At 55.0% G+C, this 52,375-nt stretch carries 44 protein-coding genes and 1 riboswitch; of the genes, 28 read left to right on the top strand and 16 right to left on the bottom strand.

What is annotated here, in order from left to right:
* Positions 1 to 95: 95 nt before the first annotated feature.
* On the bottom strand, positions 96 to 680 hold the full coding sequence (locus FC18_RS01880; RefSeq protein WP_054678979.1) for a GNAT family N-acetyltransferase: 585 nt from the start codon (positions 678 to 680) through the stop codon (positions 96 to 98).
* A 341-nt stretch (positions 681 to 1,021) separates the two neighbouring features.
* On the opposite strand from FC18_RS01880, the gene FC18_RS01875 reads away from it, so the two are divergent.
* The 3 genes from FC18_RS01875 to FC18_RS01865 all read left to right on the top strand — a co-directional run bounded on the left by FC18_RS01875 (position 1,022) and on the right by FC18_RS01865 (position 3,750).
* A complete protein-coding gene (locus FC18_RS01875; protein WP_054678976.1) occupies positions 1,022 to 1,972 on the top strand; it encodes a helix-turn-helix domain-containing protein in 951 nt (316 codons plus the stop codon).
* A gap of 121 nt (positions 1,973 to 2,093) precedes the next feature.
* Positions 2,094 to 2,825, top strand: coding sequence for a gamma-glutamyl-gamma-aminobutyrate hydrolase family protein (locus FC18_RS01870; RefSeq protein ID WP_056975361.1), 732 nt, complete (start codon positions 2,094 to 2,096; stop codon positions 2,823 to 2,825).
* Positions 2,818 to 3,750 (top strand): DMT family transporter, encoded by a 933-nt coding sequence (locus tag FC18_RS01865; RefSeq protein WP_235804200.1) that lies wholly within the window; start codon positions 2,818 to 2,820, stop codon positions 3,748 to 3,750. Before FC18_RS01870 ends, FC18_RS01865 begins: the two co-directional genes overlap by 8 nt.
* Before the next feature lie 50 nt (positions 3,751 to 3,800).
* Here FC18_RS01865 and FC18_RS01860 read toward each other — a convergent pair whose 3' ends face one another.
* The 4 genes from FC18_RS01860 to brnQ (FC18_RS01845) form a co-directional block, all read right to left on the bottom strand.
* Positions 3,801 to 4,949, bottom strand: a complete 1,149-nt coding sequence (locus tag FC18_RS01860) for a GGDEF domain-containing protein (protein ID WP_054678973.1) — start codon at positions 4,947 to 4,949, stop codon at positions 3,801 to 3,803.
* 223 nt (positions 4,950 to 5,172) lie between these two features.
* A complete protein-coding gene (locus FC18_RS01855; protein WP_054678970.1) occupies positions 5,173 to 6,309 on the bottom strand; it encodes a GGDEF domain-containing protein in 1,137 nt (378 codons plus the stop codon).
* A gap of 202 nt (positions 6,310 to 6,511) precedes the next feature.
* Positions 6,512 to 7,648, bottom strand: a complete 1,137-nt coding sequence (locus tag FC18_RS01850) for a GGDEF domain-containing protein (RefSeq protein ID WP_054678968.1) — start codon at positions 7,646 to 7,648, stop codon at positions 6,512 to 6,514.
* A 204-nt stretch (positions 7,649 to 7,852) separates the two neighbouring features.
* A complete protein-coding gene (gene brnQ, locus FC18_RS01845; protein WP_056975360.1) occupies positions 7,853 to 9,238 on the bottom strand; it encodes a branched-chain amino acid transport system II carrier protein in 1,386 nt (461 codons plus the stop codon).
* A 1,475-nt stretch (positions 9,239 to 10,713) separates the two neighbouring features.
* Between brnQ (FC18_RS01845) and FC18_RS01840 the strand changes: the two genes are divergently transcribed.
* The 6 genes from FC18_RS01840 to efp all read left to right on the top strand — a co-directional run bounded on the left by FC18_RS01840 (position 10,714) and on the right by efp (position 16,382).
* Positions 10,714 to 11,907, top strand: a complete 1,194-nt coding sequence (locus tag FC18_RS01840; protein ID WP_056975359.1) for an ABC transporter substrate-binding protein — start codon at positions 10,714 to 10,716, stop codon at positions 11,905 to 11,907.
* A gap of 213 nt (positions 11,908 to 12,120) precedes the next feature.
* The gene (locus tag FC18_RS01835) at positions 12,121 to 12,999 is read left to right on the top strand and encodes a branched-chain amino acid ABC transporter permease (protein ID WP_054678965.1); all 879 of its coding nucleotides are present in this window, start codon (positions 12,121 to 12,123) and stop codon (positions 12,997 to 12,999) included.
* A 16-nt stretch (positions 13,000 to 13,015) separates the two neighbouring features.
* Positions 13,016 to 13,981 (top strand): branched-chain amino acid ABC transporter permease, encoded by a 966-nt coding sequence (locus FC18_RS01830; RefSeq protein ID WP_420806077.1) that lies wholly within the window; start codon positions 13,016 to 13,018, stop codon positions 13,979 to 13,981.
* On the top strand, positions 13,978 to 14,769 hold the full coding sequence (locus FC18_RS01825; protein ID WP_056975358.1) for an ABC transporter ATP-binding protein: 792 nt from the start codon (positions 13,978 to 13,980) through the stop codon (positions 14,767 to 14,769). Before FC18_RS01830 ends, FC18_RS01825 begins: the two co-directional genes overlap by 4 nt.
* Positions 14,756 to 15,460 carry an ABC transporter ATP-binding protein gene (locus tag FC18_RS01820; RefSeq protein ID WP_054678959.1) on the top strand — a complete coding sequence of 235 codons (705 nt, stop codon included), beginning with the start codon at positions 14,756 to 14,758 and terminating at the stop codon, positions 15,458 to 15,460. Before FC18_RS01825 ends, FC18_RS01820 begins: the two co-directional genes overlap by 14 nt.
* A 358-nt stretch (positions 15,461 to 15,818) precedes the next feature.
* Positions 15,819 to 16,382, top strand: a complete 564-nt coding sequence (gene efp / locus FC18_RS01815; protein ID WP_054678956.1) for an elongation factor P — start codon at positions 15,819 to 15,821, stop codon at positions 16,380 to 16,382.
* Positions 16,383 to 16,449: 67 nt separating this feature from the next.
* Here the strand turns inward: efp and ade are convergent, their stop codons facing one another.
* The 3 genes from ade to FC18_RS01800 form a co-directional block, all read right to left on the bottom strand.
* Positions 16,450 to 18,123, bottom strand: a complete 1,674-nt coding sequence (gene ade / locus FC18_RS01810) for an adenine deaminase (RefSeq protein WP_054678953.1) — start codon at positions 18,121 to 18,123, stop codon at positions 16,450 to 16,452.
* A gap of 134 nt (positions 18,124 to 18,257) precedes the next feature.
* Positions 18,258 to 18,354: riboswitch (purine riboswitch) on the bottom strand.
* A gap of 71 nt (positions 18,355 to 18,425) precedes the next feature.
* Positions 18,426 to 19,772, bottom strand: a complete 1,347-nt coding sequence (locus FC18_RS01805; protein ID WP_054678949.1) for a PTS transporter subunit EIIC — start codon at positions 19,770 to 19,772, stop codon at positions 18,426 to 18,428.
* Positions 19,773 to 19,800: 28 nt separating this feature from the next.
* Positions 19,801 to 20,460: an EAL domain-containing protein gene (locus tag FC18_RS01800; RefSeq protein ID WP_054678946.1), complete on the bottom strand. Its 660-nt coding sequence runs from the start codon at positions 20,458 to 20,460 to the stop codon at positions 19,801 to 19,803.
* Positions 20,461 to 20,914: 454 nt separating this feature from the next.
* Between FC18_RS01800 and FC18_RS01795 the strand changes: the two genes are divergently transcribed.
* The 3 genes from FC18_RS01795 to FC18_RS01785 all read left to right on the top strand — a co-directional run bounded on the left by FC18_RS01795 (position 20,915) and on the right by FC18_RS01785 (position 23,613).
* Positions 20,915 to 21,472, top strand: coding sequence for a GNAT family N-acetyltransferase (locus FC18_RS01795; protein ID WP_056975357.1), 558 nt, complete (start codon positions 20,915 to 20,917; stop codon positions 21,470 to 21,472).
* A 25-nt stretch (positions 21,473 to 21,497) separates the two neighbouring features.
* Positions 21,498 to 21,968 (top strand): glutathione peroxidase, encoded by a 471-nt coding sequence (locus FC18_RS01790; RefSeq protein ID WP_054678940.1) that lies wholly within the window; start codon positions 21,498 to 21,500, stop codon positions 21,966 to 21,968.
* Between the two features lie 238 nt (positions 21,969 to 22,206).
* A complete protein-coding gene (locus FC18_RS01785) occupies positions 22,207 to 23,613 on the top strand; it encodes an amino acid permease (RefSeq protein WP_056975356.1) in 1,407 nt (468 codons plus the stop codon).
* 53 nt (positions 23,614 to 23,666) lie between these two features.
* Here the strand turns inward: FC18_RS01785 and FC18_RS01780 are convergent, their stop codons facing one another.
* The 5 genes from FC18_RS01780 to FC18_RS01760 form a co-directional block, all read right to left on the bottom strand.
* Positions 23,667 to 23,870 carry a hypothetical protein gene (locus FC18_RS01780; protein ID WP_054678937.1) on the bottom strand — a complete coding sequence of 68 codons (204 nt, stop codon included), beginning with the start codon at positions 23,868 to 23,870 and terminating at the stop codon, positions 23,667 to 23,669.
* 215 nt (positions 23,871 to 24,085) lie between these two features.
* Positions 24,086 to 25,081 carry a DUF4179 domain-containing protein gene (locus tag FC18_RS01775; protein ID WP_054678934.1) on the bottom strand — a complete coding sequence of 332 codons (996 nt, stop codon included), beginning with the start codon at positions 25,079 to 25,081 and terminating at the stop codon, positions 24,086 to 24,088.
* Positions 25,074 to 25,616 (bottom strand): sigma-70 family RNA polymerase sigma factor, encoded by a 543-nt coding sequence (locus tag FC18_RS01770; RefSeq protein WP_054678931.1) that lies wholly within the window; start codon positions 25,614 to 25,616, stop codon positions 25,074 to 25,076. Before FC18_RS01770 ends, FC18_RS01775 begins: the two co-directional genes overlap by 8 nt.
* A 109-nt stretch (positions 25,617 to 25,725) precedes the next feature.
* The gene (locus FC18_RS01765) at positions 25,726 to 26,241 is read right to left on the bottom strand and encodes a GNAT family N-acetyltransferase (protein ID WP_054678929.1); all 516 of its coding nucleotides are present in this window, start codon (positions 26,239 to 26,241) and stop codon (positions 25,726 to 25,728) included.
* Positions 26,242 to 26,384: 143 nt separating this feature from the next.
* Entirely contained in the window at positions 26,385 to 28,508 is a 2,124-nt protein-coding gene (locus tag FC18_RS01760; protein ID WP_056975355.1) for an AAA family ATPase, read from the bottom strand.
* 619 nt (positions 28,509 to 29,127) lie between these two features.
* Here FC18_RS01760 and FC18_RS01755 point away from each other — a divergent pair.
* The 3 genes from FC18_RS01755 to FC18_RS01745 are packed head-to-tail and all read left to right on the top strand — an operon-like array spanning position 29,128 to position 31,906.
* A complete protein-coding gene (locus tag FC18_RS01755) occupies positions 29,128 to 29,763 on the top strand; it encodes a helix-turn-helix domain-containing protein (RefSeq protein WP_054678926.1) in 636 nt (211 codons plus the stop codon).
* Positions 29,764 to 29,781: 18 nt separating this feature from the next.
* Entirely contained in the window at positions 29,782 to 30,678 is an 897-nt protein-coding gene (locus FC18_RS01750; protein ID WP_054678923.1) for an ABC transporter ATP-binding protein, read from the top strand.
* The gene (locus FC18_RS01745; protein WP_054678919.1) at positions 30,671 to 31,906 is read left to right on the top strand and encodes an ABC transporter permease; all 1,236 of its coding nucleotides are present in this window, start codon (positions 30,671 to 30,673) and stop codon (positions 31,904 to 31,906) included. Before FC18_RS01750 ends, FC18_RS01745 begins: the two co-directional genes overlap by 8 nt.
* 86 nt (positions 31,907 to 31,992) lie before the next feature.
* Here FC18_RS01745 and FC18_RS01740 read toward each other — a convergent pair whose 3' ends face one another.
* Complete coding sequence (locus FC18_RS01740) at positions 31,993 to 32,301, bottom strand: hypothetical protein (RefSeq protein WP_054678916.1); 309 nt, start codon at positions 32,299 to 32,301, stop codon at positions 31,993 to 31,995.
* Between the two features lie 329 nt (positions 32,302 to 32,630).
* Here FC18_RS01740 and FC18_RS01735 point away from each other — a divergent pair, with 329 nt between their 5' ends.
* The 6 genes from FC18_RS01735 to FC18_RS01710 all read left to right on the top strand — a co-directional run bounded on the left by FC18_RS01735 (position 32,631) and on the right by FC18_RS01710 (position 40,839).
* Complete coding sequence (locus FC18_RS01735; protein ID WP_054678983.1) at positions 32,631 to 33,845, top strand: MFS transporter; 1,215 nt, start codon at positions 32,631 to 32,633, stop codon at positions 33,843 to 33,845.
* 1,080 nt (positions 33,846 to 34,925) lie between these two features.
* On the top strand, positions 34,926 to 36,104 hold the full coding sequence (locus tag FC18_RS01730; RefSeq protein WP_054678913.1) for a cation:proton antiporter: 1,179 nt from the start codon (positions 34,926 to 34,928) through the stop codon (positions 36,102 to 36,104).
* 146 nt (positions 36,105 to 36,250) lie between these two features.
* Positions 36,251 to 36,826 carry a TetR/AcrR family transcriptional regulator C-terminal domain-containing protein gene (locus tag FC18_RS01725; protein ID WP_054678910.1) on the top strand — a complete coding sequence of 192 codons (576 nt, stop codon included), beginning with the start codon at positions 36,251 to 36,253 and terminating at the stop codon, positions 36,824 to 36,826.
* Positions 36,827 to 36,934: 108 nt separating this feature from the next.
* Complete coding sequence (locus FC18_RS01720) at positions 36,935 to 38,152, top strand: MFS transporter (RefSeq protein WP_225353722.1); 1,218 nt, start codon at positions 36,935 to 36,937, stop codon at positions 38,150 to 38,152.
* Positions 38,153 to 38,659: 507 nt separating this feature from the next.
* Positions 38,660 to 40,048 (top strand): branched-chain amino acid transport system II carrier protein, encoded by a 1,389-nt coding sequence (gene brnQ, locus FC18_RS01715; RefSeq protein ID WP_056975354.1) that lies wholly within the window; start codon positions 38,660 to 38,662, stop codon positions 40,046 to 40,048.
* Positions 40,049 to 40,200: 152 nt separating this feature from the next.
* A complete protein-coding gene (locus tag FC18_RS01710) occupies positions 40,201 to 40,839 on the top strand; it encodes an SDR family oxidoreductase (protein WP_056975353.1) in 639 nt (212 codons plus the stop codon).
* 90 nt (positions 40,840 to 40,929) lie between these two features.
* Here FC18_RS01710 and FC18_RS01705 read toward each other — a convergent pair whose 3' ends face one another.
* Together FC18_RS01705 and FC18_RS01700 are read right to left on the bottom strand one after the other, a co-directional pair.
* Complete coding sequence (locus tag FC18_RS01705; protein WP_054678902.1) at positions 40,930 to 41,586, bottom strand: hypothetical protein; 657 nt, start codon at positions 41,584 to 41,586, stop codon at positions 40,930 to 40,932.
* Between the two features lie 91 nt (positions 41,587 to 41,677).
* Positions 41,678 to 42,670 carry a ketopantoate reductase family protein gene (locus tag FC18_RS01700; RefSeq protein ID WP_054678899.1) on the bottom strand — a complete coding sequence of 331 codons (993 nt, stop codon included), beginning with the start codon at positions 42,668 to 42,670 and terminating at the stop codon, positions 41,678 to 41,680.
* A gap of 289 nt (positions 42,671 to 42,959) precedes the next feature.
* Between FC18_RS01700 and FC18_RS01695 the strand changes: the two genes are divergently transcribed.
* The 7 genes from FC18_RS01695 to FC18_RS01665 all read left to right on the top strand — a co-directional run bounded on the left by FC18_RS01695 (position 42,960) and on the right by FC18_RS01665 (position 52,290).
* A complete protein-coding gene (locus tag FC18_RS01695) occupies positions 42,960 to 43,433 on the top strand; it encodes a PH domain-containing protein (protein WP_054678896.1) in 474 nt (157 codons plus the stop codon).
* Positions 43,420 to 45,033, top strand: coding sequence for a PH domain-containing protein (locus FC18_RS01690; protein ID WP_056975352.1), 1,614 nt, complete (start codon positions 43,420 to 43,422; stop codon positions 45,031 to 45,033). Before FC18_RS01695 ends, FC18_RS01690 begins: the two co-directional genes overlap by 14 nt.
* A gap of 388 nt (positions 45,034 to 45,421) precedes the next feature.
* Entirely contained in the window at positions 45,422 to 46,564 is a 1,143-nt protein-coding gene (locus FC18_RS01685; protein ID WP_054678889.1) for a 5-methyltetrahydropteroyltriglutamate--homocysteine S-methyltransferase, read from the top strand.
* Positions 46,565 to 46,586: 22 nt separating this feature from the next.
* The gene (locus FC18_RS01680; protein WP_054678886.1) at positions 46,587 to 47,441 is read left to right on the top strand and encodes a MetQ/NlpA family ABC transporter substrate-binding protein; all 855 of its coding nucleotides are present in this window, start codon (positions 46,587 to 46,589) and stop codon (positions 47,439 to 47,441) included.
* A 97-nt stretch (positions 47,442 to 47,538) separates the two neighbouring features.
* Entirely contained in the window at positions 47,539 to 48,012 is a 474-nt protein-coding gene (locus FC18_RS01675) for an S-ribosylhomocysteine lyase (RefSeq protein WP_054678884.1), read from the top strand.
* Positions 48,013 to 48,145: 133 nt separating this feature from the next.
* Positions 48,146 to 49,984 carry a sensor domain-containing diguanylate cyclase gene (locus FC18_RS01670; RefSeq protein WP_054678880.1) on the top strand — a complete coding sequence of 613 codons (1,839 nt, stop codon included), beginning with the start codon at positions 48,146 to 48,148 and terminating at the stop codon, positions 49,982 to 49,984.
* Positions 49,985 to 50,442: 458 nt separating this feature from the next.
* Entirely contained in the window at positions 50,443 to 52,290 is a 1,848-nt protein-coding gene (locus FC18_RS01665; RefSeq protein ID WP_054678877.1) for a GGDEF domain-containing protein, read from the top strand.
* The last annotated feature ends 85 nt before the right edge of the window (positions 52,291 to 52,375 follow it).

Here is a 52,375-nt window from a genome sequence, read left to right as displayed (position 1 = left end):
AATTGTTCGGATTTACTGGGGATTTTTATTTCAGTGCCGAATTATGTCTCGGCCACGTTTTTGCTATCTATATACAATTTTCGCGACACATATGGTTACGACTGCAAGAAATCTGCTGCGGTCAGCGCCATCTTGATTGAGGTCACCGATTTGCCGTCCAGTTCCAGGTCATCTGGAATGGTGCCAACATCCTTGAACCCGACTTTGTGGTACACGTGGATGGCGCGCTGGTTGAACTCGAAGGCGTCCAGCGTGAGGGTGTTAAGGCCGAGGGCGAGGAAGGCGTAGGGCAGAATCAGGGCGAAAGTCGCCTGACCCGCGCCGTGTTCGGTGGCGTCGTCGGCAATCAGGATGCGCAAATTGCAGCTATTATTTTCGGCGTCGTACAAGTTGAGCACGACTTCGCCAATCAGCGTGCCATTTTGCACAATCGCCAGGTCGAGGCGGTCGTTCTGGTCGCTGCGGGTGGCGTACCATGTGCGAATGCGGGCGGTATCCGCCGTATTGGCCGGGAAGGTTTCGGCGGGCGCAGGTGTGTGGTCACTGCTGCCGGTATACAGACTGACGAGCGGCTGGGCCAAGATGTCCAGCATGCGATCCGCGTTGTCTGCGGTGAACGGGCGCAATTGCACGGTGCGGTCGGGGCTGGTGAGCGTGGGTTTGAATTTGAAATTCGGCATTAAATTATCCTCGGGTTCTGCTATGATGTACTCAAATCATAAGCCATTACGCGGGTTTACGCGACTAAATTCGCGCTTGAGTTACCACATTCGCGGCGATTCAAGGACTGCTTGATAGGCAAAAATGGCTGCGCAGTACATAATGCATTTGTTAGCTAACCACAACAGCGCAATTGCGCACCAGGAGGCAGACACATGCACACATATTCATTAATTGCACCATGGCCACAGTGCCAGCAGCGACGCACTTATTCGGAGCGGGTTGGTTTGCGCTACGAAATCATTAATCAACCACGACCCGCAACATTACGATATTAATCACACCAGCGGAGGAAATCACTATGTACGTATTGGATACCCAGAAAATTGGTCGCAAAATTTCGACGGCCCGCAAAGCAAAGAACATGACGCAGCTCGCCCTCGCGGATCAGCTTGGTGTGAGTTACCAGGAAATCAGCAACTGGGAGCGCGGCCAGTCTGCCCCCGACATCGACAAGCTGCCCGACCTGGCGCAGGCGCTCGATTTGTCCCTCAATGACCTGTTTGATATGCCGGACGCGGAAAAAAAGGTGGTCACGATTCGCCAAGAGGATGCCCCGGTGGACGCGGAGACGTTGACCGAATTCGCACCGATGATTAAGCCGGACACCCTCAGCAAGAAGGTCCGCGTTGATGCGGAGGACTTCAGCGTTGACGACGTGCGGGCCATCGCGCCGTTTATCGGGGAAGACACGCTGGCCGCGCTCATGCACGAGCACGAAAACGACGCACACTTCGGCGAGCTCGTTGTGAGTGCCGCCCCGTTTTTGAGCAGCGAGTACCTGGACCAGCAGGTGGATGCCTTGCTCGCATCGGGGACTGACATCGACAACAAGACCGCGCGGCGGCTGCTGCCGTTCATCGGTAAGGCCAAGGTTGATGCACTGCTTGCCCGGCTGGCCGCGCGGGGGGATATCGATGATGACGAGCTCGTGCACTACTTCCCGTTTGCCAGTGCCGCGGCGCTCGGCGCAGTGGTCAGCGAACGCGAACACGACATGACCTTTGTCAGCAAGGCCGCCCCGTTTTTGCCGACCGAACGGATTGACGCGATGTTCAAGCAGGCCGCAGCTAATGAAGATGTGAGCCTGAAGGACCTGCAGCGTCTGGTCCCCTTCGTTTCCAGTGACGTACTGAAGAATACGGTGGTCGAACTGATTAACAGCGGTGACCACGAGTACAAGCTGCACGACTTGATGGGGTTGTTGCCGTTCTTGGGTGACGATGATATTTTGAGTTTAATTCGTAAGTAAGTTGCAAGTCGCTAATGCCAGTTAAAGTGGGCATTAGCGGCTTTTTGTCTGTTGGGCATTGCACAATCTCGGCGCGAGCGCGAAAATATGAATTAATCGATATGAAGAAGGAACAAATATTATGAAACCAATCATCGCCATTGTCGGTAACCAGTACGAATATGCGGAGGAAGTCTTCCACCACCATCCCGCAACCTACGTGCCCCAGTTTTACGTGGACGCAGTAGTTGCTGCGGGCGGGATGCCGGTTATTCTGCCGCTGACCGACCGGGATTCAGTTCCGGAATACGTGGCACAGTTCGACGGGTTCTTGCTCACGGGCGGCCAGGGTGTGTCGCCGTTCTTGTACGGCAAGGAACCCCAGCCGCTGATGGGGATGACGCTGCTCAAGCGCGATCAGTTCGAAATTGCGTTGGTTAAGGCGGTGCAGCAGACCGCTAAGCCGCTACTTGGTGTGTGCCGCGGGGAGCAGGTCCTGAACGTGGCGCTGGGGGGCACGTTGCACCAGGACATTGCCTACGTACCAGGGGACCACATCAAGCACATGCAGGTACCAACACCGGACACGCAGGTGAGCCATTACGTGGATGCCGCTGCGGGCAGCTTTCTGGCGGCGGAATTCGGCCCGCACTTCCTGGTGAACTCGCTTCACTCCCAGGAAGTGGCGGACGTGGCGCCCGGCCTCGAGGTGATTGCTCGGGCCAGCGACGGCATCATCGAGGCGGTGCAGTCAACCGATGCGGCGCACCGCTTTGTGGGCGTGCAGTGGCACCCGGAAATGCTGGTGCAGGATAACCCCGAACAGCTGGCCATTTTCGCCCGGCTCGTCGAATTGGCGGGGAAGCGTGGCTAAGGCGGTTAGCCGGCAGCCGGGCCACCGCGGGCGCGGGATTCTTTACGCCACGGTCGGCAGCATGTTCTGGGGCTTTTCCGGCGCCGCGGCACAGTTTGCGTTCGGCGATTTGCACCTGAATCCGCTGTGGCTGGTTGGGGTGCGGCTTTTCGGCGCGGGCATTTTGCTGCTCGGCTGGTTTGCAGTTGAAAAACCGCATGCGGTCTTCACGCTTTGGCGCAGTCCGCGGCGGGCGTTGCTCCTGGTGGTTTTTGCCATCCTCGGCATGATTCCGTCGCAATTAACGTACTTCATGGCGATTCAATACGGGAACGCGGCAACGGCGACCGTACTGCAGTTCACCGGCCCGCTGTTCATCGTCGTCTACCTGTGCCTAGCACAACACGAATTACCGCGCCGCATTGACGTAATCGCCATCGCCTTGGCAGTGGTGGGTACGGTACTGGTGGTGACGCACGGACACTTAACGGGTCTGGCCTTGGCACCACTGGCCGTTATCTGGGGCCTCGCCGCGGGGGTTAGTCAGGCGAGCTACACGTTGTTGCCGCGGACGCTGCTGGCGGAATTTGATGCACGGGTTGTGGTCGGCTGGGCGATGCTCGTGGGCAGCGTCCTGTTTTGGCCAACGCTGATTCAGACCGGGCTGCCGGCGTTGCCCCCGCGCGGTTGGCTCACAATTTTATTTATCGTTCTGGTGGGAACCATGTTCGCGTATCTGCTGTATCTGAAGAGCTTAAATGACATTGATGCGACGACGACGGGGATGCTCAGTGCGTTTGAACCGCTGACGGCCACGATTGCGACGGTGGTGCTGCTCGGTACCCGTATCGGACTGGCGGAAATCATCGGGGGCGTGCTTATTTTGGGGACGGTGTTCCTGCAAGCCATGCCACTGCGGCGGCAGGCGCGCAAATTAAGGCAGTAAAAATAACGACCACGTCCAGCTCATTATGAGTTGGGCGTGGTCGTTTTCAATTAATCGATGGTGACGCCGCACAACGTAATCGTGTTGCGCCCGTGGTTCTTGGAGTCGTACAGGTACTTATCGGCGCGGTTGTAGACGTCCAGATAATTCTGGTCGTCATAGCGGGAGTGGTCTTCGCCGAGCGAGATGGTGATGCTGAAGGTTTCGCCCTTCGCGGTGGTGAAATGCAGCTTGGCCATTTCGTCCTTAATCAGGCGGGCGAACTGGGCGGAGCGGTCGAAGTCGACGGTGATGTCAAACAGCATGAAGGTGAACTCCTCGCCCCCGGTGCGGTAGGTTTTGACGGTGTAGTCGGTATTCGCGGTGATTTCATCGAGCCGCCGCGCCACCGTTTCGAGGACGGTGTTGCCAACCAGGTGGCCGTAGCGGTCGTTGATGCGCTTGAAGTGGTCAATGTCGAAGGTGAATAGCGCGATTTTGGCCCCCGTCAGCAGCATGTCCTGATACGCTTTGTTGAGGTCAGCGTCGAACATGCGGAAGTTGTGCAGGCGGGTGAGGTCGTCGATTTGGCCCTCACGCACCAGCCGCACTTCACGCACTTTCCGGTTGACGAGCATGCGGTGCAGGGCGCCGAGACAGGCAATAGTGGCGAATAAGGTGCCGAATTGCCAGAGCAGCCCGACGTCAATGTTCTTGATGGAGATCCAGTTGGCGTACATCAGAGGCGCAATGAACACCAGCGTATACGGCGCATAATAGTACCAGTGATCACCAAGCGGGGTCCAGAAACGGTTGCCTAGCGCCATCGTGATAATGGTGAGGGCAGCAATTGGCGGCCACATACTGAGCGGGACGTCGGCGAGGAAGTGGTACCACAGCGTCATCAAGATGATGAGACTCCACAGCAGACGCCGGTTACGGCCAGAAAGCAGGGCGTACACCATTGCGGCTGCTTGGAAGTTCAGGTAGTTCCACCCGTAGCCGACCGGCGTCACTGCCTCGGCGCGGCCCCAGACGGAGGCGAAGTGGAAGATGATGAGCACCGTCCACAATGCGGCAATCTGTAGCCACGGCCGCCAACGCACGACGAACTTATCTTCTGAGTGCCCCTGCTGTAGCCAAGTATATAACACGCCAAAAGCGACGATGACCGCCATGTTGGTGATGAAGGTGGTGATGCGTAGTCCCCAAACTACCATGATTGCACTTCTCCTCGCGAACTGATTCTATTTTGAAAGTGTACCACAAAATAACGTTGGGCGGAAAGCGATAACATTTTTGCCATTTGAATGAAAAATGCAAACAGATTGACAGGGATGTGGATGTCAAAATGGGTCGAATTCCGAGCAAGAGTTCGACCCATTTTATCCTTATCCTGTATTTGTTGATGGCACAATCATGTAATACCTGTTGGTACCATGTTTACCGCAGCATAATTCCCCGCACGGTAATCGCGTTGCGGCCCTTATTCTTCGAGTTGTACAGGTACTTATCGGCGCGGTTGTAGACGTCCAGGTAGTTCTGATCTTCAGCCAGCGCGCGGTCTTGGCCCATTGAGATGGTGATACTGAATGTCTCGCCGTCGTCCGTTGTGAACTGCAGCTTCTCCAGTTCGTTCTTCACCATCCGTGCAATGCTGACGGCGGTGGCGAAGTTTTCCTGAATATCGTTCAGGATGAAGGTGAATTCCTCGCCGCCTGTCCGGTAGCAGCGGGTGTCGTAGGGCAGAAAATCGCCGAGCTCCGCCAGCCGTTTAGCCACTGCGTGCAACACGTCGTTGCCGACCAGGTGGCCGTATTCATCGTTAATGCGCTTGAAGTGGTCGATGTCGAACGTGTACAGGGCGAACACCGTGCCGTTTTCCTGCAGCTGCGCGTATTCGGCCTGCAAGTCGTCGTCGAACACGCGGAAGTTGTTCAGTTGCGTGAGTTCGTCAATGGTGGCCTCAGTGACAAGCATGGCCTGGCGTTCACGGCTCTTACGCATTTGCCGCTGCACAATCAGGATGATGGAAGTCAAGATGGCGTAGTTCGCCAGCAGCCATGGCCAGCCGTAATCGACCGTTTTAAGCGAAAACAGGTTGGCGATATAAAATGGCAGGGCGAACAGGTAGCAGAACGGGTAGTAAATGTAGGCGTGGGCGAGGATTTTGTCGCTGTACCGGTACAGAAGCCACATCGTGATGACGGTGCCGAGTTCAATGGGCAGCCACCTGGTGACGCGCGGCATCCACCAGTACCAAATCGTGAGCAGCACCAGCAGGCTGTAGACGACATGGCGCGGCGGCCGGTCGAAGAGGGCGAAGATGATGACGACGACTTGGAAGTTCATGTAGTTCCAGCCGAAGCCAGTCGGATTCTTGGCGTCCGCCATGCTGAGCACTGAGGCGAAGTGGAAGAGAATCAGGACGGCCCACGAAAGCGCACCTAAGAGGACGGGCCGGTAACGCACCAGCACGTCTTGTTTATTATTGAGCAACCAGGTGTACAAAAAGGCATACGCAACGAGTACCGCACTGTTAGTGATAAATGTGGTAATCCGAATTCCCCAAGTAATCATGGTGCTCCCCCTGGTGGTGTGACCCGGCTCACATGGGACCCATTCACACCACAACGATCAATCATTACTATATTTATAGTACCGCATATTGGAAACGGTTTAAATAGGCCGGTTAACTTAGGCTTTAGTGAATGTGATTTGGGTTGCAAACGCGCTACCCAAAAACAAAACCGCCACGCAGATGTGCGTGGCGGTCAATTATTTATCTGAAAATGACGCCGCGGACGGTGATGGCGTCCCGGCCGTTGTTCTTCGAGCTGTACAGGTACTGATCGGCCCGGTTGTAGATGTCGAGGTAGTTCTTGTCCTCAATCGTAGCGCGATCCTGGCCCAGCGAGATGGTGATGTGAATGGTGTCGTTATCGAAGGTGAAGTCGAGCTTGTTGATTTCACGCCTTATTTCCCGGGAAATCTCCTTCGCCCGCGACATGCTTTCGACGACGTCAAAGAGCAAGAGGCTGAACTCTTCGCCCCCGGTGCGGTACACCCGGGCGTCGTACTCGAGGTTGCCCTTTATTTCCAGCAACCGCTGGGCCACGGCTTTGAGCACCTCGTTGCCGGCGAGGTGGCCGTAATTGTCGTTGATGCGCTTGAAGTGGTCGATATCGAACGTGTAGAGCGAGTACAGTTCGTTGTGGTCAACGTAGCGGTCGTACGCGTCGTGCAGATCGGCATCGAAGCTACGGAAGTTGGCCAGCTGGGTTAGATCATCGATCGTGGCGTCGTGGACCAGCTCCTGTTCGTGTTCGGAGTGGCGGGTCAGACGGCGGTTAACTTCCCACATGGTGGCCAGAAGCAGCAGCATTGTGATGATTTGCCATGGCCAGCCGACGTCAATCCCGCCCAAACCGGCGTAGTTAGTGATGAAAAACGGGGTGGCGAGGAGGAAACCAACGACGATGAAACGCAGGCCGTGGGTGGCAAAAGCACGGGCAAAGCGCTGAATGGCCCAGAACAGGACGAGTGTTGCCACCATCAGCGGAATCCAACCGGTAAAGGGCGGCATCCAGATGAACCAAATGCCGACGGTGATGATGAGCCACGTCAGCATGGACCTGGTGCGCGTTGACAATAGAGCGTAGTAGACGGTCACAATCTGGAAGTTGAGGAACGTCCAGCCATAACCGACCGGATTCTGCATGTTCTTGATGCTAAGAATGGAGGAGGTGTGGAAGAACAGGAGGAAAACGATGGTGACGACAATCAGCAGTGGTTGCCGAATGCGGTCCAGCCGTTCCACCTTGTCCGTGGTTTGGAGCCAGTCATATAGATAAATGAATGCTAGCAGCACGATGAAGTTCGTTAGGAACGTCGTCACGCGCAATCCGATTTCAGCCATGTTATTCCACCTCCCCATTTGCAGAATTTATCGGTCATTATTATAGCATATCCGGCCTATGTAAAATGAGGTCTAGACGAACTTTTAGGCTCATTTTTGCATGAAAACGCCGTTATTCTAAACTTGGTTACAGAAAACCCCGCCATCGCTGACGGGGCCTTTGTGTATTGGTATAGGGCAATTCAGAATTTGTTAGCTAAAGTGTTATTCTTCGGATAGACCAGCAGCGTTACGGGCCTGACTGTGTGCCCGGACGAAGTGGACGGCAAGCCCGAATGCGAGGCCGACCACTGCGGGTACCAGCCAACCGAGACCCATGCTGGCAAATGGCAGGTAGGCGCTCTGGAAATCAGCAACGGCCTTGCCGAATGCACTGGCAGAAACCACGGGCGGGAAGGAGACGACCATGTCCATCAGTGCGGGCAGGGTGGTGAAACCAATCGCAAAGGCGTAGACAACGCGGTCGTAGTTGAACAGCCGTCCAGTGACCGAGAGCACGATGAGTACCATGGAGAATGGGTACAGGAACATCAGCATCGGGGTGGACCACTGGATGATGGTGTCGAGGCCGAAGTTGGCGGTGGCGAAGGACGCGAAGCTCATGAAGGCCAGCCATTGTTTGTAGGACACGCGGGAGAAATGCTTGTGGAAGTCCTGGGCGAACGCGGCGATGAGGCCGATTGCCGTGGTCAAGCAGGTGATGGTGATCAGGACGGCCAGGAATGCGTGCCCGGCAGCGCCGAGGTAGTGGGTGACAACCTGGTTGAAGGCCACCCCACCGTCTGCGGAGAGCTTGAACTTACTGAGTGACATTGCACCCAGGACGATGAGGGCCAGGTAGACGACTCCGATGAGGCTGGTTGCCAGCACCCCGGATTTGGCGGTAACGGAGGCAATCTGACTGTCTTTTTTCAGCCCAAAGCCGCGGACGGCGGTAACCACGGTGACCCCAAAAGCGAGGCCGGCGAGTGCGTCCATCGTGTTGTAGCCTTGTAGAAACCCGTTCATGAAGCTGGCGTGCTGGTAATCAGCGGTGGCTGCAGCGGTCATCGCGTTGCCCATGGGGTGCAGGAAGCCAACGAAGAAGACGATGGCCAGCAGCGTGAGGAACAATGGGTTGAGCACCTTCCCGATGGCGGCCGTGATTTTGCTTTCCTTATAGGAGAACAGGAAGGCGGCGAGGAAGAACAGGGCGGAGAAAACGAGTAGGCCCACGTGCTGCATGTTCTTGCTCAACATCGGGGCAACGCCGACCGTGAACGGCACAGTTGCCGTCCGTGGCGTGCCGAAGAGGGGACCGATGGTGGCGTGGATCAACACCATGAAGGTCAAAGCAAACCAGGCGCCGAGGGGCTTACCGACATCGTAGACCCCTTCTGCGTGCGTCATCGCGATGGCGAGCACGGCCAGCAGGGGCAGGACAACAGCGGTGACGAGAAAACCCAGTGCGGCGGGTACCCAGTGGCCCCCAGCCAGCTGGCCAAGGTGCAGGGGGAAGATGAGGTTGCCGGCCCCGAAGAACAGGCCGAAGAGCATTGAAGCAACGATGAGGTAGTTCTTGGTGCCGAATTTATGTGTGGATGTGTCCATGAAAATTACTCCTAAATGATGTGGGCACACCGCATGCGCTTATGTGCGTTGGTTGCCGGCGTGCGGTGCGTCGAATGTCTGTGTCTGAGTCATAATGTTAATAATGCCGTCGTCCATGACGAACCACCTCTTTCTGGAAATATGTTTATTAGTGCGTATGTGGGCCACGAGGGCAGTGGTGCGAATATGTGGTGGAGCTATGTGTGCCGCGCGGGCTATGTCTAGTTCTATGTGGTGGTGCTGTGCTGCTTATGTTGTATGTGTCCGGCAAGTGCCGGGATGGAACAATATGTGGAATAGGCAATTGGCCAAAAAGAAAACGCCCTTGAACAGTTGTCAAACTTTGACAATTGTTCAAGGGCGTCTTAACGCGGTACCACCTTGGGGCGCCAGTGCATCACTACACTGACCTTAATACGTACGGCCAGCGCAATAGACGTACACCGGCGATACGTTGGCACGATAATGGGTGCCCCCCATGATGCGTTACTCGCCTTTGGAGACTTTTGGCATCCGCTCGAAAGGGATCTTCGTCGTGGTCGTTCCTGCTGCCTCACACCTAACGCAGCTCGCTGAAGGTTGAACCTGACTACTGTTCTTTCTCGTCGCAATTACTTATTGGTTATTAGTTTATGAGCTTTGTCTGTGGATGTCAACGGTAAAATCTAATTTTGTGGGGTAAATTTTGACCGCTGCGGTAAAACAACGCGAATTATCCCCGGTTGTGCGGACAAAACCGGCAAAAAACAGTCCGTTCAGGGTCGAATCGGCATGATCCACGCCACGCAGCAAATTTTGACGCTCATTTTACCGGCGGATGGATTTTGGTGGTCGAAAGAATCATTCTCTTTCTTTAACCGCGCCCTCATTTTCACACAAACTACCTCTGTGCGTGACGAATCATGAAAAAAGTTTTGTAAATTTCGTCACTTAGGTCTAGCTGCAACAAACGCAACATATCAGCATGCACAATGATATTTGCTGTGATTGGTCTACGTCAACAACCGGCTTTCCGCCACAAAAAATGACAAAAAAGGTTGACGAACATTAAGAATTGCATTAAGCTAGCTTCATCAATTAAGTTTTTGAAAGGAGATACACATCATGATTAAACCAAATTCAAACCAAGCAGCTGTATCCCCAATCCAAAACCTTGCCTTGTTGTTGTGCACGAAGGACCCGACGATTTAGCCGTTTGCTAAAATCAGTTGAGCCCTTGTTCGTGTTTGGCAATGAGGGCTCAGGAATGTGCGAGTGAGGCCTCATTGAATAGTCAATGAGGCCTTTTCTTATGCATGGGCCTCGGTTAGAAGAGGAGGATACAGGTTATGCGATTGTGATTCATGGTTATGTAGTACCCATACCTGTAACAACACATAATGCACCACCACAGGGTTAGCCCTGACACATATTATTTTAGTTAATAGCAATCTTAAAAGAGATGTCACTGCAGTGTGACAAGAGGAGAAATACTTATGAAGAAGTTCAAAACAATCACAACCGCATTCGCCGGCATGGCCGCAATGATGATGATGGCAGGCTGTTCTACTGCCGCGAACAGCTCCAAGAAGGGCAACACCGCCACGGGCAACACCGTGAAGATCGGGGTGAACATGGAACTTTCCGGCGCCGTTGCCGGTTATGGGGAGCAGCAGAAGCAGGGGATTGAACTGGCTGTGAGCCAGATCAACGCCAAGGGCGGCATCAAGGTCGACGGTAAGAAGTACAAGATCAAGGCCATCTACCGCGATAACAAGTCCACCACGAGCGGTTCCGCATCCGTTGCGGCCCAGCTGGTTAACAACGACAAGGTGCAGGCAGTTGTCGGCCCCGCAACGACCAACGACTCCACCGCGGCAATTCCTAACGTGACCAAGGCGAACGTTGCCTCCGTTTCCCCATCCGCGACGGACGACAGCTACACGCTCGACAAGAACGGCAAGGTCCAGAAGTACGTCTTCCGCTCATGCTTCGACAACTCCTATCAGGGTCAGACCGCAGCTAAGTTTGTCACTAACACACTGAAGGGCAAGAAGGTTGCCGTCATCGCCGACAACTCTTCTGACTACGGGACTGGGCTGGCCAAGGCGTTCAAGAAGGAATTCAAGGGCACCATTGTTTCCACCCAGTACTTCCAGGAAGGCGACAAGGACTTCAACGCAATGCTGACGGCCATCAAGAACAAGGGCTTCGACGCTATCTACGCACCTGGTTACTACTCTGAAATCGGTCTGATCGTCAAGCAGGCCCGTCAGATGGGTATCAAGACGCCAATTATCGGCTCTGACGGGATGGCTGATCCTAAGCTGGCCAAGATTGCCGGCAGCGACAACGCCAACGACATCTACTACACCACGCCATTCTCCACGAAGAGTGCGGAAACCGACAAGACGGTGCAGGCATTCATGGACGCATTCAAGTCTAAGTTCGGCACCGAAGCACCTACCTTCTCCGCCCTTGCATACGACTCTGTCTACATGGTTAAGGCCGCAATCGAAAAGGCTAAGTCTGTGAACTCCGAAGACATTGCCGTGGCGATGGCTAAGATTAAGGACATGAAGGGTGCAACCGGGACCATGTCCGTTGACGCTAAGCACAACCCAACCAAGCCAATCGCCATCGAACAGATGAACAACGGCGTGGTTGAAAAGGCGATTACGGTTAAGTAGTCATTCAATATTTGCCACTCCCCGCTGCTGTTTCAGGCAACCCAGCAGGCGGATTGGCAACCGAAAACGGCGGGCCCAGCGGCGCACCGTTTTCGTGTTTATGGTAAATGCCGAATTTACCGCAGTCGGGAGTGGCTCGTAACCACTTCCTACTATATAGAAGCGCAGACAGTACCGGCGCAGATTAACGCGGCGGTACATGGAGGGATAGATTTGCACACGTTTATGCAGCAACTCATCAATGGCCTGTCGCTGGGGAGTGTCTATGCACTGCTCGCGCTGGGTTACACGATGGTCTACGGGGTCATCAAGCTGATTAACTTCGCCCACGGGGACGTCTACATGCTCGGAGCCTTCTGGGGTTACTATGTGATTCGCTTCTGGCACGTGAACTTCTTCATCGCGCTCGTTTCGGCGATGGTGCTCACGGCGGTCTGCGGGGTGGTTATCGAATTCCTCGCTTACCGGCCATTGCGGCACGCACCCCGGATTACCGCGCTGATTACGGCCATTGGGGTTTCGTACTTCCTCGAAAACATCATGTCCTACTTCTTCGGGGCCAGCGCGCGGAACTTCCCGCAAGCCATCAAGGTGCACAGCTACCACATCGCAGGTATCAGTATTTCGAACGTGCAGGTGCTCATCCTGGTCGTTTCGATTGTGCTGATGATTGCCCTGCAGCTAATCATTAAGCAGACGAAGATGGGCAAGGCGATGCGCGCCGTCGCCGTTGATCCGGACGCCGCAGAACTGATGGGGATTAACCCGAATCATGTGATCAGCTTCACCTTCGCGATTGGGTCCGCCCTTGCCGGTGCTGGTGGGGTACTGATTGGGCTATACTACAACTCCATCGACCCACTGATGGGGATGGTTCCCGGGATTAAAGCGTTCGTCGCCGCCGTCGTTGGGGGCATCGGTTCCATTCCGGGCGCGTCCATCGGGGGCTTCCTCATCGGGATTCTCGAAACGATGGTGCAAGCAATCGGCCTGTCCGCCTACAAGGACGCCGCGGTGTACATTGTGCTGATTATCATCCTGCTGGTGCTGCCATCCGGGATTTTCGGCAAGCGCACCAAGGAAAAGGTCTAGGGAGGAATCAACAATCATGCGGAATATTAAAGCAAATATCATTTGGTTCCTTATCATGGCCGGCGGGTTCGTAGCCATCGACGCCCTCGAATTCAGCGGCATTGTGAACACGTTCGTGGAAAATGCTTTCGTTACCGTGGGGATTAACATTATCCTCGCGATGGGGCTGAACCTCATCATTGGCTTCACCGGCCAGTTCTCCCTGGGGCACGCCGGCTTCATGGCCATTGGGGCTTACGCAACGGCCATCATGACCCAGAATATGGATAGCCCCATTGGTTTTTGGCTCTCCATTGCCGTGGGGATGATGATTGCCATCATCGCGGCCATCATCATCGGGGTGCCTACACTGCGCCTGCGCGGTGATTATCTCGCGATTGCCACGATGGGGGCGTCCGAAATCATCCGGGTGCTGATTAACAACCTCAAGATTACCAACGGACCGGCGGGGATGTTCAACATTCCCCAGTACGCGACCTGGCCCGTGGTCTACGTCGTGATGTGCATCGTCATCATCATGATTGCCAACTTCGTCCACAGTCGGGCCGGCCGTGCCGTGATGTCCGTCCGTGAAGACGACATTGCCGCTGAAGCAATGGGCATCAATACCACCAAGTGGAAGCTGGCGGCCTTTGTCTTCGGCGCTGCGACCGCTGCGGTAGGGGGCTCACTGCACGCGTCCTACATCCAGACGATTTCGCCCAGTGAATTCGGGATTATGAATTCGATTGCCATCCTAATCATCGTGGTTCTTGGTGGTGCCGGCAGTATGACGGGGACGGTCGTGGCGGCGGTCGTGCTCGGAATTATCGACACCGTGCTGCAGAACTTCGGCACCCTACGCATGGTGATTTACGCCCTCGCCCTGATTCTCCTGATGGTCTTCAAGCCGGGTGGTCTGCTCGGCCGTTGGGAACTGTCCTTTAAGAATGTTGGGCTGAAGGCACACGGTAAGAAAAAGAAGGGAGCCCAGGCAGAATGAGCCATTTACTCGAAGTAGAACATGTCACCCAGCAATTCGGCGGGCTCAAGGCGGTTTCCGACGTGTCCATGACCATCGATCAGGGCGAACTCATCGCCCTGATTGGGCCGAACGGGGCCGGGAAGACGACGCTGTTCAACATGTTAACGGGGGTGAACGCCCCGACGAGCGGCACCATCACGTTTCACGCGTTCGGCGGACCCATCAAGGTTAACGGCAAGCGTGCCGACCAGGTGGCCGCGGCCGGGATGAGCCGGACGTTCCAGAACATCCGCCTGTTCTCCGAGCTGTCTGTGCTCGATAACGTGCGGATTGCGATGACGCACCGTACGCGTGAGAACTTCTTTGAAACCATGCTGCGGCTGCCTTCCTTCTATAATAAGGAAAAGTCGATTCGCACCGAAGCCGAAACGCTCCTGCGCGACTTTGGGCTTGATACCATCAGTGATAACATCGCTGGTGAGCTGCCATACGGTGAGCAGCGGCGGGTTGAGATTGTCCGCGCGCTGGCAACCCACCCCGCACTGCTGTTCCTCGACGAACCGGCAGCGGGAATGAACCCAGAGGAAACGGCGGCGTTGACCGAGCTGATCAAGAAAATCCGGGCGGACTATAACGTGACGGTCATCCTGATTGAACACGACATGTCCCTGGTCATGAGTTTGGCCCAGCGGATTTACGTTCTCGATCACGGCAGCCTGATTGCGGAAGGCACGCCGGCAGAGATTCGCGCGAATGCGGAAGTGGTTGCGGCATACTTGGGAGGTGAAGCTGTTGCTGAAGGTTAGTAATCTGAACGTGAACTATGGCGGGATTCAAGCCGTGCGTGACGTCAGCTTTGAAGTGCACACGGGTGAAATCGTGACGCTGATTGGTGCGAACGGGGCCGGTAAGTCGACCATCCTGAAGACCATCTCCGGCATCATGCACCCCAAGTCCGGCACGATTAATTATGCGGACAAAGACATCCAGAACGCATCGGCGGCAGCCATCGTGAAGGCCGGCATCTCGCAGGTGCCAGAAGGACGGCACATCTTTGCGGGGATGACCGTGATGGAGAACCTCGAGATGGGTGGTTTCATCCACAAGCGGGGGACGGACATGTCCGCGACCTTCGCGGACATTTTCGAACGCTTCCCCGTGCTGGCGGAACGTAAGCGTCAAGACGCGGCGACTTTGTCCGGTGGTGAGCAGCAGATGCTCGCCATGGCGCGGGCACTAATGGCCAAGCCCAAGCTCTTGCTCCTGGACGAGCCATCAATGGGTTTGGCGCCGATTTATATCCAGAAGATTTTCGACATCATCAAGACCATCAACGACCAGGGCACGACCGTCCTGTTGATTGAACAAAACGCGAAGCAAGCCCTAAGCATTGCCGACCGGGCGTACGTCCTGGCCAGTGGTGAGGTCAAGCTGACCGGAACGGGCGCGGAACTGCTGGCGAACGCCGACGTGCAGTCAGCGTACCTCGGCGGATAATCTTTAGCAGAGCACAACCTGGACGACCAGGTTGTGCTTTTATTTGCGGCAGCTCCGCAAATAATGTTGGCGACTTCCACTCGTATGTTATACTGAACTGGTATGGTCGCAATGACCGCAACGGGTGGCAGAATGGCCACGATTAAATGGGCGTGCAGCGCAGAGCCGGTGCCCGCCATCGAGGAGATAATCATGTTCATCTACTTTACAGGTAGCGGGAACGCGCTGGTCGTTCCACTACCGCCACCACAAATAGCTTAATGGCGTGTTGCAGCCGGGGAATACGTAACCCGGCAACCGGCTAACTGGATTTAGCTACATCAGTCCAGCTGGCCACGTGGAAAAAGGAGAATAAAACATGGTTGATGCAATTGATTTGAAGCGCGGAATGGCATTCGAAAAGGATGGCAAGCTGATTAAGGTTCTGGAGACGAACCACCACAAGCCAGGTAAGGGTAACACCGTGATGCAGATGAAGCTTTACGACGTTCGCTCTGGCTCCATCGTGCAGACCACGATGCGCCCAACCGAACGTGTCGAGATGGCCATCCTTGAAAGCAAGGACGCCCAGTTCCTCTACTTGCAGGATGAAATTGCGTACTTCATGGATCTTGAAACCTACGAACAGTACGAACTTTCTGAAGACAGCATCAAGGACGAACTGCTCTACCTGCTGCCTAACACGAACGTCAAGATTGAGTTCTACGGCACCGAAGTGATTGGGATTGACCTGCCAAGTACCGTTACCCTGACCGTGACCGAAACCAGCCCTTCCATCAAGGGTGGTTCCGTCACTGGTGGTGGCAAGCCCGCAACCATGGAGACCGGTCTGGTTGTCAACGTGCCTGACTTCATCAAGGCTGGCGAAAAGCTGATCATCAACACCGATAAGGGGACTTACTCCAAGCGCGCAACTGACTAATTTAGCGCTGAAATTAAAAACACCGTCTGCAGGAATGCGGACGGTGTTTTTGTGTAGCAAGTTCAGCTTATTCCATGACCGGCACGAACCCGAACTGGTCAAAGTCAAACAGTCCCTGGTCTGTTAGCTTAATCGATGGAATTACGGGCAGGGTCAGGAACGACAGGGTGATGAAGGGGTCGAAGTCAACGTCATGGCTGATGGTGTTGAAGGCTGCACGCAGGTCGTGCATCTGGCGGGCAACCGTCGCGTAAGGTTGGTCGGACAGTAGACCGCCGATGGGTAGCGGCACGTTGGCCAGCACCGCAGTATCGCTGGCCACACTCAGACCACCTTCCGTCTCCGTGATGCCGGCAATTGCCTGCATGATTGCGGCGTCGCTACTGCCGACCGCGACGATATTGTGGGCGTCGTGGGCGACGGAACTGGCGATGGCGCCGCCGGTCAGCTTGAAGCCGTGAACCAGGCCAACACCAACGCAGCCAGTGTTGTGGTGCCGTTCAACCACGACCATTTTCAGAACGTCTGCGTCCAGGTCGGGGGTGAACTCGCCATTTTGGCCGGACACGGGCAGGTGCAAATGGTCGGTGGTGATGTGGTTGGGCTGGACCCCGATAACGTGCGCCGTCGCGGCATCGCCAGGCACGGGCAGCGATAGGTCACTTGCCTGCAGGTGGTGCTGGAGCTTGGTGGCGGAAAATGGCAGGGGCGCGGTTGCGGCTTCTTCGTCCTGCCACTGCCCGGACTTCATCACCCGGGCAATGTCGACAGAGGCGGCATCGTTCAGTACGACCAGGTCAGCCAGTTGCCCAGCACTGAGGCTACCGCGGTCGCTAAGTCGGTGGGCGCACGCCGCATTTTGACTAGCCATCATGTACACGGTCGCGGGATTCAGCCCAGCCGCGATGGCCATGCGGATGTTGCGGTCGACTGAACCTTCCGTCATCAAGTCACCGATAGTCTTGTCGTCGGTGCAAAAGGCGAACCGAGCCGCGTTTTGTTCCGTTACTGCCTGGACGGTTGCGGCCACGTCGCGTTCCACGGTTCCTTCGCGTAGGAAAACGTACATGCCGGCGTTCACGCGGTCTAGGGCTTCCGCAACGGTGCTGCATTCGTGGTCGGTGTCCATGCCATTGGCGACCATCACCTCCAGCTGGGCGGCAGTGAGTCCGGCGCCGTGGCCATCCGCATGCTTGCCGTGGGCGTAAGCGTCATGCACCTTGGCTAGTGTATCCGCATCGCCGCGTTCCACGGCGCCGTAATCCATGACTTCGGCGAGACCGGCGACTTCGGGCTCCGCGTAGAGGGGTTCAAGGTCGACCGCGTGCAACGTGGCCCCATTATGGTCGAAGGGTACGCAGGGGACGGAAGAGGGCAACATGTAGCGGATGTCGAGCGGCGTTTGGCGGGCATCATGGATGAGGTATTCGATGCCGTCAATGCCGGCGACGTTGCCGAGTTCGTGCGGGTCGGCGACGATGGTGGTGACCCCGTGTTGCAGCAGAATTTTGCCGATTTCACTGGGCGTTACCAGTGCGCTTTCGACGTGCACGTGGGCGTCGATGAACCCGGGCACGATGAACTTGCCGGGGAGGCTAACCGTTTGCCGCGCGGTAAGCGGCGCGTCCAGCAGACGAGAAACAATGTGCTGCCCGTCAATCCACAGACTGGCCGGTTCGAACTTCCGGGTGAAAACGTTGAGTACCTGAGCATCGGTGATAACTAAGTCGACTTGTCGCAAGGTGTTCTCCTTTGGGGTGCAGATTTTGCCTAGTCGGGGATGGGTACGCCAAGTCTCCCTACACAAACGGCGAGCCCCGGATGTACCGGAGTTCGCCGTGATGTGGAGGTGCGTGCAATTTTGGGTGCACTAAGTCACCCACGAATTTGCGCTATAGTCTCAAGTTTACGGCTTGAGGTAGAAACTGGTCGTCCAATCACGACATTATATAGGCATTTATATTGTTGCTCAGTATACACCGGGCAAATCAAAAATGGAAGTAACCATTTGCGCGGCTCCTTCCATTTTTGCTAATTATTAATCTATAACGTCCGCAGAAAATCATCGTATGCGGGCGTGTTCAGGTAGTTGCGAATCCCGATGATATCCTTGGCTTCGGGTGCTTGTTCCTGCACAACGGCGACCAAATCGTCCATTACGAAAATAATGGCGTCGTTCGCTTCGGCAATAGTGTTGATCGGCTGGGCGGTGACCGTGACGTTCGTGATGCCGTGCTCCTGCAGCTTAGCCCGCAGGATGCGTGCGCCCATGTCGGGCGAGCCCATGCCTTCCGTACCGGTGATAATCACGGCCTGGTCGTTGGTACTGGTGGCGATGGCGTTGGTCGTGTCCACTGACTCAGCGTTGCGCCGCGGCAAGAGCAGAACGGCGATGGCGAACGCAACAACCGTGCTGACGGTGACCCCGGCGATAACGCCCAGGTAGTTGTGCAGACTGGCGGGCGTGAGTAGCAGGATGGAAATGATGGAACCGGGAGCCGGATCAGCGCGCAGACCGATGTTCAAGAGGTCGAACGTGGCGGTCCCGGAGACCCCACCGGCGATGACGGCTAGCAGCAGCTGGGGCCGTTGGAGGATGTACGGGAAGTAGATTTCGTGAATCCCACCGAGTGCGTGGATGATGATGGCCCCCGGCGCGGCTTTTTTCGCCCGGCCGTGACCAAAAATGGCGAAGGCGAGGAGAATGCCCAGGCCGGGACCCGGGTTGGTTTCAAGCAGAAATAGCAGTGAGTGGCCCGCGTGTGCCGCCTGTTCGGTGCCAATGGGGTTCAAAATGCCGTGGTTAATCACGTTGTTCATGAACAGGACCTTGGCCGGCTCAATCACGACGTTCGCCAGCGGAATCAGGTGGGCATCAATCAGCCAGTTGGCCCCCAGTGCCAGCATGCGGCTGACCCAGTCGACAATCGGGGCCAGGCCGAGGTAGCCGATGAGGGCCATGAGCATGCCGAGAATCCCGGCGGAGAAGTTGTCCACGAGCAGCTCGAAGCCTTGGCGCACGTGTTGGTGCAGACAGCGGTCGAGCTTCTTGGTGAGCCACCCACAGAGCGGGCCGAGAATCATGGCGCCGAGGAGGGCAAGGTCGTGCATGCTGGCGATGAGGCCGATGGTGGCGATGGCGGCAACTAGTCCGCCGCGCTGACCGCCAGTCACCCGCGCCCCCGTGTAGGCCAGCATCAGTGGCAATAGGTAGCGGCCAATTGCGGTGACCACGCCGCCGAGTCCGGCGTGGGGGAAGAACCCGGTGGGACTGAAGCATGCAGCCATCAGTCCCCAAGCGATGAACGCGCCCATATTGGGCATGACCATGTCCGTTAGCCGGTCACCGATTTTTTGCACGTGGTGTTGAATTATGCGTACGCGTTGCAATTGCTGCATCCTCCCTTCCCAATTAATATTAGTTCTTCACTTGAATCATGTGCGGACGCCCGTAGTAGTAGCCCTGCACAATCTCTGCGTGGTAGTTTTGCGCCACCTTGAGGTCAGCCTCAGTTTCGAAGCCTTCGATGACGAAGAACACGCTGTTGATGTCGGCCTCCTCGCGCCAGAATTGGAGTTGCGGGCTGACGACGGTGACAAAATCGCGCTTGTTGTGGAAGTTCTGAAGCGCAAATTTGTATTCCTTGACGTGGGGCGCGAGGGCCTCAACAAGGTCGACCTGGTTGGCGCCGGTCCCGACATCATCCAGGCAGACCCACAGGCCGAGGTCTTGGTAGGCGGCCGCGGCGGTGACGAGCTGGGCGATGGGCACGTTATATGGTCGTTCCGTCAGTTCAACGATGATGAGCGTATCGGGGCAGGCGCGCTGGGCCACGCCGAGCTGGTCGATATACTGCGGATCGATGAATTGTGGCTGGTCCAGATTGATGGACACCAGTTGAATTCCTGCTGGCAGTGCGCCGATGGTGTCGACGAGCGTTTGGGCGAACTCACTGGCCGTGAACTTGCCGAAGTCCGCGGGGAAGCGCCACTGGCCATCATTGTATTCACGCAAAAAAAGTTCATAACCAATTAGCTCACGTTGCGAGTATTTGTCTTGACCCCAGAAGCGAATCATCAGCGGCTCCTTCCCCCGAAATTAGTCTCCGGCACGGTATAGCTTTCGTAAGTAAATATACAATATTTTTTCAGAAATTGCGACAGTTTTTGCGCTGTAAACAACGGTGAAAACGTACGCCGAGTACGCCTATAATAATTATAAATAGATAGGGAAATGTGTCCCGTACGGAAGAACAAAAACCGGGCTAATGGGAATGAATGGGCTGTGTGACGCCGAGATATGGCTATCGCGAGTCCACGACTAACGGCTTTTCATATATACAAATATTATTATGGTTAGGCCAAGTACATAAATCAAACTTTCAGAAAAGCATGAATTATGCAGTCGCAGCACGAAATATGCACCGCAAGAAATGTGCTTTTTAACGAAATACAGACACATCAGCCAACATGCAGCGGACATTTTGCGGCAAAAAAGCGTAAGATAAGGGAAAACGAAACGAGGTGTACCAATGTCCCTAAAAGTTGAATTATTGAAGCACCAAGAAATTACCACGAAACGGTTGTTACTGCGTCCGGTGCGGCTGGCCGACGCTGAAGATTTCTACCGCATCGGCAGTGACCCTGAGAATAACCGGTTCACGATTCACTACCCGAACATGGACGCCACGCTCTCCGGGATGGCAGATTACTGGATGGGCGATCCCCTCGGCAAGTACGCCGTCGTGCTGAAGGGCACCAACCAGTTCGCTGGTGCGGTCGAGGTGCACCTGGACGAGCGCAACCAGAAGGCCGAGATTGGCTACCTAATCACGCGCCGGTTCTGGGGCAATGGCTATGCGCCGGAAGCCGCGGCCGCGTTGCTGGATCTGTGTTTTAACATCCTGCACCTCAACCGGGTCGAGGCGATGTACGATTCGCGCAACCACAACTCGGGCCGGGTGTTGGAAAAGCTGGGGATGCACGTCGAAGGCCGCCTGCGCAACGACCGGATTGACGATGACGGCACGCCCATCACCACGGTGGTGACGGCCATCACGGCACGTGAATATCGCGAAAACCGAGAATAACCAGGAACAGAAGGAGGAATTGTTCATGTCAGCCTCAATTTATGATTTCAAATTAACGGAAATGGGCGGCACCCCGATTGATTTAGCCGATTATCGCGGTAAGGTGCTGCTCATTGTGAACACCGCCAGCAAGTGTGGCCTGGCGCCGCAACTGCGGGGGCTCCAGAAACTGCACGATGAGTACGCTAAGCAGGGACTCGTTGTGCTCGGCATGCCGTCCAATCAGTTTCACCAAGAGCTGAAGGACGGCGACGGCACTGAGGAGTACTGCCAGGTGCACTTCGGCGTCACGTTCCCGCTGACCAAGATGGTGGTGCTCAACGGCAAGGACGCCCACCCGCTGTGGCAGTTCCTGAAGGCGCAGACGGGCAGCGGCGCCATCAAGTGGAACTACACCAAGTTCCTAGTGGGCCGCGACGGCACGGTGTTGCGCCGGTTCGCACCGGTGACCACGCCGGAAAAGATTGAGCCCGATGTCGTGCAGGCGTTGGGGTAGCAAAAACGCGTCGACCTGGGTGGCCGGCGCGTTTTTTGACGTTTAGTTGAACAAATTTCACCGAACCTCAGAAAAGTTTCATATAATTCACCAAACCGCATAACCGCGCGCTTTGCCGTCGTTATGCGGTTTTGACGCACTTGCGGGGAGGGCCGGCCGACCGTTAAGATAGATACCAGTAATTAAATTCGACAAAAAACGTGGTTGTGCCGCAACATTTTTGCGCCGACAACCCAGGATGGAGACACACATGGCGGCTAAAGAAAACGCAGACGGAACAAAACGTGAATTAACCAAGCGCCACGTCCAGATGATTGCGCTGGGCGGGACGATTGGGACCGGGCTGTTCCTCGGTGCCAGCAACTCCATCATGAAGACGGGGCCGTCAATCCTGCTGGTCTACCTAATCCTTGGGGTGATTTTCTTCCTCATGATGCGCGGGATTGGCGAAATGATGTACCACGATCCCGACAAGCACACGTTCATTTCCTTCATTAAAAAGTATCTTGGTCCGCAGATTGGTTACTTCGCTGGTTGGACGTACTGGCTGGGCATCATCTTCGTGGCGATGGCGGAACTGACCGCCGTGTCCAAGTACGTGCAGTTCTGGTTCCCGACCTGGCACACCTGGACAATTCAGCTCTGTGTGCTCGCCGTGCTGGTGGCGATTAACCTGATTGCGGTCGGTTTGTTCGGGGAAGCTGAGTTCTGGTTTGCGATGATCAAGATTACCGCCATTGTGGTGATGATTGTCGTTGGGCTCGCAATGGTGTTCATGAACTTCAAGACGCCAATTGGCCACGCCAGCTTCGGCAACATCACGAACCACTTCTCCATGTTCCCGAATGGCTTCGGCAGTTTCGTCGCAGCGTTCCCGATGGTCTTCTTTGCGTTTCAGGGGATGGAATTCATCGGGATTACCACGAGTGAAACCCAGAATCCGCGCAAGGTGCTGCCCAAGGTGATTAACGAAATCATCTACCGGGTCCTGATTTTCTACATCGGTGCCATTCTGGTCATCATGGCCATCTACCCGTGGAATTCACTCGACCCCACGCAGAGCCCATTCGTGCAGGTGTTCGAACTCGCCGGACTGAAGGCGGCAGCGGCGGTGATTAACTTCGTCGTCCTGACTGCGGCGGCATCAGCCCTGAACTCCTACATGTACTCGGCTGGCCGGCACTTCTACCAGCTCGCGCTCGACTCACCTAACAGTAAGTTCATGCAGGGCTTTCGCAAAATCAGCCGGACGGGCGTGCCCGCGCGCGGGATTCTCTTCTCCGCGGCCCTGGTGCTCATCGGCCCGATTCTGAACTCGCTGCCCCAGATTAGCAACGCGTTCACGTTCATCACCAGTGTTTCCAGTGACCTCTACATCATCGTGTACCTGCTGACGATGCTGGCACACCGGAAGTACCGCGAATCGCGCGACTTCGATCCGAACGGTTTCTTGATGCCCGGGTATAAGTTCACCAGTCCCTTGGTCATCGGCTTTTTCACCGCCATCTACGTCAGCCTGTTCATCACGGGCGAGAACGTGCTGCCGGCAATCGGCGGCCTGGTTTGGACGGTCGGCTTCATCGGCATCCTGACCCTGGTTGGGAAGAAGAAAAAAGCGGCAATGAACCCCACAGATATTGACTAAAAGAAAGACGCAACCTGCATTTTTGCGGATTGCGTCTTTTGGTTTGCGTACGTTTATTTACGGGTTAACCAGTCAAGAATTAACAGCGTTGTAGTTACGATGAGCACAACCACGCCAAAGGTATAGATTACGAAGTTGAGAATGGGCACGGCAAAAAAATCGACAACGATGGCGGCGAGAATGCTTATGGTTAGCAGCCAGTCGAAGATAATTAAGGCGTGGGTGTATTTGGTGGGGTGGGTTTTGATGTATTTCATAAACGTACACTTCCGTTTTTGATTGCTAGTTCACCACCAACTTAACGCTAGTTTGGTGGGTGGTCAAATATGATAACTGTAATTGGACAATCTGACAATAGCATACACATATTAGTGACTGGCGGGCCGTCAATACCAACCTTTTTAGTGAATAGTACTGATAAAAAATATGGATTAAAAAACGGGTGGCGAATTGCTCGCTACCCGTCAATTATTCACGGCCAGATGACCATTTTTTTGGTAACGGTGTTCGCTCTTTTGTGTCCTTTCAAGAAATAGTTACATCTAACTAAATATTTTTCTCCGCGTTTTGGCATCCGCGTCATCGACAGATAATCGCGGCCATCACTGGATCCAAAACTGCTAGCATTGGTTATAAGCTGTTGTCCACTACTATCCTTAATGAAATCAATGCTAGTGCTGTCGGGTTCATAACGGGTATGATCAGTCTTGATGTTAAAAGCAAGTTCACTTCCGTGTGCATACTTTGTGATTGAGTGTGGCGTAATTGTGATGCCCTTCAGTCCGAAATCGTAGGTGGTACCGTTGATGATGTTAACGATGGGTGTGGGTTGCGACATCTTCAGGTTTGCCTTCCAGCGTCCCACTGTCAGTCCTATTTGTTTGATGGTGAATGGAAGTGTAATGCTTGATGGAGCTGTTTTGCTGGTGACGATGTAGGTTTGGCGGAAACGGTAACCGTGTTTGATTGGTTGAAAATTGGTCATGTCGTGGAAAAGGTGTTTTCCGGGGGTGTCGTCGGTTACCATTTCGAGTTCATGTTCACCATTAGGGTCAAAATCAGTGGTGTTCAGACCTGTGATTTCGCCAGTAATCCCGATAGTTTTACCCGAGTAATATGCCTCTACCAGTTTGACGGTAATGCCGTGTGAAGTGATGGTTTTATTAAGCTTCTTGGCTACACCATCAATATGATAGGTGTTGAAATCATCATTTTCACCGTTACTGAGGTAGAAGGCAGTTAGCCAAGCAACGTTGCTAACGGCTTGACTGATGATGGGTGTGCCCGCGGCTAAACCCGCACCGCCAAACAGAACGGCGGCAGCAAGAACCAGTAGCCGTGCTCGCCACTTGTGTTTAACTGGTGTAGCAGCAATGCCTTGGTCAATAGCAGCGTTGACTGCGGCGGTAGGGACAGGAATTTGATCAATTGCGTCGTGTAATTCATCACGTGGGTTAATGTTAGTCAAAGTAGTCTCCTCCTAGTCTATTTTTCAGTGCTAATCGTCCCCGTCGCAATCGGGTCTTAATTGTAGACTCGGGCAGGTTTAGGACACTACTGATTTCGTGAATGGGTAAATCTTGATAATAAAATAATTGTAGTGCCTGGCGATATTCGGCCTTAATTTGTTGTAGCGCGGTCAATAGGTCAACATGGGTATCGGTGGTAGTGGTTGTCGCGTTCGTTTGAGCCACCCCAGCAATCAGCGGATTGGCAGTAACGTCCTCGTTGGCACGCAGCATGTAGATTGCTTGGGCCTGCCGAATTAATATGCGCGTGAACCACGTGAAAAACAGTTCGGGATTGCGTAATTTGCTGACGCTCATAACAGCTTGTGTGGTTGCTTCTTGAATTACGTCGAGTGCGTCGTTTTGGTTGCCAACGTAAAGGTATGCGGTGCGGTACAGATAATCACTACGAGTGTGAATCAACGCAGATAATGCTGTACGATTACCGTGTATAGCTTGTGTGGCCAGTTTTCGTTCACTTGTGGTTAAGCTCATATCCTTGCCTCCTTTTCACACAGTTAGTGTATGATTTTGGCTAAAAGGTTTCAGGAAAAAAGTACTAAAGACAAAAAAATTGACGGTTGCAACCGTCAATTTTCAAATCCTATGCTTCTTCCGCCAGATTCGAGTACACCGCGCAGTCCACGTACTGTCCGTGCAGCAGCAGCTCATCGCGCAGGTAGCCGTCGAAGTGGTAGCCGGCGCGTTCTGCCACGAGGCGACTCGGGGTGTTCTTGGTCGCCGCCATAATGGTAATCTTGTTCAGCCCAAGCTCCTTGAACCCGTACCGCTCGAGGTCCGTGACCGCGTGGTGCATGATGCCGTGGCCCGTGGCCTCCTTGCCCAGGAAGTAACCGACCTCCGCGTGCTTGTCGGCGTGGTCGATGTTGTGCAGGTCAATGCTACCGACGATTTTGCCGTCCGCTTTGATGATGAACATGAAGGCTTTCTTGGCTTTGGCCTGGGCAACCATGTGCTCGAGGAAGTGCTGCTCGTCAGCCTCTGTGCGTGTACCTTTCGCCCACGGCAGCCACTGGTTGATGAATTCGCGGCTGGCATCCACCACGGCGAACACTTCTGGGGCCAGGTCAGGGGTGGCGGGAATCAATTCAATGTGCATTTTGGAGCATCTCCATTACTGATTATTGCCTTAAGCCTAGCACTGGGGGTGCGGTGGTTCAAGTGCACTTGTGCACATGCCTGTAGTTATGTACGCAAAAGGGCCCTTGCAGCGAATGCAAGAGTCCTTTTTGCTTGGCCAAATTATGCCGTAACGGCGTCCTTAGCCGCGATCACAATCTTACCGTCAACCAGGTTAGCTGTCAGCTGCTTAGCATCGGTGTGGTCGAGGTAGAAGTCGGTGACCCGGTCACGGATTTCGCGTTCGATGACCCGACGGAGAGGACGGGCACCCATCGCTTCGTCATAGCCCTGTTCGATGAGCCAGTTCTTGGCGTCAGCACTAACGTTCAGGGTGATGTCCTTCTTGGCGAGGGTCTTGTTGACGTCATTTAGCATGAGGTCAACAATCTTGCCCAGATCATCCTTGGTCAGGTGACTGAATTCGACGATGCCGTTGAACCGGTTGAGGAATTCAGGACGGAAGTAAGGGGCAAGGCGCGTGGTGAGTTCGACGTCTTCATCCTTCTTGCCGGTGAGGGCTTCGTTCCCAAAGCCGGCGTTGGAGGTCGCGATGATGACGGTGTTCTTGAAGTTGACCACGTTACCTTGACCATCAGTCAGACGACCATCGTCGAGTACCTGCAGCAGCAGGGTGAGGACTTGGGGGTCCGCCTTTTCGATTTCGTCCAGCAGCACGATGGAGTACGGATTGCGACGAACGCGTTCCGTCAAGGTGTTGCTGTTGTCATCGTAGCCAACGTACCCGGCAGTCGTCCCGATAAGCTTGGAAACAGCGGTGCGGTCGCTGTATTCGGACATGTCGAGCCGGATGATGGCGTCCTTATTGCCGAAGAGATCTAGAGCCAGCTGCTTAGCCAGTTCAGTCTTCCCGACCCCAGTAGGACCAACGAAGAGGAAACTGCCGATTGGCCGGTTACCTTCATCGAAGCCGGCACGGTTACGGCGAATTGCGCGGGCAACCATTTCGACCGCTTCGTCCTGACCGATGACCTTACCCTTGAGCCGGTCGCCGATGCCCTTCAGGTGTTCGATGTCGCTCGCACCAAGCTGGGCAACAGGAATCCCGGTCAGGCGTTCAACCGCTTCAGCCACATCGTTCTTGGTGGCAACCACGGTTGCGCTCTTGTCGCTGGCAGCGTTCAGCTTGCTTTCAGCATCCGCGATGTCCTTCTTGAGCTGCGCAGCCTTTTCGTAGTCTTCAGCCTTCGCCGCGGCGTCCTTCTGCTGGTTCAGTTCCTTAATGCGGTTTTCAAGGGTGACCTTGTCTTCCGCGGGGTGCTGGGCCGCCAGGTGGGCAGCGGTCATGTCCAGCAGGTCAATGGCCTTGTCGGGCAAACTACGCTGTGGAATGTACTGCACGGAGTAGTCGACGGCAGCCTGGAGCACGTCATCAGGCAACTGAACGTGGTGGTGCTGTTCGTAGAGCTTGCGGACCCCATGGAGAATCTTGACGGTGTCGGCTGCAGTGGGTTCATTGACTGTGACGTCGTTGAACCGACGCGCTAAGGCCGCATTCTTCATGATGGTGTTGCGGTATTCATCCTGGGTGGTCGCACCGATAACGGTGATTTCGCCCCGGGAAAGGGCGGGCTTGATGATGTCGGCCAAGCCCTGACCGCCGTCTTCACCGCCAGTGCTGCCGGCGCCCAAAATCTGGTGAATTTCGTCGAAGAACAAGATGACGTTCCCGGCGGCCTTCACTTCCTTAATTAAGTTCTGAATGTTCTGTTCGAAGGAGCCCCGGTACTGGGTGCCCGCTTCGAGGTTAGCCAGGTCAATGCTGTAGATCTGCTTGCCCTGCACCGCTTCGGGCACCTTACCGGCCACGATTGCCTGGGCCAAGCCTTCAACAATCGCGGTCTTCCCGACCCCGGCGTCCCCAACGAGGATGGGGTTGTTCTTGGTCCGGCGGCTGAGAATTTCGGCGGTCTCCTGGATTTCGTGGTCCCGGCCAATCACTGGGTCGAGCATGCCGGCCTTGGCTTCGGCGGTCAGGTTCCGGCCCAGCTTCTCGAGGATGCCACCCTTTTTAACGGCGGCTTCACCGGTGGTCTGAACGGGGATCTCACTGTCACCCGCGTCAGGGAGCTTGCCGGTTGCCCGGTACTGGGAGAATTGTTCGGGGGTCATTTCGTGTCCGTTCACGATGTAACGTGCCGAACCGTCGCTCCCCATGCGGCGTAATACTTGGTTGAAGAAATCATCCATGTCGTTGTTGAAAAAGCCATCAGAAAACTGAGCCATACTTCTTACCTCCTGTCGCGGGTCATCCGCGAAGTTTTTGTCATTAGTTACGTCTAGCTGGAGTGACGAAAGCTAGTTCGGCGCACTCCAGGCAAACAAGTAGGCCAAGCAAAACACCGACGCTTGGTGCTCGTCGGTGTTCGTCGTATCTATGAACCGACGATGTTAATACCGCCCGCACTTTGGTTGTCCTTGTTTACATAATGTATAGTACCACGAATTTAGCACTCGCGCAAGTAGAGTGCTAAATTAATGCAAATTAGCTGCTTGTGGCCGTGAAAATGCGTATTTGCACTTACCAGCCGGTGATGGCACTTATCAATTTAGATATATATCAAAATAGTTCTTGCTGCATACTGCTTAACGGGCTATACTCTGCTTAGAAATATTTCTAAACAGTTTCATCGCCACAGCCTTATTTTATTACCCGGGAAATGATTGTCATCTTTGGTAGCACACGTAAACCACCAAAAACACCAAATGCAACACCTCGTAGCTCGCTTTTGCGCCGCGGTTTGTGTACATTTAGGATGTAGCAAAAACAAAAATATTAATAATGGGGCGGCCCGGGATGCACCGGAATTTACCCATTATGTTGCAATAATTGGGAGTGAAATTCATGAATCTTGGGGACCGGTTGCGGCAGATTCGCCGTGATAATCTATTAACCCAGCAGGATATTGCGGCCGAGCTGCACGTCAGCCGGCAAACGGTGTCGGGCTGGGAAACCGGACGCAGCTATCCGGACATCACGAGCTTGATTACGCTGGCGGAGACGTACCACTTGTCGCTGGATGAGATGCTGCGCGAGGATGCGTCGGCAACGGCGGATTTAGTGAAACAGGATCAGCAACGCAAAGAGGCACGAATCGTTTATTACTCAGTGTACGCGGTGGACCTCGTGCTGGTGGCACTCATCTTCTTGAATGCGTTTGAAGTCCATGCCTTTCATCTCACACCAGTTGTACAAATGGTGCTGACGGCATTAACGCTGATTAACATGCTTGCAATCGGCCCGAGTTACCGGCGCTACCGGATTTTACGGCACAAGTCGGTGGAGCGGACGCTATCATGGGGTAGCGTTGCCCTTGGAGTTTTGACGGTGGTGGTAATTCTAGCCATGTTCTATGGTGTCGGGGGCCTGAATGATGTGTTCTGGGGTGCTGCCACTGGCGGGATTAGCACTCTGGTCGTCACGGTAATCTACCACCGCGTTCGGTTCGGCCCCATGCGCAAGACCTGGAGTATTTGGTAACTTAATGGAGGAAATGTAATGCTAGAAATCAACAACCTCACCAAGTCCTTTGGTGACATGGTGGCCGTCAGCGACGAGACCTTCACGGTGCGGGAAGGCGAAATCATGGGCCTGATTGGCCAGAACGGGGCGGGTAAAACCACGACGTTCCGCATGATTCTGAACTTCCTCAACCCCGACAACGGCAATGTGCTGTGGGACGGCCACAAACTAACCAGTGCCGACTACAACATTCTGGGATACCTGCCGGAAGAACGTGGTCTGTACCCGAAGATGAAGGTGGAAGACCAGATTCAGTACTTCGCGCAGCTGCGGGGGATGAAGGCCCGGGATGTGCGCAGTCAAATCGACACCTGGATGGACCGGTTCCAGGTGAAGGGTAAGCGCACCGACCGCGTGAAGGACCTGTCCAAGGGGAACCAGCAGAAGGTGCAGTTGATTGCGGCGCTCATTCACATGCCGCGGCTCGTGATTCTGGATGAACCGTTCACCGGGCTCGACCCCGTGAACGCGTCGATTCTGGAAGACGGCATCAAAATGCTGCGGGACAGTGGCGCGGCTATTATTTACTCCAGCCACAACATGGGGAACGTCGAAGCACTATCTGACCACCTGATCATGTTGCGGCGGGGTGAAGTGGTGCTGCGCGGGACGGTGGACGATATCCGCCAGAGCTTCGGGCGCACCAAAGTGTTCATCGAATCCCCGCTGACTACCGCGCAACTGCAAAACTTTGCCGGTGTTAAGACAGTTCGGCAAGAAGGTAAACGGCAGGTGCTGACGTTAACGGATCCGGCGGCTGGCCGTGAGATTTTCGCGGCGGCGACCGCCACGGGGTACATTCCCGAATTTTCTCAGCAGCCACCGACACTCGACGAGATTTTCCGCATAAAGGCAGGTGCAGATCATGAATAAATTCTGGGTGGTCACAAAACAGGTATATAAGAAGAACGTGTGCAGCGGTTCGTGGCTATTCCTGGTCGTATCGCCGATTCTGCTGGCGGCGGTCATCCTGGGCCTGGGCACATTGATTGATAACTCGGCTAAGGACGCCAAACTCGCGGTCGTGTCCCCAAACGTGGCGCTGGTTAAGCAGATTGATAAGGCCACGGATGCCAAGGCCACTGCGTATACGCAGACGCGGGCGAATAGGGCACTGCGGAATGAAAAAGTCGATGGTGTATTAACGTTTGATAGCAGCCAAAAGCAGCTTACGGCCCACCTAACGACGCGGGTCGGGGGGCAAACTATCGAGACAACGGGCATCACCGCGGTGTTGAACCAGCTGAGCATGCAACTGAAGGCGCAGCAACTGCACCTGTCTGGAACGCAGCTGGCTGGTTTGCTCGCCCCCGCCAAGCTAAAGACGTCCTCGGTGGCGTTCAAGGACGGCAAACGAGTGAACAAAGACGCGTCAACGGATAGCGTCAACCGCGGGATTGCCATCGCCATTACCGTCTTGATGATGATCTTCATGATGGTGTACGGCAGCATGTTGGCGCAGGAAATCGCGACGGAAAAGGGTTCGCGCATCATGGAAATGCTGCTGTCGTCCGTCAGCGCAACGACGCAGTTCTTCGGTAAGCTCAGCGGGATTTTGCTCCTGCTGCTGACCCAAATCGGGGTGTACGTGGTGGCGGCAGGAATTGCCTGGCCGCTGCTGCGTAACCAGGCCATGGTCAAGAGTGTGCTGGATTCGGTGGACCTATCCGCGCTGCTCTCAATTAACGGGGTGCAAATCATCCTGTTCTTCCTGATTGGGACGCTCAGCTACGCGGTTCTGGCCGCACTGACCGGCTCACTGGTTGCCAACCAGGAACAGGTGCAGCAAGCGGTAGCGCCACTGTCGATTCTGGGGATGCTCGGTTACTTTGGTGCATTGATGGCGCAGGCAGGCGACATGCCGGTCATCAAGATTGCCAGCTACGTGCCGTTTGTCAGCTCCTCCATCATGCCGGTGCGCGCAACGATGGGTTTTACCACCGCGGGCCAAGCGTGGATTGCCCTCGCCATTGCGACGGTGTTCCTCGGCCTGTTCACCTGGTTTACCGTGCGGGTCTACAAGGCCAACGTGCTGGTGTACAAGGAAGGTGGGCTGGTTAAGGCGTTGAAGTCGACATTGACGTTCATGAAGGCACAATAAATAATCGGGCGGTCAAAGCATATTTTGCTTTGACCGCCCGATTTGGTTTATATGGAAGTGTGTTTGATTCTCTGTGCTTTGTCCGCTTAGAACCGGAAGCCCTTTGCCCGCAGCAATGCCGCATCCGCTTCGGAAGCCGGTGCGTAGCCGTGGCTGAGCAAATCCTTGATGTACAGGCCGTTATAGATGAACCCGAAAATCAGGGTGACCAGGGTCATCGCGATGCCCATGGTGAATGAGCCGCTGGCAATTTCGAGCAGGGCGATGATGGCGAACCACTTGAAGTCGCCCCGGAAAAGTGCGGGGAAGAAACCGAAGAAGAAGGTGGTCCAGGAGAAGCCGATTTTGGCGCGTTTAGCATCGCCAGAGTATGAATTGATGAGGGTAACGAACATATTAATATCCTTTCGTGGGGTGGTACGTGTTGTTATTGTCCTCAGTATAGCATGTGCGCACGAGCGCAGGTATCCGTCTCGGGGAGTATCTGGCCTGTTATTGTAATTGATTTGGTGATGAACAGCACACAAATTGTTTGTCTTTAATTGACCAAATTGTTAGACTGGCAATTGAGCAGCATCTTTGGCACGCAGTTTGGCTGACCGGGCACGACTGGAAACCTCTCCATGACGGCTTGACCAATGGCGCCGGCTTAACTTTAGTCTGGAAGAGTGCGATAATATTTTTTTGACATAACTTACTATTATATAGAAGGAAGATGACCAGTGTGGATGACGCACAACGGGAACAGGGACCATGGAAACGGAATTTATACATACTGTGGGGCTGTACCTTCGTTGCTGGGATTGCGTTCAGTGAAATTATGCCGTTCATGTCGCTGTATGTGGGCCAGCTCGGGAACTTCAACAAGCAGGAAGTTTCCTTCTACTCCGGACTCGTTTACGCGGCCACGTTCCTGGTGACCGCCATCGTGTCGCCAATCTGGGGTGCGCTGGCGGATCGGAAAGGCCGCAAAGTGATGTTACTACGGGCATCAGCAGGGACGGCGCTGTCGATGTTCCTCATGGGCCTGGCAACCAATGTCTGGATGCTGATTGGCTTCCGTGCGCTGCAAGGTCTCTTCGCCGGTTTCATCTCTAATGCCCAAGCACTGGTTGCGTCCCAAACGCCGCGGCGCTACAGTGGCCGGGCGCTCGGAACCCTTGTGACCGGCTCAACCTCGGGGATGCTGATGGGCCCGATTATCGGTGGCCTGCTCGCGCAAGTCTTCTCGATTCGTAACACCTTCTTCATCACCGCGGCCCTGCTCATGCTGACGTGTGTGCTCTCGGCGGTGCTCGTGCAAGAATACTTCGAACCTGTTGTGCGGCCGAAGGGGGAGAAGCGGCAGAGTCTGCTCAAGCAATTCGACAACCCGAAGCTGATTATCGTGCTGCTGTGCTCCACGCTGATTGTCCAACTCGGGAACGCGTCGATTTCGCCAATCATCAGTCTGTACGTCCGTGAACTCATGCACTATCGCGGTCCGATCACCGTGGTTGCCGGCGTGATTGCCGCACTGCCCGGGATTTCTAACATCCTGATGGCACCGCGACTTGGGCGGTACGGAGATACCCACGGCTCCGGGAAGGTGCTCATCGGTGGGTACCTCTTCGCCGTGCTCGTGTACTTCCCGCAAGGCTTCGTCGGCAGCATCGTTGCCCTCGGGGTGCTGCGGTTCATGGTCGGGGTTTCCGACGGGGCACTGTTCCCAACGATTCAGACCCTGCTGACGAAGAACTCACCTGTTTCCGCAACCAGCGCCATTTTCTCCTGGAACCAATCTTTCCAAGCCCTCGGGAACATGTTCGGTGCGTTCCTCGGCGGGGCGCTGGCCGGTGCGTTCGACTACAACGTCGTCTTCATTTCCACCGCCTGCATGTTGCTGCTGAACTTCATCATTCTGTGGTTTGTGGAACCTTCACTGCGGCGAAACGGCTAATTTGAATACGAGTGTTCAATTAGGTCTCTGCCTTGTGTGGGGGCTTTTTTTATTTAAGAAACTGTTAACATAGGCTACTGGAATCATTGGGCATAATTCGAGCGGCTATACTTGAAGTGTGTATTGGTCACTTAATAGTAAGGCAGGAGCGTGGTACGGAAAATGAGACGAATGATGGCTTTTGCCGGAGCTGCTTTGGTTATATACAGTGCAACATTACTTTATGGTGGTACACATAAAGGACGCGCAGTTTTTTTGGCTGTTATCGCAGCAGCTTTAGTGATAATGAGTTTTATTTGATACGACCTAGATTTTTGGTTAGCCGTCGCCTAATATCCAAAAATGAAATTATGTCTGATTAGTTTTAACGATATAGTTGACTTTTACACGCACTGAAACTATATTAGAGACTATGAGAAACAAATAAGAGATACACGTTGAACGGAAGAGTAGATTGCCACGTTGATTTCAGGGAGTTGCTGGGACTGCGAATGCAACACGGCGGGTAATTGAAGGTAATCCGGGAGTGTGCGGCACAAACTGAGGCGAGGCAGGCGATTCTGTCTGGCAGTAGGGTGCCGCCTGGTAGCACCCAGTAGCGTGCATTTGTTGGGGCGGGTAGTCGTCGTCGCCGCAACAAGCCGAGGCGTAGTTCGTGAGGATTGCGTTCATAGGGTGGTACCGCGATGAGCCCCTATGCCAGTTTTACTGGTGTAGGGGCTTTTCGTTACCCCTGTTTCTCATCAATCCAGGTGACAGCCATGCACCTGGAATCAACATTGGAAGGAAGTGAGGCACGTGCTGACAAGTAGCAACGGCGGGCAGGCGCGAGTGAGTAGATAGCAACTCCGGCAACCACCAGCAAGACATATCAATCACATACGAGCACTAAACCCGATCACTACTTAACGAAGCGGTGACGGACACATATGGGGCGCAAATGCGACCACACATAGTTGTACGGGACAGGCCAGCACTTAGCGGCCGTGCCACCGTCACCGCGACGATTCGCGGTACATAATAATTTAGCAGTAGCGTCGGGAACAAGGCCGACGCTTCTTTTTTTAAGGAGGGGTACATATGAATTTTGTTGGGGCGCTTGCGTTCTTGCTTATCACCACCACACTTGCTGGCCACTTTGCGCGGCGCTTCGGGTTGCCCGCCGTGGTGGCCGAAATCCTGGTGGGCATTCTGGTTGGTCCGGCGGCACTTGGCTTCATTCACGGCAGCAGTCTCATCAGCACGTTTTCGGACATCGGGGTGATTGTCTTGATGTTTTTGGGTGGTCTTGAAAGTGACTTGGGGCTGCTCAAACGCTATTTGCGGCCGGCCATCATCGTGGCGGTGTCGGGGGTGATTGCCCCGGTTGTGCTGATTGGGCTCACCAGCCATTTGTTTGGCTTCAACTGGTTTGAGGCCATTTTCATCGGCGTAATCTTCTCCGCCACCTCGGTCTCCATCTCGGTGGAGGTGCTGAAGGAATATGGGGCCCTCAGCACGCGTGAAGGGGCGACCATCTTGGGCGCGGCCGTTGCGGATGACATCATCGGCGTCATCCTGCTCAGCATCATGATTGCCTTCATGGGCACCGCGGAGGCGGGTGCGGAAACACCGCTGTGGCTGACGCTGTTAGAACAGGTCGCCTTCTTTGCCGTCTGCTACGCCCTGACCCGCTGGATTGCGCCAGTGCTACTGATGCTGAGTGACAAAATCCTGATGACGGCCAGTCCCATCATCATGTCGCTGGTCATCTGTTTCGCCATGGCTTGGCTCGCCGATTACGTCAGTCTAAGTGGCGCGGTGGGCGCCTTCTTCGCCGGCGTGGCGGTGGCCCAGACAGGCTGGAAGCAGCAAGCCGCCGCCAGCATCGAACCGATTGGCTACGCGGTGTTCATTCCGGTTTTCTTCGTTAGTGTGGGCCTGAATGTCACCTTCAGCGGGTTGCGGGATTCACTGCTGTTTGTGGTGGTGATGACCATCCTCGGGGTACTGACCAAGCTGCTTGGCTGCGGCATCGGCGGCCGGCTCAGTGGCTTCACCGGTCGCAGTAATTACATCATCGGGGCCGGCATGATCTCGCGGGGCGAAATGGCGCTGATTACGGCCCAGATTGGTTTTTCGGCGCACCTGCTCGCCAGTGCCTACTACTCCGACATTATTTTGGTCATCATCCTCGTCACCTTGATTGCACCGTTCATGCTTAAGCACGCACTTAATGGCGGGCGCACGGCGCTATCTGGTAACCTCGAGCAGAATTAGGGTGCATTGCACTTCCTTTTAGTTAGTGATATGCTAGACTAAATTAGAATAAAAAGATAAAATGTAGGTGTTCGAGAACTTGAGTGAGTAGCGGCGACACGGATGATTGTTACCGGTCCGGCTACTCTGAAATGAGGTGAATGCGGATGGATACACAAAACGCAATTGCGGATGCAACGAAACAACTAGTTGAACAGAAGGGCTTTGCGGCCGTCACGGTGACCACGATTATGAGCGCGGCCCACTTGCGGCGGCAGACTTTTTACGACCACTTCAAGGACAAGTACGATGTTGTTGCGTGGATCTACGAGAACGAGGCCCACGGCGTTACCGGCCACGTCCAAGCTGGTAACTGGACGGCGGTGCTCAAGGCGCTCGTGTCCTACTTCGATAACAATCGCCGCTTCTACCGGGATATTCTGGCAGTTGAAGGCCAGAACGCGCCGGCAGCGGTTGTGCGCGACTGCTTCAAGAACATCATTTGCAGCGGCCTGCTCAGCCTGAGCCGCGAAGAACAGGTAACCATCGGCGGCCAGTACTGCCAGTTCATGCGTGAGCTGCTGGCGGACGGCGTGATGGCAGAATTGCAGCGGTGGATGATGGCGCTGAACCCACGCACCGCGCAGCAGGAAAATGAATTCTTGCGCACGTTTATTGAGGACCAGATTAACGGCCTGCTGCTTCGGCGGCGCCGCATCAACGAGTACCAGTCGATTGCCTAGATGGGCATTGAATACGTTACTGAAGAGCCATCACTGTGCACAGCATCAGCGTGTATGGTGGTGGTTTTTGCTTGCGCCTAACCGAGACGCATAATGGGGGAAATACATATGCAAAACGATGCGCAGCCGGTTTGGCGGCGGAATCTATACGTGCTCTGGGGTTGCACGTTTGTTGCCGGGATTGCGTTCAGTGAAGTGGGGCCGTTCTTGTCCCTGTTCATCGCGCAATTGGGCAACTATTCGCAGAAGAACCTGAATTTTTATAGCGGGATTATCTACGCCGTGACGTTCTTGGTCACCGCCTTCCTCGCGCCTGTGTGGGGCCGGCTTGCGGGCAAGCGGGGGCACCGGCCCATCCTGTTCTACACGGCTGGGGGGATGGCGATTGTCTACATCCTGACTGGGTTCGTGCACAGCGTCTGGCTGTTGTTCCTGGCGCGCGCAGCCATTGGGGCCTTCTCGGGGTACATTCCAAACGCCCAGGCACTGGTAGCGGCGCAGGTGCCGCGGGAAAAGAGTGGGCGTCTGCTCGGTACGCTCATGACCGGCTCCACTTCTGGGGTGCTGGTCGGGCCCGTACTCGGCGGCTTGCTGGCCCACGTGTTCTCGATTCGCCAGACCTTCTTCATCACTGGCGGCTTGCTGCTCCTGGTGGCCGTACTGTCAATCTCGCTGGTCAAAGAATCGGTACACCCAGACAAGACCAAGGCGCCAGTCACCAAGCAATCCGGCAGCTTCTTGAAGCAGTTCGCAAATCCGCGACTCATCATGGTGCTGCTGCTATCGACGTTAATCGTCCAGCTCGGGAATTCGTCGATTTTCCCCATCATCAGCCTCTACGTGAAGCAGCTGATGCACGGCCATGGTGCCATCACGGTCATCGCCGGGGTCATCTCGGCCCTGCCCGGGATTTCGAACATCATGGCGGCGCCGCGGCTTGGCCAATACGGTGACCGCCACGGTTCTGGGCGCGTGCTGCTCATGGGCTACCTGTTCGCGGTGCTCGTCTACCTGCCCCAGGGCTTCTTCGCCAGCCTGATTGTGCTCGGCGTATTGCGGTTTTTGGTCGGGATTTCCGACGCCGCATTGTTCCCGACAATCCAAACCCTGCTGACGAAGAACTCGCCACACGACGCGCTCTCCTCGATTTTTGCCTGGAACCAGTCCGCCCAGGCGCTTGGCAGCATGTTCGGTGCGCTATGGGGCGGCGCGGTGGCCGGGTACTTCGGCTACAACGCGGTGTTCATGTCCACGGCCTTGTTGCTGCTCATTAACCTGATCATTTTGTGGTTCACCGAGCCCAGTTTGCGCCGGGGCACGCGGTAATTTTTTCACGGCGGCAAAAGCTTAAAATAACGGCAATGGTTCCGCTTCCTAAAAATTCGATTGCAAAAAAGTGAAGAAAAGCTATTGACGGCCATCTGTTTTTAATCTATATTAATCCCATCATCAAAATGACAAAGACGAAGCGTAGTAAGAGTAGTCGGTCAGGTGCCTCAGGGAGCCGCGGTAAGTGTGAAGCGGTGGCATTAAGCCGGTGAAAGTAGACTACAAGTTTCCGTTGCGACCTGTGGAAGTGACGGATGTGCGCACACATTACAGTGCAAGGGTATCGCTGGTTTCCGGAGCCGGCCGTACCTGCAGAGACAATATCGGTGACGGTGTTGTGAATTAAGGTGGTACGCGCTGATAACGCCCTTAGCAATTAATAGAATTGCTAAGGGCGTTTTTTTATGGCGCGGGGCGACGGCCCGCCCGCCAACACATACGTCTTGTCGATTGATTCATTTTCAGCGAGCTTATCGCGGTGACATAATTCGGAGGAACATCCCTATGGAAAACACAAAACAGAAATTATCCCGTAAACAGTTGATTACCCTTGGTTCCATGCTCTTTGGTCTCTTCTTCGGGGCCGGCAACCTGATTTTCCCCATTCACCTCGGCCAAATTTCCGGTGGTAACTGGGCTCCAGCCGCGTTTGGCTTCCTGCTCTCCGCCATCTGCCTGCCATTGCTTTCCATTCTGGCCATCTCGATGACTAAGTCCGACAGTATGTACCACTTGGCGCGGCCGGTCGGCAAAGGTTTCGCGCTCTTCTTCCTAATCTGCACGCACGCCAGTCTCGGCCTGCTGATTTCTTCGCCCCGCACGGCGACCGTTTCCTTTGAACTCGGGATTATTCCCTTCATCGCCAAGAAGGACCAGGCCATCGCGCTGCTCGCGTACTCCGCAATCTTCTTCGCCATCACCTACGCGCTGTCGCGGAACCAGTCCAAGATGGCGAGTTACGTGGGCAAGCTGCTGAACCCCTTGCTGCTGATTCTCCTGGTTATCGTGTTCGCGACCGCCTTCATCATCAAGGGTGACGGTGCGGCACTTGGCAAAATTGGCGCCATGAACGCTGGTGGCGCCAACATGGTCAATGGGTTCCTGCAGGGCTACAACACGATGGACGCGCTCGCCGGTCTCGGCTTCGGGGTAACCATCGTGACCGCACTCCGCTTCTTCGGGGTGACGAAGACGTCTGAACGTTCCAAGGACGTTGCCAAAATCGGGGGGATTGCGATGGGGGTTGAAGCCATCATCTACATCCTGATGATTGCCCTCGGCGCGATTTCCACCACCTTCACCAAGACAACCGAAAACGGGGGTCCCGCATTCTCCGCCATCATGAACCACTACACCGGGATCATCGGGACTTCTATCCTCGCCGCCATGGCCATTATCGCCTGCCTGACCACGTCTATCGGGCTGGTGACGTCATTCTCCCAGGACCTGGGCAAACGGTTTCCGAAGATTGGCTTCAGTAAGTTCCTGATCTTCACCTGCATCGGCGGCTTCGGGATTGCCAACTTCGGTCTCGACCAGATTATCGCGTACTCCACACCAGTGCTGATGCTGCTGTACCCACTAGCAATTGGACTGATTCTCATGGGCATTATGCACCCAATCATCGGCAAGCAGCCAATCATCTACAAGGCAACCATCTGGATGACCGCCATTCCCGCAGTGCTCGACGCAATTCACTCCTTGCCCCCAATCTTCGCTAACCTCGCATTCTTCAAGGCCATCAACAACTTCGCAACGGCCTACATTCCGTGGTTTAGCATCGGCATGGACTTCGTACCGTTCATGGCAATCGGCCTCATCGCCGGCTTCATCATCACCAAGCTTTCAGGCCGCACCATTAAGGCGGGCGAAAGTGCACCAGAACTCGATTAAAGTTTGAGATTCGAAAAGACAGGCGTGATGCCTGTCTTTTTTAGTCGCAGAACCCGGACAGCGGGGGGCGTGGTGTCCGGGTTGCCATCCGGGGTAGCAGCTATAATGTACTTGTAAATAAGAAGTAGCAATGCATGAAGGGGCGGATAAAAATGACTAATGTTTTAATTTTAGGGGCCCATGGGCAGATTGCCCGGCTCGCAACTAAGCAGCTGCTCAGCGATACGGATGCGCACTTGACGTTGTTCCTGCGCCGTGCAAATCGGATTACGGCGACCGATGCAGACCGGGAAACCATCGTTGACGGGGATGCGGCAAACGTGGCGGACCTCACCGCAGCGCTTAAGGGCCAGGACATTGTGTACGCGAACCTGGCGGGCAACATTGAGGCCGAAGCAAAGGCCGTTGTTACCGCGATGGATCAGGCGGGTGTGAAGCGGCTTGTGTGGATTTCCACGCTCGGGATTTACGATGAGGTGCCCGGGGCATTCGGCAAGTGGAACCACCAGCAACTCGACGGCGGCTACCTGGAGACGTACGCAGCTGCGGCCAAGACGATTGAGGACTCTGACCTTGACTACACCATCATTCGGCCGGCCTGGCTCAGCAACAAGAACGTGGTCGACTACGAACTGACGCAAAAGGGTGATGCCTTCAAGGGCACCGAGGTTTCCCGCAAGAGCATTGCGGATTTGGTGACCAAGATTGTGGCAACGCCGGCTAAGCACGTCCGCGAATCACTGGGGGTTAACCAGCCCAACACGGATGGGGCCAAGCCTTCATTCTACTAAACAATTAATTACCAGCTTCAGCATGGTCAGCTGATGGTCAAAAAAGCGGCAGCGGCGTGCTTCGTGCACTCCGTTGCCGCTTTTGCGTGGTTAATAGAATAGGGCGTTACTGTAGTTTGTGTACAGGTGCTGGTTGTTTTGCCAGTTGCCGTGGTAGTGCAACATGAGCTTGGTCAGTTGGTTGGCCGCGTTCAAGCGGGTACGCATGGTGCCGAACTGGGCACGCGAGTTATCCGTTAGGTTCTGGACCATCGTGGCGTAGTTGGTGTTGAGGTTGGCGTCAGTCTGGACGATTTGGTTGACCAGCTTGTTTTCACTGCGGATGACCGCCCGGACGGCGCGCGTTGCGTCGGTGTAGTGGAGACCGCCGACCATGACGGAGGCACCGGGGCGGGCCGTGGCTGCAGCTTGAAACTTAGCGTTGAGCTTCTGGGTTTCGTTGTTCAAACTCATAATGTTGCTGGCGAAGGTATTCATGGTGTCGGTGAACACGGTGTCCATCATGTCACTGGCGCGGGTGGTGGCGGCGGCCGCGCGGGCGGACTCAATGGCGCGCAGCTGCTGGCCATAGTAGCTGTTGAGCTTGCCGGTGCCCAAGGCGGCCACAGCCATGACGAAACTAACGACGGCACTCACGCGGAGGCGGTGTTTGGCCATTTGCGGCAGGTGCATGCGCCATGCGAGGATAAGTTCCAGGGCGCAACCCAAAAATAATAACGCGCCCACAACGATGAATCCAATCGCCATACCAAACACCTCCCCCCGAATTGTTTAATTAAATAATACCAACAAAGAGGGCGGCCGTATATACACGGTCGCCCTCAGTTTAGGTTAATTGCTATTTAGCTGCGCGTGCGTGCACTTCGTCGGTGAAGGCCGCAACGTCGAAGGTCTTGGAGAATTCCGCCAGGTGGACGAGGTTGCGCAAGAAGTCATGGGTCTTGGCCTCGTAGCCGTGCTTGTGGCCAAGGTCGTAAATGAAGCCGTTGATGTAGTCGACTTCGGTTGGCCGGTTCTTCGAGAAGTCCTGGTACATTGATGGGAAGTGCAGGGGGTTGGCCACCGCGCTCACGTGCACGATGCTCTCCCATTCCTCCTCGCGACTGTTGAGCAACTGAATGCCGGCCGCTTCACATGCGGAGTAGGCTTCCTCGATGAGCTGTTTGGACAGCTTCTCGGCCGTTGGGGCGGCGATGAATTCACCCATGCGAATCTGGTACATGGTGCACAGGGTGTTCACCACGGAGTTGAAGGTCACCTTGGCCATGAGCGTGCCCAGGAAGTTGTCGGTCAGGTTCGGGTTCAAGTGGGCGGCAGTGAGGTCGGCCAAGAACTTGGGGGTCATTGCGTCTGGCTTTTCGGTTTCGGGGCAGATGTTCATCGTGCCGGCGCCCGGCTGGCCGATGAAGTCCACGTCGCCGGCTCCGTTCAAGACGGTTGCGACCAGCGCGGTCCCCCCGAGCACGTGCTCAGCGGGGAAGTACTGATTGATCTTCTCGATATGGCCCATCCCGTTCATGCAGGTGATCGCGTACTGATTGGGCTTGAAGAAGTGGGCGGAACGTTCGAGCATTTCGGCCAGGCCCATCTGCTTGCAGAAGATGATGTAGGCGTCCGGCGTCCCCGTGTACTCTTCGGGGGTGAAGATGTTAATCGGCACCAGGTGTTTGTTCTGTCCGTCGCGGGAAACGTAGACCCCGCCTTGCGCGCGGCACGTGTCGACCTGCGGCTGCCAGGTATCCACGAAGTCCACCGTGGCGCCAGCATGTTCCTGAAGCAAAACGCCGTAACGCAAACCCATTGCGCCGGCACCCAAAACTGTATAATGCATATGTATATTCTCCTTATGGTAGGTAATGTTAGTGGCAAAAATAATATGTGTTGCGATTATTATGAGATTTGTCTCACTGAATGTCAATAACTAATTTAATGTTGTGCTAATTTTATTTTTGGTGATTAAATCGCTGGTTCGGCGCGGCCCAGATGCGGTTGGGCTGACGCGCGCCATTAGAAATTCTTATAAAATCAGTCTAAAGTTTGATGAACGCCGACTGGTTGTTTGCGACACTAAACTGCGGAGTGGGTTTACATATTTAAGCAAGTGTTGTGGAGGAATAAGCATGAACGATACACAGAAGTTGCCGACCCGGATTAAGACTATCTGGCGGCTAAGTGCGGTGGGTTCACTGGTCTTTGGGCTAATCTTGAGCGCGCTGCTGACATTGCCGCACCTGTTTTGGCACTGGCCGCTGTGGCTAGCACTGGTTGGCGTGGGCCTGACAATCGTGTGGGTCATTGTCGAACTGATCTTGGTGCCGTACCGTTACGCCTTTTCGGGTTACCGAATCACGGACACGGCGGTAGAAATGAGTTCGGGGTTCCTCTTTAAGGAGCGCATTGCCATCCCGATTGCCCGGATTCAAAACGTGACGCTGGAGGCTGGTCCCTTGATGCAGTGGCAGAAGCTGGAGCAGGTGGTAATCGCCACGGCCGCCACTGAACACGACATCGAAGGGGTGGAACCGGAAGTTGCCGTGCAGCTGCGTGAACGCATCATGCGCCGGGCTATTGAGGTGCAGGATGAAGAATTCTAGATTAGATGACGCAGCCTACGATTGGCACCGGCAAAGCCCGCTCATGCTGGTGATCTTTGCGCTGCGGTATATTATCCGCGTGACCATCGCTCTCGTGCTGGTGAACTTAAAGGATATTCATGACCTCATGCAAAATCCCCAGCACATCCTGTGGCTGTTTTTGTTATTCATGGTCATCGGGCTCGTGATTGTCTTGTGTGTAGCCGTGCCCAAATATTTCACCACCAAGTACGCCTTGACGGACACTGCGTTCATCCTGCGCAGCGGTGTGTTCCGGCGCAAAATGTTGCACATCAACTACGCGAACATCCAGACCGTCCAGAACAGCCAGTGGTTCTTCTACAAGCCGTTCAAGGTGGCAACGCTCACAGTTGAGACTGCGGCGCACGCGGGGGATGAACCTGAAGTGAAGCTGGATGCCGTGCCGCAGAGCCTGGTGAATGAACTGAAGGCGCGTCAGCAAGCCGCCCAGCACCTGACCGCAGATACGGCCGCGCACCTGATGCAGCAAACCGCAACGGCTGCCGCGCATGATGATAGTGGTGCCGCCATGGCGGATAGCGACGCGACCTTCGCCGCACTGCAGGCTGCACTAAACCGGCAGCACGAACGGCCCGTGACCAAGCTTGCCCAGACGTATGCGCACACGCTGGATATTAAGGAACTACTCGCGTTTGCCTTCACGTCGCTCGGGTTTATTTCGACCATTTTGTTGTTGCTGTCGGGCCTATCCTATTTGGATCGTGTTCCGTGGCTCGAGCACTGGCTGGAGAGTCACGTGAGTCACCTGCCCGTTTATTTGCTGGTGGTTGCCGTTGCTAGTGTGTTCGGCGCCGGCATCCTGATTTCGCTATTTATGACCCTGGCCCGGTACTGGCACTTCACTATTCACTTCGATGGTGAAACGGTCACGACGGAAAAAGGCTTGTTCCAGACGAACCACATTGCTGCGCCCGCGCGCCGGATTCAGGCGGTGCGGTTCCAGCAAAATATCATACGTGGCCTCCTGAAGAAGGGCACGGCGCAGGTGATTCTGGCCTCAGCGGTTGGCAAAGCGGATGAAGATAACGACCTCGTGCTCTACCCGATGCTGCCAGCGAGTGACGTGTGGGCGCGGCTACACCGGGTGGTCGCCTGGCTGCCCAGCACCCAACCGGCACTGCAGCAGTTCACCACCGGCACCTTTGCCATGATCCGGAATGCCATCTGGTTCCCATTCCTTGTGGCACTTGCTTTGACGTACTTCTTCCACTGGCTGGGCGCGATTGCGTTCTTATGGCCGCTACTGTGCATCGGCTTCGGCTTTTTTGCCAGCCACGCCCGCGGGTTTGCGATTAGCGACAAAATTTTGTTCATGACCACGGGTTCGATGTTCGTCCGCAGCGATTTTGCGGTCGCCCGCAACCACGTGCAGTCGGTCGATATTCACCAGAGTTGGTGGATGGCGAAGACGCACCTGGTGCATGTTGAGGTCCACGTGCGCAAGGGCAATGGCGACGAGTCCATCACCCTGCGGTACGTGCCGGAAGCGGTGGGCCGCAGCGTTTACGCTTGGTATCTCGGCCCGGCCGCGTTGGTTCACCGCACGGCGGCGGAGTAGGTGCGGCTGCAAAACTTCAATTCACCCCTTGACCGAACATGATTAAAAGATTAAGATAATGGCAATCAAGTAAATGAACGTGCTTTGCGGAGAAGAGAATACCTAATGTTACTCACAGAGAGCCCGGCTTTGGTGCAAACGGGCAGTAACCACGGTAGGAGAATGAGCTCCAAACAGCAGGTGCGAGGTTCACGCCAAGCACCCGGGCGCAACCGATATCTTGCTAGGCATCCGGAGTAATCCGCGTGCTGATGAGGCGGAATATTTCCGCGAAGCAGGGTGGTAACACGACAATCTCGTCCCTCAGTAATGTTTTTCGACATTGCTGGGGGACGAGATTTTTTTGTTTAGCACAGCATTTACCAAATTTGAGTTAGGGGGTAGCGAGATGTCCACACACAATACACCATTTCGTTACGACACCGTGGGGAGTTTCCTCCGGCCGGAATTCTTAAAGCAGGCGCGCAGTGATTTTGCGGCGGGCAAGATCGACCGGGCGGCGCTGACCACCGTGGAGGACGACGCGATTAAAACGCTCATCTTCAAACAGGTGGCGGCGGGATACAAGTCCGTGTCCGATGGTGAGTTCCGCCGGTCATACTGGCACCTGGATTTCTTCTGGGGGCTCAATGGCGCTGAGCACGCACAGGGCGGCGGGGGCGGTGAGCAGTTTCACGCCTGGTTGACCAAGCCGGATTCGGTGCAACTAGTGGGCAAGCTTGATGGGCACAACCATCCGTTCGTGGAGCACTTCAAGTTCATGGCTAAGCACGTGCCGGCGGGCGTGGTCGTGAAGCAAACCATTCCGGCACCCGCGCAGCTGCTATTTGAACTCGACCGACCGAATAACCAGCGGACGGTGAACCGCTACTACGATACACGGCCGGAATTCCTGGATGACATCGTTGCCGCATACCGGCTCGTGATTTCTGACCTCTACCGTGCGGGGCTGCGGAACTTGCAGCTGGATGACTGTACCTGGGGGACGCTGGCGGGGGCACTTGACACGTCCGTGACCTCGTTCCGCCTGACGCCGGCGCAGTTGCAGGCAACGGCGAGCGAATATTCGGCCCTTAACAACCGGGTAACGGATGGGTGGCCGGCGGACCTCATCATTAACACGCACGTCTGCCGCGGCAACTTCCACAGTGACTGGGCGGGCAAGGGCGCATACGACCCGATTGCCCGACCGCTGTTCACCGACTCGAACTACCACGCCTTCTACCTCGAATACGACACCGAGCGAGCGGGGGGGTTCGAGCCGTTGACCCAGGTGCCAGATGACAAATACGTGGTGCTGGGGCTGATTACCAGCAAGTTCCCGCAGCTGGAAGACCGGCAGCACATCATCGATCGCATCCACGAAGCCGCACAGTACCACCCGCTGGACAAGTTGTGTTTGTCACCGCAGTGCGGGTTTGCCTCAACGGAAGAAGGCAATATTTTAAACGAAAGCGAGCAGTTCGCTAAGCTCGCACTGGTGAAGTCGATTGCCGAAGAGGTCTGGGGCCCAGAAGGTACGACGGATTAAGTTAATTATGGGGGAATTCATGATGAAGAAATGGACTAAAACAATCGCACTCAGTCTGGCGGCAATCGGCAGCGTCGTCGGCCTCGCCGCATGCGGCAAGAGCACGACTAGCAGCAAACTCACCACCGTCACGGTTGGCGGGATTGGTTCTGACTACCAGACCTGGGTGCACATCGCCAAGACGCCGCAAGCCAAGAAGCTGGGCCTCAAGCTAGACGTCAAGGAAGTGACCGTGGGTAAGCAGCTGAACGACGAAACAGCCAATGGCGACATCGACGTCAACGCGTTCCAGTCCTACGCCTTCTTCCTCGCGTACAACAAGGAAACTAAGGGTAAAAAGATTGCGGCGCTCGGCACGACCTACCTGGAGCCAGTTGGGATTTACTCCAACAAGTACAAGTCAATCAAGTCCCTGCCGGACAAGGCAACCATCGGGATTTCCAGCAACCCGGCTAACGGGGCGCGTGAACTGCTCCTGCTGCAAAAAGCCGGCATCATCAAGCTCAAGAAGGGCTTCGACACGTTCGGGACGACCCGCGACATCACGAGCAACCCGAAGCACGTGCAGATTAAGGAAATTAACGAAGACTCCGCGGCCCGGTTCCTCGATGACTTCGATGCCGTGTTGATTAGTAACACCATCGCGCTGGAAGCTAAGCTCAACGTGCTCAAGGATTCCATCTACTACGAAAAGGCGGATGACTCCACCAAGGATAACATCAACATCCTCGCCACAACGGCGAAGCAGAAGAACAACAAGACCTACAAGAAGCTGGTCAAGTTGTACCGGGACCCTGCGATTCAGAAGTGGATTAAGAAGGAATTCGGCGGCACCAAGGTCGAAGTGAAGAAGCCGCTGAATTACCTTGAGAAGTAATCCCGCAATTTTGCGGCGAATCGCGTTACAATAAAGAAGATATGTTCCCGCGCTGGCGTGGGAACGAAGTTAGGCATTACGAAAGGAAGCAATTATTATGGCAAAAGTTGAAAGTTTCACATTGGATCACACGAAGGTTAAGGCACCATACGTTCGCCTTATTACCGTTGAAGAAGGCGCAAAGGGCGACAAGATTAGTAACTTCGACCTGCGTCTGGTGCAGCCAAACGAGAACGCCATTCCGACTGCTGGATTGCACACCATCGAGCACCTGCTGGCGGGTCTTCTCCGCGACCGGCTCACCGGTGTGATTGACTGCTCCCCATTCGGCTGCCGTACCGGGTTCCACCTCATCACCTGGGGCGAGCACAGCACCACCGAAGTCGCTAAGGCCCTCAAGAGTTCCCTTGATGCCATTGCGAACGACATTGAATGGAAGGATGTTCAGGGTACCGACAAGTACAGCTGCGGGAACTACCGCGACCACAGCCTGTTCTCCGCCAAGGAATGGAGCAAGAAGATTCTGGAAGAGGGTATCTCTGACCAGCCATTCGAACGCCACGTCATCTAAGTAATGTTAACAGCCAAGCGTTGCCGTCTGCAGGCAATGCTTGGCTGTTTTTGTCCCCAGGTGGTCTGGCGAAAAAAGGGGGATGTGATAGTATTATATTAATTAACTAATGCGCAATTTGGGGGGAGAACACATGACATTTGGCAGTGTCTTTGTCTCGAATCACGAATGGTTCCTGCAGATTATGTTTAGCTTCTTCTTCGTGGCGGGGTTCGACGCGTACTACCAGCACATGGCAACGCGGGCACTGAACTCAGACCGGAGTGTTCGTTCGGCGTGGCTAATTCGCGTATTCTCCATCATCCTCCCGTTATTGATCGCCAGCATCATGGCGTTCGGTGGCGTGGCCGTGACCGGGAATGCCGGTATCTACCACACCGTGGGGTTCTTCGTGTTACTGGTGCCGCTTATCGATGAAGGAATTAATAACTGGGAGTACGGTGCACGCTGTGTCAGCCTGACCGCCTTCTGGTTGCTGTATCACTGGCCCAACCGCACGAGCGGGCGCGCGCTGGTGTCGTATGCAGTCTTACTGCTGATGTTCTACCTAGTGCGGCGTTTTCGGCAACAAATTCGGGTCAACATCTTCCTGAGTTATGCGGTGATGCTCATTTTGACGGCCGCTTTTTGGTGCACCCTGGCGCCGCAGACGATGGGGATGCACCTGCCGTGGTTCATCGTATTACGCGCGTTTGTAACGATTAGTTTCCTCAACATTTACACCACTTGGTATTGGCAGCACCAGATGCAAGAGCGCACGGAGCAGGCGGCGATGCTGAAGCTGGCGCGCTATGACGAACTGACGAACGCCAAGACGTACGCGGCGTACAAGGACGAAATGACTGCGCTGTTCACGCAGGCCCAAACCGCTAAGACGCCGCTGACGATGGTGTCTTTGGACGTGGATCATTTCCGGCAGGTCAACGAGCAGTACGGGCACCTGGCCGGGAACGCGGTGCTGATTGGCGTGGCGAATACGCTGACACAAGTGCTGGATGCGGCGGGGCAAACGTACCACTTGTCGCGCACTGGCGGTGAAGAGTTCAACATCGCCTTCCCTGGTGCCGCCCCTATAGATGTGCACACGGTCATCAGTGATTGCTTGACGGGCGTGCGCAACGCAACGTATACGTATCAAGACGTTGCGGCGCACGTGACGATGTCGATGGGGGTGACTGAGGTTCAGCCTGACGACAAAAATATTGATTACACCTACAAGCGGGCCGATGATAATTTGTACCTGAGTAAGCGGGCCGGCTGCGACACCGTGACGGTTGATGGACAGACGCAGCAGGTGCACGCACAGACCGCAGACGTTGTCAGTTACACGTTCTTCGCCCAGTCCATCGTGGACATCACGGATGCAGACAGGCACTACCGTAGCGAATTGCTGCTGCGGATGTTCGATCATGGTTACCTGCGGTGGGTTGTGCCCCAGCGGTTCGACATTTCCGTTGATACCCAGATTGAGCTGCTGCAGCAGGTGCTGCAGAATACGCGGGTTAAGCGGCTAGCCATTAACATGACGCTCGCGCAGTTTACCGACGTTACGGTGGCCATGGCGATTACCGATTTCGTCCGCAACACGCCAGATTTGACTGCGCTGACGGTGGAGATTACGGACGTACCGGACATCATGATCACACGCCAGATTACCGCGATTTACCGGGTGGCGGGCGTGCGCATTGATATTGACGATGTCGGCAGTGACAACAGTTACGAGCTGGTGGCACACCTGCTGCCGTACGTCGACGGCGTGAAGTTCGCCATGCAGAATCTGCGCAAAACGAACACGCCCGCGCAACTCCAGAAGCGCATTGAATTCTGGGCCGACGTGGCGCAAAGGCAGCAGCTGGATTTCGTCCTGGAAGGGGTCGAAACCAGTGCGGAGGTTGACTTCGCCCGCAGCCTGGGCATCAAGTATATTCAGGGCTACTACTTCAGCAAACCAGCCTTACCACAGCTAAATTAATTTTTGTGCGGGGAAGCCATCGTTCGGGTTCCCCGCTTTTTTGGGTTTGCAGGCGAAAGTTAGGGAATAGGGCCGGGCTGGCCGGCCAAAATAACTGTAATCCCAAGCTGCAGCCCCCAAATATGTCCTGAATCACCACTAAGCAGGCTTTACGGCTACAACGACGTTGCGTGAAAACGTGTTATTGAAAGCTGGTGATGACTTAGCTTCTATTTCGGCCTGTTTTAGCGAATTACCAGCCAAAAATATTATCGACGTACGCATAAATTGATTCTGTCTGCGCATTAAACGCGCAATTTGCGGCGATGGGTAGGTGTAGCCACGTCTAATGGAAACACACGTTATCCTTTCATCCATTAACCACTTGATGTATAATTTGCTAAGTTATTTTGACATAACGGGATGTGTATGTGGTTTAATCGCGGCACTTTGCCGCACCTTGGGGAAATATAAAATATATGGAAATGAGTATCCGTGCTTTGGCGACACCAGCACTACTTGTGCAGCTGGTGTTCGCTTGCTTCTATATCTCTGGTTTTGTGACCTACTATCAACATGTTTGGCACCGGGCCTTCCGCAGTACCGACGCGACGCTGGGGCAACGGCGCTGGTACCGGATTTACTTAATAATTCTGGCGCTTGGAATCGGGAACGTTCTGCATTTTGGCGGCTATACCATTTCGGGCAGTTCAATGATGTACCATAACGTCGGACTCTTCGTCGTGGCCTTCCCGCTGCTGGACGGTGAAATTACTCTCGGCGAGTTCGCCATTCGGGCACTGGGCTTGATTGAAATCTGGGTGGCCCACCATGCGGGCAACCTGACTGCGCCCCAGACGCTGATCTCCTTCGCGATTCTGGCGGGGATTATTATCGCGGCGCGTAAGTTTCAGCAGCAACTGCGCTTTAATGTGTGGTGGAACTTCTTGTTTGCCGTAATCATTGCTACTTCGTTCTGGTTTAGCTTGCCGAGCGCGTCGGTGGGCGTACACGTCACGCAAGCGGTGGCCTGGCAGGCGGTAATTATGTTCCTGTTCATGAACACCTTCACGTGCCTGTTCTGGATTAGTCAAAGCCGCGAAAACCGCGCGAATGCCCACATGCGCAAGCTGGCTAGTTACGACCAACTCACCAATGCGGCGACGTACACGGCTTACCAGCAGGAACTCACCGAAATGTTCACCCACGCGCAGCAGACTAACGCGCCCCTAACGCTGGTGTCATTGGACATTGACCATTTCAAACAGGTTAACGACCACTATGGCCACTTGGCGGGCAATGCGGTGCTAATTGGGGTGGCCACGACTCTCAGTGAAGTGCTGGATAAGTACGGCAATTGCGCCCAAATTTTCCGCACCGGCGGCGAAGAATTTAACATTGCTCTTCCCGGACAAGACCCCGAAACGGCGCTGCCACTGCTTAAGGAATGCTGGGCGACGGTGCGCAAACATCGCTACCATTACGAGGACGTTGACGTGGCGGTTACCCTCTCGATGGGCGTGACCGCGATGCATAGCGACGACCGCAGCATTGACGACACCTATAAGCGGGCTGACGACAATCTGTTCCAGAGTAAGCATGCGGGCCGCGACACGATCACAATCGAAGGGGTGACGATGCATAGCCGGACGCAGCAAGAGCTTGTGGCGACCTACACGTTCTTCACTCAGGGAATCGTCGACATCACGACACCGGACAATGCGCGGCACCGGAGCGAATTGTTGCTGCGGATGTATGACAACGTCGAGGACCGGTGGCAATTGCCGGACCGCTTTGATATTTCGGTGGAAACCCAGATCAACTTGATTGAGCGCGTGCTGGCGAATTCCGGCACGAAGCGGGTGGCCATCAACCTGACGCTCGCACAGTTCGTGGATCAGACGGTGGCGACGGCCCTGACGAATTTCAAGGCGAGCACCCACGACCTGGCGGAGCTGACCGTCGAAATCACGGACGTGCCTGATGTAGCTACGATGCGCAATATCACCCCAATCTACCGCGCAAGTGGCGTGCGGATTGATATCGATGACGTCGGGAGTGACAACAGCTATGAACTCGTCCGCGGCCTGCTGCCGTATGTCGATGGCGTGAAGTTCGCCATGCAGAACCTGCGCCAGACCAACGATGACCAGCAGTTGCGCGAACGCGTTGATTTTTGGGTCGGCATTGCCAAAGCCAACAACCTCGAGTTCGTTCTTGAAGGGGTTGAAAATGCCGCGGAAGTGCAGTTTGCCCGCGATGAGGACATCAGCCTCGTTCAAGGTTACTTCTTCAGCAAACCGGGACTACCGACAGATTGCAAGTAAATTAGCGTGAACAAGAGGGCCAGACATTTGGGAACTATGTCAAACGGTGTTGAATAGTAAATTTATCATTTGGAGTTCGTCCTTC

This window comes from Lacticaseibacillus sharpeae JCM 1186 = DSM 20505, assembly GCF_001436225.1.
GTDB lineage: Bacteria > Bacillota > Bacilli > Lactobacillales > Lactobacillaceae > Lacticaseibacillus > Lacticaseibacillus sharpeae.
The sequence above is the reverse complement of the archived record's forward strand: the minus strand, read 5'-3'. Positions and strand labels throughout refer to the sequence as shown.

Bases quoted from the DNA above. Each gene is read 5' to 3' on its own strand.
- FC18_RS01790 (WP_054678940.1), top strand. From the start codon at position 21,498: ATGTCAGCCTCAATTTATGATTTCAAATTAACGGAAATGGGCGGCACC.
- FC18_RS01855 (WP_054678970.1), bottom strand. From the start codon at position 6,309: ATGATTACTTGGGGAATTCGGATTACCACATTTATCACTAACAGTGCG.
- FC18_RS01675 (WP_054678884.1), top strand. From the start codon at position 47,539: ATGGCAAAAGTTGAAAGTTTCACATTGGATCACACGAAGGTTAAGGCA.
- FC18_RS01770 (WP_054678931.1), bottom strand. From the start codon at position 25,616: ATGAGCTTAACCACAAGTGAACGAAAACTGGCCACACAAGCTATACAC.
- FC18_RS01750 (WP_054678923.1), top strand. From the start codon at position 29,782: ATGCTAGAAATCAACAACCTCACCAAGTCCTTTGGTGACATGGTGGCC.
- FC18_RS01800 (WP_054678946.1), bottom strand. From the start codon at position 20,460: ATGATTCGCTTCTGGGGTCAAGACAAATACTCGCAACGTGAGCTAATT.
- FC18_RS01710 (WP_056975353.1), top strand. From the start codon at position 40,201: ATGACTAATGTTTTAATTTTAGGGGCCCATGGGCAGATTGCCCGGCTC.
- FC18_RS01745 (WP_054678919.1), top strand. From the start codon at position 30,671: ATGAATAAATTCTGGGTGGTCACAAAACAGGTATATAAGAAGAACGTG.
- FC18_RS01825 (WP_056975358.1), top strand. From the start codon at position 13,978: ATGAGCCATTTACTCGAAGTAGAACATGTCACCCAGCAATTCGGCGGG.
- FC18_RS01795 (WP_056975357.1), top strand. From the start codon at position 20,915: ATGTCCCTAAAAGTTGAATTATTGAAGCACCAAGAAATTACCACGAAA.
- FC18_RS01705 (WP_054678902.1), bottom strand. From the start codon at position 41,586: ATGGCGATTGGATTCATCGTTGTGGGCGCGTTATTATTTTTGGGTTGC.
- FC18_RS01670 (WP_054678880.1), top strand. From the start codon at position 48,146: ATGACATTTGGCAGTGTCTTTGTCTCGAATCACGAATGGTTCCTGCAG.
- FC18_RS01780 (WP_054678937.1), bottom strand. From the start codon at position 23,870: ATGAAATACATCAAAACCCACCCCACCAAATACACCCACGCCTTAATT.
- FC18_RS01830 (WP_420806077.1), top strand. From the start codon at position 13,016: ATGCGGAATATTAAAGCAAATATCATTTGGTTCCTTATCATGGCCGGC.
- FC18_RS01875 (WP_054678976.1), top strand. From the start codon at position 1,022: ATGTACGTATTGGATACCCAGAAAATTGGTCGCAAAATTTCGACGGCC.
- FC18_RS01665 (WP_054678877.1), top strand. From the start codon at position 50,443: ATGGAAATGAGTATCCGTGCTTTGGCGACACCAGCACTACTTGTGCAG.
- FC18_RS01860 (WP_054678973.1), bottom strand. From the start codon at position 4,949: ATGGTAGTTTGGGGACTACGCATCACCACCTTCATCACCAACATGGCG.
- FC18_RS01680 (WP_054678886.1), top strand. From the start codon at position 46,587: ATGAAGAAATGGACTAAAACAATCGCACTCAGTCTGGCGGCAATCGGC.
- FC18_RS01755 (WP_054678926.1), top strand. From the start codon at position 29,128: ATGAATCTTGGGGACCGGTTGCGGCAGATTCGCCGTGATAATCTATTA.
- brnQ (WP_056975360.1), bottom strand. From the start codon at position 9,238: ATGGACACATCCACACATAAATTCGGCACCAAGAACTACCTCATCGTT.
- FC18_RS01690 (WP_056975352.1), top strand. From the start codon at position 43,420: ATGAAGAATTCTAGATTAGATGACGCAGCCTACGATTGGCACCGGCAA.
- FC18_RS01685 (WP_054678889.1), top strand. From the start codon at position 45,422: ATGTCCACACACAATACACCATTTCGTTACGACACCGTGGGGAGTTTC.
- FC18_RS01720 (WP_225353722.1), top strand. From the start codon at position 36,935: ATGCAAAACGATGCGCAGCCGGTTTGGCGGCGGAATCTATACGTGCTC.
- FC18_RS01850 (WP_054678968.1), bottom strand. From the start codon at position 7,648: ATGGCTGAAATCGGATTGCGCGTGACGACGTTCCTAACGAACTTCATC.
- FC18_RS01765 (WP_054678929.1), bottom strand. From the start codon at position 26,241: ATGCACATTGAATTGATTCCCGCCACCCCTGACCTGGCCCCAGAAGTG.
- brnQ (WP_056975354.1), top strand. From the start codon at position 38,660: ATGGAAAACACAAAACAGAAATTATCCCGTAAACAGTTGATTACCCTT.
- FC18_RS01730 (WP_054678913.1), top strand. From the start codon at position 34,926: ATGAATTTTGTTGGGGCGCTTGCGTTCTTGCTTATCACCACCACACTT.
- FC18_RS01695 (WP_054678896.1), top strand. From the start codon at position 42,960: ATGAACGATACACAGAAGTTGCCGACCCGGATTAAGACTATCTGGCGG.
- FC18_RS01880 (WP_054678979.1), bottom strand. From the start codon at position 680: ATGCCGAATTTCAAATTCAAACCCACGCTCACCAGCCCCGACCGCACC.
- FC18_RS01725 (WP_054678910.1), top strand. From the start codon at position 36,251: ATGGATACACAAAACGCAATTGCGGATGCAACGAAACAACTAGTTGAA.
- efp (WP_054678956.1), top strand. From the start codon at position 15,819: ATGGTTGATGCAATTGATTTGAAGCGCGGAATGGCATTCGAAAAGGAT.
- FC18_RS01700 (WP_054678899.1), bottom strand. From the start codon at position 42,670: ATGCATTATACAGTTTTGGGTGCCGGCGCAATGGGTTTGCGTTACGGC.
- FC18_RS01785 (WP_056975356.1), top strand. From the start codon at position 22,207: ATGGAGACACACATGGCGGCTAAAGAAAACGCAGACGGAACAAAACGT.
- FC18_RS01760 (WP_056975355.1), bottom strand. From the start codon at position 28,508: ATGGCTCAGTTTTCTGATGGCTTTTTCAACAACGACATGGATGATTTC.
- FC18_RS01740 (WP_054678916.1), bottom strand. From the start codon at position 32,301: ATGTTCGTTACCCTCATCAATTCATACTCTGGCGATGCTAAACGCGCC.
- FC18_RS01870 (WP_056975361.1), top strand. From the start codon at position 2,094: ATGAAACCAATCATCGCCATTGTCGGTAACCAGTACGAATATGCGGAG.
- FC18_RS01840 (WP_056975359.1), top strand. From the start codon at position 10,714: ATGAAGAAGTTCAAAACAATCACAACCGCATTCGCCGGCATGGCCGCA.